The 56,680-nt window shown below is 67.4% G+C and carries 52 protein-coding genes (1 of these 52 cut by a window edge); 26 read left to right on the forward strand and 26 right to left on the reverse strand.

Annotation, left to right across the window (positions count from 1 at the left end; genetic code table 11):
- Window positions 1–162, reverse strand: a 162-nt coding sequence (locus GC150_15910) for a Flp family type IVb pilin (GenBank protein MBI1386393.1), incomplete at its 3' end; no start/stop codon positions are given.
- A gap of 143 nt (window positions 163–305) precedes the next feature.
- Here GC150_15910 and GC150_15915 point away from each other — a divergent pair.
- The 4 genes from GC150_15915 to GC150_15930 all read left to right on the forward strand — a co-directional run bounded on the left by GC150_15915 (window position 306) and on the right by GC150_15930 (window position 3,444).
- On the forward strand, window positions 306–977 hold the full coding sequence (locus GC150_15915) for a hypothetical protein (protein MBI1386394.1): 672 nt from the start codon (window positions 306–308) through the stop codon (window positions 975–977).
- 300 nt (window positions 978–1,277) lie between these two features.
- Window positions 1,278–1,844, forward strand: coding sequence for a pilus assembly protein (locus GC150_15920; protein ID MBI1386395.1), 567 nt, complete (start codon window positions 1,278–1,280; stop codon window positions 1,842–1,844).
- 48 nt (window positions 1,845–1,892) lie between these two features.
- Window positions 1,893–2,528 (forward strand): hypothetical protein, encoded by a 636-nt coding sequence (locus tag GC150_15925; GenBank protein MBI1386396.1) that lies wholly within the window; start codon window positions 1,893–1,895, stop codon window positions 2,526–2,528.
- A 307-nt stretch (window positions 2,529–2,835) separates the two neighbouring features.
- Window positions 2,836–3,444: a TetR family transcriptional regulator gene (locus GC150_15930; GenBank protein ID MBI1386397.1), complete on the forward strand. Its 609-nt coding sequence runs from the start codon at window positions 2,836–2,838 to the stop codon at window positions 3,442–3,444.
- 67 nt (window positions 3,445–3,511) lie between these two features.
- On the opposite strand, the gene GC150_15935 is transcribed toward GC150_15930, so the two are convergent.
- The 8 genes from GC150_15935 to GC150_15970 form a co-directional block, all read right to left on the reverse strand.
- Entirely contained in the window at window positions 3,512–4,354 is an 843-nt protein-coding gene (locus tag GC150_15935; GenBank protein ID MBI1386398.1) for a metal-dependent hydrolase, read from the reverse strand.
- Window positions 4,355–4,515: 161 nt separating this feature from the next.
- Window positions 4,516–6,330 carry a hypothetical protein gene (locus GC150_15940; protein ID MBI1386399.1) on the reverse strand — a complete coding sequence of 605 codons (1,815 nt, stop codon included), beginning with the start codon at window positions 6,328–6,330 and terminating at the stop codon, window positions 4,516–4,518.
- A 126-nt stretch (window positions 6,331–6,456) separates the two neighbouring features.
- Window positions 6,457–7,353, reverse strand: coding sequence for a histone deacetylase (locus tag GC150_15945; protein MBI1386400.1), 897 nt, complete (start codon window positions 7,351–7,353; stop codon window positions 6,457–6,459).
- A 105-nt stretch (window positions 7,354–7,458) separates the two neighbouring features.
- The gene (locus GC150_15950) at window positions 7,459–9,894 is read right to left on the reverse strand and encodes an FAD-dependent oxidoreductase (protein ID MBI1386401.1); all 2,436 of its coding nucleotides are present in this window, start codon (window positions 9,892–9,894) and stop codon (window positions 7,459–7,461) included.
- A 53-nt stretch (window positions 9,895–9,947) separates the two neighbouring features.
- Window positions 9,948–10,658 (reverse strand): hypothetical protein, encoded by a 711-nt coding sequence (locus GC150_15955; GenBank protein ID MBI1386402.1) that lies wholly within the window; start codon window positions 10,656–10,658, stop codon window positions 9,948–9,950.
- Window positions 10,582–12,180 carry a methyltransferase gene (locus GC150_15960; GenBank protein MBI1386403.1) on the reverse strand — a complete coding sequence of 533 codons (1,599 nt, stop codon included), beginning with the start codon at window positions 12,178–12,180 and terminating at the stop codon, window positions 10,582–10,584. Before GC150_15960 ends, GC150_15955 begins: the two co-directional genes overlap by 77 nt.
- Before the next feature lie 73 nt (window positions 12,181–12,253).
- Window positions 12,254–13,285: an L-threonine 3-dehydrogenase gene (locus GC150_15965; protein ID MBI1386404.1), complete on the reverse strand. Its 1,032-nt coding sequence runs from the start codon at window positions 13,283–13,285 to the stop codon at window positions 12,254–12,256.
- A 48-nt stretch (window positions 13,286–13,333) separates the two neighbouring features.
- Window positions 13,334–14,530 carry a glycine C-acetyltransferase gene (locus GC150_15970; protein MBI1386405.1) on the reverse strand — a complete coding sequence of 399 codons (1,197 nt, stop codon included), beginning with the start codon at window positions 14,528–14,530 and terminating at the stop codon, window positions 13,334–13,336.
- Between the two features lie 143 nt (window positions 14,531–14,673).
- On the opposite strand from GC150_15970, the gene bmt reads away from it, so the two are divergent.
- The gene (gene bmt, locus GC150_15975) at window positions 14,674–15,678 is read left to right on the forward strand and encodes a betaine--homocysteine S-methyltransferase (protein ID MBI1386406.1); all 1,005 of its coding nucleotides are present in this window, start codon (window positions 14,674–14,676) and stop codon (window positions 15,676–15,678) included.
- Window positions 15,629–16,660, forward strand: a complete 1,032-nt coding sequence (locus GC150_15980) for an arginase (protein ID MBI1386407.1) — start codon at window positions 15,629–15,631, stop codon at window positions 16,658–16,660. Before bmt ends, GC150_15980 begins: the two co-directional genes overlap by 50 nt.
- A 21-nt stretch (window positions 16,661–16,681) precedes the next feature.
- Here GC150_15980 and GC150_15985 read toward each other — a convergent pair whose 3' ends face one another.
- A complete protein-coding gene (locus tag GC150_15985; protein MBI1386408.1) occupies window positions 16,682–18,067 on the reverse strand; it encodes a S8 family serine peptidase in 1,386 nt (461 codons plus the stop codon).
- 224 nt (window positions 18,068–18,291) lie between these two features.
- Between GC150_15985 and GC150_15990 the strand changes: the two genes are divergently transcribed.
- The gene (locus GC150_15990) at window positions 18,292–18,819 is read left to right on the forward strand and encodes a sigma-70 family RNA polymerase sigma factor (GenBank protein MBI1386409.1); all 528 of its coding nucleotides are present in this window, start codon (window positions 18,292–18,294) and stop codon (window positions 18,817–18,819) included.
- Window positions 18,820–18,892: 73 nt separating this feature from the next.
- Window positions 18,893–19,687, forward strand: coding sequence for a hypothetical protein (locus GC150_15995; protein ID MBI1386410.1), 795 nt, complete (start codon window positions 18,893–18,895; stop codon window positions 19,685–19,687).
- A gap of 28 nt (window positions 19,688–19,715) precedes the next feature.
- On the opposite strand, the gene pip is transcribed toward GC150_15995, so the two are convergent.
- Genes pip through GC150_16010 form a run of 3 tightly spaced genes read right to left on the reverse strand, consistent with a single transcriptional unit; the run spans window position 19,716 to window position 22,826 of the window.
- Entirely contained in the window at window positions 19,716–20,669 is a 954-nt protein-coding gene (gene pip, locus GC150_16000) for a prolyl aminopeptidase (protein MBI1386411.1), read from the reverse strand.
- Between the two features lie 18 nt (window positions 20,670–20,687).
- Complete coding sequence (locus GC150_16005; protein MBI1386412.1) at window positions 20,688–22,553, reverse strand: hypothetical protein; 1,866 nt, start codon at window positions 22,551–22,553, stop codon at window positions 20,688–20,690.
- A gap of 15 nt (window positions 22,554–22,568) precedes the next feature.
- Complete coding sequence (locus GC150_16010) at window positions 22,569–22,826, reverse strand: DUF4212 domain-containing protein (protein MBI1386413.1); 258 nt, start codon at window positions 22,824–22,826, stop codon at window positions 22,569–22,571.
- A gap of 326 nt (window positions 22,827–23,152) precedes the next feature.
- Between GC150_16010 and GC150_16015 the strand changes: the two genes are divergently transcribed.
- Complete coding sequence (locus GC150_16015; GenBank protein MBI1386414.1) at window positions 23,153–23,827, forward strand: response regulator; 675 nt, start codon at window positions 23,153–23,155, stop codon at window positions 23,825–23,827.
- A 60-nt stretch (window positions 23,828–23,887) separates the two neighbouring features.
- Here GC150_16015 and GC150_16020 read toward each other — a convergent pair whose 3' ends face one another.
- Window positions 23,888–27,424: a response regulator gene (locus GC150_16020; GenBank protein MBI1386415.1), complete on the reverse strand. Its 3,537-nt coding sequence runs from the start codon at window positions 27,422–27,424 to the stop codon at window positions 23,888–23,890.
- 196 nt (window positions 27,425–27,620) lie between these two features.
- On the opposite strand from GC150_16020, the gene mscL reads away from it, so the two are divergent.
- The gene (gene mscL, locus GC150_16025; GenBank protein MBI1386416.1) at window positions 27,621–28,025 is read left to right on the forward strand and encodes a large-conductance mechanosensitive channel protein MscL; all 405 of its coding nucleotides are present in this window, start codon (window positions 27,621–27,623) and stop codon (window positions 28,023–28,025) included.
- A 98-nt stretch (window positions 28,026–28,123) separates the two neighbouring features.
- Here the strand turns inward: mscL and GC150_16030 are convergent, their stop codons facing one another.
- The 6 genes from GC150_16030 to GC150_16055 all read right to left on the reverse strand — a co-directional run bounded on the left by GC150_16030 (window position 28,124) and on the right by GC150_16055 (window position 34,813).
- Window positions 28,124–28,738, reverse strand: a complete 615-nt coding sequence (locus GC150_16030; protein ID MBI1386417.1) for a response regulator — start codon at window positions 28,736–28,738, stop codon at window positions 28,124–28,126.
- A 145-nt stretch (window positions 28,739–28,883) separates the two neighbouring features.
- Window positions 28,884–30,137 (reverse strand): hypothetical protein, encoded by a 1,254-nt coding sequence (locus GC150_16035; GenBank protein MBI1386418.1) that lies wholly within the window; start codon window positions 30,135–30,137, stop codon window positions 28,884–28,886.
- 8 nt (window positions 30,138–30,145) lie between these two features.
- A complete protein-coding gene (locus tag GC150_16040; GenBank protein ID MBI1386419.1) occupies window positions 30,146–30,748 on the reverse strand; it encodes a hypothetical protein in 603 nt (200 codons plus the stop codon).
- The gene (locus tag GC150_16045; GenBank protein MBI1386420.1) at window positions 30,687–32,969 is read right to left on the reverse strand and encodes an OmpA family protein; all 2,283 of its coding nucleotides are present in this window, start codon (window positions 32,967–32,969) and stop codon (window positions 30,687–30,689) included. Before GC150_16045 ends, GC150_16040 begins: the two co-directional genes overlap by 62 nt.
- Entirely contained in the window at window positions 32,966–33,310 is a 345-nt protein-coding gene (locus GC150_16050; GenBank protein ID MBI1386421.1) for a hypothetical protein, read from the reverse strand. The genes GC150_16045 and GC150_16050 overlap by 4 nt, the downstream gene beginning before the upstream one ends.
- Before the next feature lie 276 nt (window positions 33,311–33,586).
- Window positions 33,587–34,813 carry a M24 family metallopeptidase gene (locus tag GC150_16055; protein MBI1386422.1) on the reverse strand — a complete coding sequence of 409 codons (1,227 nt, stop codon included), beginning with the start codon at window positions 34,811–34,813 and terminating at the stop codon, window positions 33,587–33,589.
- A 147-nt stretch (window positions 34,814–34,960) separates the two neighbouring features.
- Between GC150_16055 and GC150_16060 the strand changes: the two genes are divergently transcribed.
- The 11 genes from GC150_16060 (at window position 34,961) to GC150_16110 (ending at window position 45,206) form a co-directional block, all read left to right on the forward strand.
- On the forward strand, window positions 34,961–35,848 hold the full coding sequence (locus GC150_16060; GenBank protein ID MBI1386423.1) for a helix-turn-helix domain-containing protein: 888 nt from the start codon (window positions 34,961–34,963) through the stop codon (window positions 35,846–35,848).
- 136 nt (window positions 35,849–35,984) lie between these two features.
- A complete protein-coding gene (locus GC150_16065) occupies window positions 35,985–37,157 on the forward strand; it encodes a YbfB/YjiJ family MFS transporter (GenBank protein ID MBI1386424.1) in 1,173 nt (390 codons plus the stop codon).
- 80 nt (window positions 37,158–37,237) lie between these two features.
- Entirely contained in the window at window positions 37,238–38,380 is a 1,143-nt protein-coding gene (locus GC150_16070) for an acyl-CoA dehydrogenase (GenBank protein MBI1386425.1), read from the forward strand.
- A gap of 49 nt (window positions 38,381–38,429) precedes the next feature.
- Window positions 38,430–39,512: an enoyl-CoA hydratase/isomerase family protein gene (locus GC150_16075; protein MBI1386426.1), complete on the forward strand. Its 1,083-nt coding sequence runs from the start codon at window positions 38,430–38,432 to the stop codon at window positions 39,510–39,512.
- Between the two features lie 47 nt (window positions 39,513–39,559).
- A complete protein-coding gene (mmsB, locus tag GC150_16080; GenBank protein MBI1386427.1) occupies window positions 39,560–40,456 on the forward strand; it encodes a 3-hydroxyisobutyrate dehydrogenase in 897 nt (298 codons plus the stop codon).
- A 45-nt stretch (window positions 40,457–40,501) separates the two neighbouring features.
- On the forward strand, window positions 40,502–41,170 hold the full coding sequence (locus tag GC150_16085) for a haloacid dehalogenase type II (GenBank protein ID MBI1386428.1): 669 nt from the start codon (window positions 40,502–40,504) through the stop codon (window positions 41,168–41,170).
- Window positions 41,171–41,203: 33 nt separating this feature from the next.
- The gene (locus GC150_16090) at window positions 41,204–42,238 is read left to right on the forward strand and encodes a histone deacetylase family protein (protein MBI1386429.1); all 1,035 of its coding nucleotides are present in this window, start codon (window positions 41,204–41,206) and stop codon (window positions 42,236–42,238) included.
- Entirely contained in the window at window positions 42,235–42,756 is a 522-nt protein-coding gene (locus tag GC150_16095; GenBank protein ID MBI1386430.1) for a GNAT family N-acetyltransferase, read from the forward strand. Before GC150_16090 ends, GC150_16095 begins: the two co-directional genes overlap by 4 nt.
- An 89-nt stretch (window positions 42,757–42,845) precedes the next feature.
- On the forward strand, window positions 42,846–43,847 hold the full coding sequence (locus GC150_16100; GenBank protein MBI1386431.1) for an XdhC family protein: 1,002 nt from the start codon (window positions 42,846–42,848) through the stop codon (window positions 43,845–43,847).
- Window positions 43,829–44,491: an NTP transferase domain-containing protein gene (locus GC150_16105; GenBank protein MBI1386432.1), complete on the forward strand. Its 663-nt coding sequence runs from the start codon at window positions 43,829–43,831 to the stop codon at window positions 44,489–44,491. The genes GC150_16100 and GC150_16105 overlap by 19 nt, the downstream gene beginning before the upstream one ends.
- A 157-nt stretch (window positions 44,492–44,648) precedes the next feature.
- Window positions 44,649–45,206, forward strand: a complete 558-nt coding sequence (locus GC150_16110; protein MBI1386433.1) for a carbon monoxide dehydrogenase — start codon at window positions 44,649–44,651, stop codon at window positions 45,204–45,206.
- Here the strand turns inward: GC150_16110 and GC150_16115 are convergent.
- Both GC150_16115 and GC150_16120 read right to left on the reverse strand, forming a co-directional pair.
- The gene (locus GC150_16115; GenBank protein ID MBI1386434.1) at window positions 45,188–46,438 is read right to left on the reverse strand and encodes a VWA domain-containing protein; all 1,251 of its coding nucleotides are present in this window, start codon (window positions 46,436–46,438) and stop codon (window positions 45,188–45,190) included. The genes GC150_16110 and GC150_16115 overlap by 19 nt on opposite strands.
- 14 nt (window positions 46,439–46,452) lie before the next feature.
- The gene (locus GC150_16120) at window positions 46,453–47,412 is read right to left on the reverse strand and encodes an AAA domain-containing protein (GenBank protein MBI1386435.1); all 960 of its coding nucleotides are present in this window, start codon (window positions 47,410–47,412) and stop codon (window positions 46,453–46,455) included.
- Window positions 47,413–47,588: 176 nt separating this feature from the next.
- On the opposite strand from GC150_16120, the gene GC150_16125 reads away from it, so the two are divergent.
- Complete coding sequence (locus GC150_16125) at window positions 47,589–48,461, forward strand: DUF1194 domain-containing protein (GenBank protein ID MBI1386436.1); 873 nt, start codon at window positions 47,589–47,591, stop codon at window positions 48,459–48,461.
- Between the two features lie 51 nt (window positions 48,462–48,512).
- Here GC150_16125 and GC150_16130 read toward each other — a convergent pair whose 3' ends face one another.
- On the reverse strand, window positions 48,513–49,475 hold the full coding sequence (locus GC150_16130; protein MBI1386437.1) for an alpha/beta fold hydrolase: 963 nt from the start codon (window positions 49,473–49,475) through the stop codon (window positions 48,513–48,515).
- Window positions 49,476–49,568: 93 nt separating this feature from the next.
- A complete protein-coding gene (locus GC150_16135) occupies window positions 49,569–50,600 on the reverse strand; it encodes a histone deacetylase family protein (protein ID MBI1386438.1) in 1,032 nt (343 codons plus the stop codon).
- A 141-nt stretch (window positions 50,601–50,741) separates the two neighbouring features.
- Between GC150_16135 and galE the strand changes: the two genes are divergently transcribed.
- The 4 genes from galE (at window position 50,742) to GC150_16155 (ending at window position 55,732) form a co-directional block, all read left to right on the forward strand.
- Window positions 50,742–51,812 (forward strand): UDP-glucose 4-epimerase GalE, encoded by a 1,071-nt coding sequence (gene galE, locus GC150_16140; GenBank protein ID MBI1386439.1) that lies wholly within the window; start codon window positions 50,742–50,744, stop codon window positions 51,810–51,812.
- A 197-nt stretch (window positions 51,813–52,009) separates the two neighbouring features.
- Window positions 52,010–52,498, forward strand: coding sequence for a 2Fe-2S iron-sulfur cluster binding domain-containing protein (locus tag GC150_16145; GenBank protein ID MBI1386440.1), 489 nt, complete (start codon window positions 52,010–52,012; stop codon window positions 52,496–52,498).
- A 31-nt stretch (window positions 52,499–52,529) separates the two neighbouring features.
- Window positions 52,530–54,914: a molybdopterin-dependent oxidoreductase gene (locus GC150_16150; GenBank protein MBI1386441.1), complete on the forward strand. Its 2,385-nt coding sequence runs from the start codon at window positions 52,530–52,532 to the stop codon at window positions 54,912–54,914.
- 23 nt (window positions 54,915–54,937) lie between these two features.
- Window positions 54,938–55,732: a carbon monoxide dehydrogenase gene (locus GC150_16155; protein MBI1386442.1), complete on the forward strand. Its 795-nt coding sequence runs from the start codon at window positions 54,938–54,940 to the stop codon at window positions 55,730–55,732.
- 28 nt (window positions 55,733–55,760) lie between these two features.
- Here the strand turns inward: GC150_16155 and yacG are convergent, their stop codons facing one another.
- Entirely contained in the window at window positions 55,761–56,030 is a 270-nt protein-coding gene (gene yacG, locus GC150_16160) for a DNA gyrase inhibitor YacG (GenBank protein ID MBI1386443.1), read from the reverse strand.
- 30 nt (window positions 56,031–56,060) lie between these two features.
- Window positions 56,061–56,680: the 3' portion of a Maf-like protein gene (locus tag GC150_16165; protein MBI1386444.1), read on the reverse strand. Its footprint extends 130 nt past the window's final position; the window shows 620 of its 750 coding nt (coding positions 131–750); its start codon lies off the right edge, out of view; its stop codon occupies window positions 56,061–56,063.

Below are 56,680 nucleotides of genomic sequence, written 5' to 3' on the forward strand. Positions count from 1 at the left end.
CGTCAGGCCGTTCTTGACCGACGTGAAGGTGTTCTCGATCTCGGTGCCGACTTCGCCGACGATCGTGATGATCGCAACGCCGATGAGAGCGGCGATGAGGCCGTACTCGATGGCGGTCGCGCCGGACTGGTCCTTGCGGAAGCGTGCAAACAGAGCCTTCATGGGTATCTCCCGTACCTGGATACTACACTGCAGTGTCCGGGGCGCCCGACTGCGAATTGGATGCGTCACCGAACTGAGGGCGACCCTAGTCCTCCACCTCTAATGGAAGTTTAATTTGACAGCTGCACGACTCGGATTGGTAAATGAGTTCAATATGTTCGACCCACCCTGCCACGTCCGGCCCCACCCCATGCCCCCCCGCACGTGTCCTCGCCCTGCATCGAGACACTCGTTTGCAATTCATTCATCTATTTGCGCTCCAATGGCGCAAGCTCCACTCGCAACCCAAAGGCTCAGCCATGCTGTCGGCACGCGCAATTCGCTCCCATCTACTGTCGGCCTGCCTGGGCGCCACCGTCCTCGCCGCCGCCGCCACGTTCCATCCGGCATCCGCGATCGAGAACGTCGGCCTCTTCGACGACTTCCTGGTTCAATACGATCAGGTCGAGCTGATGCGCCTCGACGAGGACGTCGCCGATATCATCGTCGGCAATCCCTCCATCGCGGACGTCACCATTCAGAGCGGCCGTCTCCTCATCGTCACCGGAAAGACCTTCGGCGTCACCAACCTCATCGCGCTCAACAACGCCGGCCAGGTCATCATCAACCGTCGCCTCGTCGTGCGTGCCGACGACCAGAAGGTGGTCCACCTCAATCGTGGCGCCCTTCGCGAGACCTACAATTGCGCTCCCAAGTGCCAGTCGATCCTGACCGTGGGTGATGAACAGAGCTACTACTCGCGCATCGCAAAGGCGGCCGAGGACAAGTTCAAGGTGTCCGCGACGGTCGTCGAGGCCGGACAGGGCGGCGACTGATCGCCCAGCCGGACTGTTGATTTCCGCACCCGCCACGAGGGGGGCAGCCGGTTCGCCGCTGCCCCCTCTGGCTTTCATGGTCCTGCGATGACACCGCCTGGCATGCACCTGGCATGCGCTCCGCATGCCCTCCGGTTGCCCCCTGGCGAGCGCGAGAAAAAAAATGGTAAACTCCCCGATCACCGGAATTGACGCCAGTTTAACCATGGTGAATTTCGGTCAATCTTTTTACCGATCCTTAAGGTCGCTCGGTGTAGACGAATTGTCGTGGGAAACTGCAAGTAACGTGTGGGGCGTCCAATGTCTGGTAGTGTTTCGGCCGTCAAGGCCGTGCCTGGTCGCGGTCTTTTTGCAAGGCTGAGAGGGAATCGTGACGGCTTCACGGCCGTGGAGTTCGCGCTCGTCGCCGCTCCCTTCCTCGCCTTCGTCTTCGCGATCCTCGAGGTCGCCCTCGTCTACTTCGGTACCTTCACGCTCGAGAACGCCGTCGATCAGGCAGCACGCCAGATCCGCACCGGCCAGGCGTCCGCGGCCGGATGGAGCGCGGACGACTTCAAGAGCGAAATCTGCTCGAAGGTGGCGACCTTCTCGGACTGCAACGCGGGCCTCAAGGTCGACGTCCGCTCGTTCGGCAGCTTCTCGAGTATGACACCGCCGGATTCCTTCGACGGCAACGGCGACCTCGACGATACCAAGGTCGGCGGCTTCAGCATCGGCGGCGGCGGCGACGTCGTTCTGGTGACCGTCTACTATAAATGGTCCCTGATCGGCGACATTCCCGGCATCGGCCTGACCAACCAGAGCGACGGCACCCGCCTCATCGTCGCCATGGCCGCATTCCGCAATGAGCCCTTCGAAGGCAGCTAAGCAGACCATTGCCGGGGCTTCGGTCTCGCCACCGCACCCAGTCGGGGTATGCGTAGAATTCACCTGATCCGAGTATGTGGGGTAAGTAACGTGTCCGCTTCCAGTTTCCTTCGCCGGCGCCTCCTGGCTCCTGTGAACGACCTCGTTGAGAAATTCTCCGCCAGTGTGGCGGGTGTGGCAGCGCTCGAATTCGCTCTCGTCGCGCCGATCCTGCTGACGCTCTTCATCGGTTCGGTGGAGTTCAGTCAGGCTCTGACGCTCGACCGCCGCGTCACGACGGCGGCAAGCTCGATCGCCGACCTGGTCGCTCAGGCCGAGGTCATCACGGAGCCGGAGCTGGACGACATCATGGGGATCGCCGAGTCGCTTCTCGAGACGGCCTTGATCAGCCAATTCAACCCCGGCGACCTCTCGATCCAGGTTGTGAGTGTCCTCACCGACGCCAACAACAACGCCACGGTCGGCTGGAGCTACGACAAGGCGGGCGGCCAGCCCTACGCGGCCGGCTCCACCTACTCCGGCCTGCCGGCCGGCCTGCTCGAGCCCCTCTCGAGCGTGATCATCGCGACCGTCGCCTACGATTTCACGCCCGAGATCGGCCAGTACATCTCCGGTACCATCGAGCTCGAGGAGACTTTCTATCTCCGCCCGCGCCGCAGCCTGAGCGTGACCAAGACGGACTGATGGAGGGCAAGCGCCTGCCTTGTTCTTGGGCACCGGGGCCTCTCCGGCCCCGAACCGACACGACCCGAAGCTGCCGTCGAACTTGTCGCGCCACCCCTCAGGTGGAGACATGCTCCGACGGTAGCTTTTTTGTTGCATCGTTCGCGTCTAGCGCATAGTTGTGCAGATAAACTTGTCGTGATGCTTCGATTTCGACGAGTTGTGTTCACACTCTGCTTGTGCCAACCAAAGAGTTCTCTAGTGTCATGTAGGATTTTCTGTGAGTTATATTTGAGACGAAGTCAGATGCTCAAGAGAAGACTGTGAAATGACACGCAGGACTGAACACGTCACGGTAGACCTCGCAGAGAGGATTCGCAGAAGTGCTCGCGAGATCGCTTCCGAGAGCGGCATCGTTGGACTTTCCGCCCGAGAGATCGCGCGAAGGGTCGGCTACTCGGCTGGCACTCTATACAATGTCTTCCGCAATATTGATGAGATCATCCTGCACGTCGAGGCCGACATGTTGGCCGAGTTGCTCCAGGAGCTCGACATAGAGCGGGATTCACGGTCCGGAAGCCTCGATGTTCGTGGTTTCGTTGGCGTTTATTCGTCTTACGTCCGCCGCAACGAACTCGCCTGGAGTCTCTTCGTCGACCACGCCGTGCCCGCGGGCGAGCCGCTGCCGGAATGGTACAAGGCAGTTCTGCAGGATGTGCTCGAGCATCTGACGCAAGCGCTCGCGCGCGAGATCGACGTCGAACAGAAGAGCGTGAGGAATTCCGCGCTTCTACTTTGGACCGCGCTTCAAGGCATCAACTCTTCGAACGTCGCCGCCAAGTTCTCCTGCCTGAGGCAAGAGACGTTGGACGAGCAGACATCAGAACTCGTCGAGACCTTCGTTGTCGGTCTTCGCCAGCGTCGCGCCAAGTCCTGAGCCGCCCCTGGCCGACGCTGGACTGCGAGCCGCCGGGACGAACACTGCCCGGCATAACTCCCCGTCGTCAGCGCACGCGCGGCTCGGCAGCACCATCCGTTGGACCTTGCGCCACATGGCCTCCCGCCGCATGGCCCACCTGCGCCCCGTTCTGGACAGCAGCGTCACCCGAACCGAATCCCCCCGCGAGATCCCCGGCGAACCCGAACCAGGCCCCTTCTGGCAGCAGCCGCTCGCCGAGCAAGGCCCAAATCTGTGGGGAGGTAATGGCGCCGACGAAGCGCTCGCTCGGCGGCGAGAGATAAAAAAGGCCTGCCACCAGCACCGCCATCGCAAGCGATCCGAGCCGGTCCTCGCCATCGAACAGCTTGAGCGCCGAGCCGAACGAACGCTTAACACGCGAGTCGTCGAAATCGACGCTGTAGATTTCGTCGAGCAGCAGATGCGTCAGGTACCCCGCCATCACGAACGCACCGGCCAGCCAGCCGAGCGCCGGATCGGAGCCGAACACCTTCACCTGAACGAATACGGCGATCAGGGAGAAGAAGAGCCCGGCCAGAACCGAATGGAAGATACCCCTGTGGCGGGTGAAGTTGTGGAAGATGCTGTGCAGACCGAACCTGACGAAGGCGAAGGCACCGATCCAGATGATCCACATCTCTGCGATCGAATACTGCCACGACAACTTGAACAGCAGAGTGAAAGCAACGAACAGCGCGATCCCAGTAAAGAGCGCCTGGGACGCGCGCGAATTCTTGAGATCGACGTCGGGCAGCACGGAGCCGAGTGCCCCCGCAAAGGCGAGTGTCACGAGTTCGGCGGGCGGCACGACGTTGGCTGCCATGGTGAGTGTCGCGAGCATGCCGCTCCCAACGATACCCACGATCGCATGCGTTCGGAAGTTCGCCATGCCGAAGTCTCCCCTGGAGCGAGCGAGGTCCGTCGACCCGCTTGACCGGGAAGGAAGATCAGATTCGGTGGCTGCTCCGCCAGCCGACACGGACCGAGCCTGTGGACGACCGGCGCGCCACCGTTCGCAGCCCGCCCCGGCCCCGACCTCGCGTCGAAGGCTCAGCCAGGCCGCCCACTGTCGACCACCTTCAGTATGGCGCGAACGAATTCGGCATTGGTGGCGCGCAGCGGCATGTCCTCGCCCTTGGTGGCTTCGAGCACACCGAGCACCGCTTCGTTGGCCGCGGCCAACAGCCGCGAGGCGCTGGCGTCGTCGATGAGTTGCTGCGACAGCCGCGTCAGATAACGTTGCAGTCCGGGCCCCGGCTTTGCCTCGAGACGGTGCCAGCCCGGTTCGGGTTCGGCGAGGCGTCGCACGGCAAGGGCCAGATGGAAGCGCGCCGGGTGCCGCCAACTCGGTCGGTTGAGGCTCACCCACTGCCGCGTCCGCCAGGCTATCAGTGCGACGATCTTGTAGAGTTCCGGATCGTGCGAGGGATTGAACACCTTGCTAGGCACCATCTGCAGCATTTGTCGCCACTTGCTGCCCTGTGCCAAGTCCGGCCTCTCGCAGAACACGGAGACGAAGCCCGCGATGAGTTCGCGAAGGTCCACCACGCGGTTTCGATCCCCGACTCTGAGAGCGAAGTGCTCGCCGGTTCGGCGCTCGAAGCGTACATGCGCCGGGTGTCCCTCGGGAAGGCTCGCATCGATGTGCAATTGGATGCGCCTGACGTAAGGCGTCCGGCTCAACAGCTGGATCGGTTCGACGCGATTCTGACTGTTGTTGGCCACGACGACATCGTGGATGACATCGGGCTCTCGGGTTTCGATGAGCTTGATGGTGACCGTCACCTCGGGTCGAAGGCTCTCCCGGTTTTCAAAGAGGGCGAAGATGGTCTGGCAGCCGTTGGGCACCTGGCAATCCGTCAGCCACACCGTGCCGTCCGCCTCCACCTCGATCTCGCGGGCGATGATGGTGACACCATTGTTCATCGCGATGAAACGGGCGGCGTTCGGTCCGCGCAGCGTTTCGTCCACGGCCGGACGCACATCGGCGGACTTGCCGCGAAGGACGTGCCGCACGTTCTCCTCGAACAGCCCTTCGTCGAGCTCGTCGTCGGTCGTCACGCAAGCCACCAGCTCGCTCGCTCGTGCGTATCCGATCCAGCACCGGCCCTTCCCGGCCGGATCGAGCACCGCACCCCGCACCGCAACGAGGCCATCGAGCTGCAGCCGCTTGCGGTTCGAATGGCGCTCGGCCTGCACCATGGCGACCAGATCGGTGCCATCCACGATCTCGTAGTTCACCTGCGCGAAGCGCCCGAGGTTCTGGATGTCCCGCCGCCGCAACTCCAGCGTCGCGAGATGATCCCGTTTGAGTCCCGCCGCCTGCTCCGGCCAGACGAGATAGAGCGAAAGCACCGGAGCGCTTCCGGGCGCGCGCGCCTGCATGAATTCCATGACCCGCTCGACGAGCAACCGCCAGCCGACGATCTCGACGCTCTCCTCGAGCCCCGCACCCGAGGAGAAAAAACTACTGACGCCGGTGCAGAATTCACCGATCTTGGCCTGCGACAGGTATTCGCGAAGCGTCGCCTGGATGAATATGAACTCGACGTTCAACTCCTGCGAGTCGTCGTTGCCCTCGATGACCGCGAGGTCCTCCTGATCGAGGATGATTTCGCCGTTGACGATGATCGCGATCGCATCGATCCGACTGTCGCGGCGACCGCCGGTCACGATCGACAGGATATCGTCGGAGGAAAGCCCGAAGTGTCGCTTCTGGTTCAGAACATGGTGGGCGGCGAATGCTTCGAACGCTGCGGGGCTGACATCCGGCCCCTCCTGCCGCGTGCCCGCATCAGGTCTGACCTCGTCCAGCCGAACCGCGTCGGCATAGGCGGCGATGGCAAGTCGCAACGCCAGATCCATGATTGAAATCCCTTTGCCACGGGTACGCCGAACGTCGTCGATTCACATCAGGAATCGGCCGGCTACGAGGCCGTCACCGATCGATGACAGAAAATGTCATGTTCGCCCGGTGTGGCCGGTCGTTGTTCACCCGAGCATCAGACGCGCCAAGCGGAATGTCTGAGCATTGGCCACCACAGTCGGTTCGATCGGATCGCAATACCCACCGCCGATCGCGATACTCAATGCTACCCCTGTCGACCGCGCTCTGCCAACCACCATCTCATCGCGCCGGCAAAGACCCTCGTGGGTCACCGAAAGACGGCCCAACCGGTCCTCGGCGAGCGCATCGACGCCGGCCTGATAGAGGATGATGTCCGGCCGGAATCCCACAACCGCATCGAGTGCGTCGCCACACGCGGCGAGATAGGCACGATCCTCGGCCCCGTCCTCGAGGCCGATATCGAGGTCGCCAGGCACCTTGCGGAACGGGAAATTCCGCTCGCCATGCACGCTCGCAACGAACACGCGCGGATCGCCACCGAGAATGGCGCTGTTCCCGTCCCCCTGATGCACGTCGAGGTCGAGTATCGCCACCCGCTGCACGCGTCCCTCGCCCAGCAGCACGCGAGCGGCCACCGCCTGATCGTTGAAAACGCAATAGCCCGAGCCGAAATCGGCGTGCGCGTGGTGCGTGCCGCCGGCGAGCTGGCCCGAGCAACCCGTCCCGAGCGCCTCCCTTGCGGCGGCGAGCGTGCCCCCGACGCTCGTCCTCGCCCGCTCGACGAGGGCACTCGACCAGCTGAACCCGATCCGCCGGAGGGCTCTGGCATCGAGCGTGCCGGAAAGAACCGCTTCGACGTAGTCGGTCGTGTGCGCGGCGCAAAGCTCAGCTGTCGTTGCCAGCGGCGATCGCAAGAGCATCCCTTCATCGAGAATGCCCTCCGATAGGAGGCGCTGGCGCAGCCGTGCGTACTTCCCGTGCGGAAAGCGCCGGTCGCCGCCGAATGCCTGATCGAAGCGATCGGACCAGTAGACCCGCATGCCGCCCCTCCTGCCCGCAACCGTCGGGCCGGGTCCGGCCCGATAGACGCACCGACGCCCGCAGCAAGCACCTCGGGTTGCGCGCCGGACCGCCTGCGTTTCCCGTCAGGAACGCATGCGCGCGCCCGTCGGATCGAACAGCGGCTCGGGGCAGACCGTCGCCTTGCGCCGGTCACCGAGGATTTCGATCTCGAACGCCCCTTGGCCGAGGTCGCCCGCCAGCCCGGCCGGCACGTAACCTTGCGCGAGCGAGGCGCCGACCCGGTGCCCGTAGCCACCCGAGGTCACCCAGCCGACCACCTTGCCGTCGTGCCAGACCGCTTCGTCGCCGATGACGTCGGCGTCGTCGGCATCGACGCGCCAGGAGAGCCGCATCAGGCTCGGCCCGACCTCCTTTTCCTTTTGCGCCGCCGCCCGCCCGACGAAGTCGTTCTTGCGAAGGTCGATGAAGCGGTCCATGGCCGCCTCGAACGGTCCGTAGATGGGTCTGAGTTCGCGGAACCAGGTCGGGAAGTTCTTCTCGAGCCGCATCGAAAGCAGCGCCCGCATCCCGAAATTGCCGAGGCCGAGATCGGCGCCCGCCGCCATCAGACGGTCGTAGAGCCGGCGCTCGTAGGCCGGCTCCACCCAGATTTCATAGCCGAGGTCGCCCGTATAGCTGATCCGGCCCGTCAACGTCGGAACACCGGCCACGTCCATGCGCCTGAAGCTCATGAACGGGAATGCCGCATTCGAGACGTCTTGGTGCGTCACCCGCGCCAGAAGCTCGCGCGATCGCGGTCCGGCGATCGAAAGGCCGACGAGGCCCTGGCCGAGGCAGTCGACCGTCACGCTCCCGTCGCCCGGCAGGTGCCGTTCGAACCAGCGCATGTGGTGGATTTGCGCCGCCGTCGAGCCGAACATGCGGAACTCCCCCTCGCCGAGCTTGGCGATCGTGAAATCACCGATCAGCTTGCCCTGGTGATTGAGCATCGGCGTCAGTACGAGCTTGCCCGTCTTCGGCATGCGGTTGGTCATGAGGTGCGAGAGCCAGGCCTCCGCCCCCCGGCCCGTGATGCGGTACTTGGCGAAGTTCGCGATCTCGGTGATGCCCACCGCATCGCGCACCAGCTCGCACTCGGCTTTGACGTGCTGGAAATCGTTGGACCGTCGGAACGAGACGATATCGACCGGCTCGACGCCCTTGGGCGCGAACCAGAGCGGCGTCTCGAGCGCCCAGCTGTCGCCCATGACGGCACCCTGCGCAACGAAGCGGTCGTAAAGCGGCGTCGTGTGCGTCGGACGGGCTGCCGGCAACTCCTCGTTCGGGAACCGGATGCGGAAGCGCCGCGAATAATTTTCTTTCACCTTCTCGTTGGTGTAGCCGAGCGTCGCCCAGTCGCCATAGCGCGCGACGTCCATGCCCCAGACATCGAACCCCGGATCATCGTTGACCATCCAATTCGAGAGCGCGAGGCCCACCCCGCCGCCCTGGCTGAAGCCCGCCATGACCCCGCACGCGACCCAATAATTGCGCAGCCCCCGCACCGGTCCGACGAGGGGATTTCCGTCCGGCGCGAACGTGAACGGCCCATTGACCGCCTTCTTGATGCCCGCCTTCTCGAAAGCGGGAAAATGCTTGAACCCGACCTCGAGGGAGGGCGCGATGCGCTCGAAATCGTCCGGCAGCAACTCGTGGCCGAAATCCCACGGCGTCGTCACCGGCGACCACGGCTTGCAGGCCTTCTCGTAGGTCCCCATCAGCATGCCCTGCCGCTCCTGGCGGACATAGATCTCCCCTTCGAAGTCGATCGCCCCTATGATCTCCTTGCCGGTCGACTTGTTGATCGACGCGACCTCCGGCATGTCCTCGGTGAGGAGGTAGGTGTGCTCCATGGCCAGCACCGGCAATTCGAGGCCGACCATCCGCCCGACCTCGCGCGCCCAGAGACCGGCGGCATTGACGACGTGCTCGGCATGCACAGTGCCCTGCTCGGTGACGACATCCCAGGTGCCGTCCTCGCGCTGCACGAGCTCCGTGACGCGATTGCGCAGCACGATTTCCGCTCCCCCGATGCGCGCTGCCTTGGCATAGGCATGCGTCGTGCCGGAGGGATCAAGATGGCCCTCGATCGGATCCCAGAGCGCGCCGATGAAATGCCGCTCGTCGATGAGGGGCATCATCTCCTTGGCCTCCTTCGGCGATATGATCGCCAGATCCATGCCGAGGTAGCGCCCGCGCGAAACGGTGTTGGCGAGCCACTCCATCCGCTCCTTGGTGCCGGCGAGCTGGATGCCGCCGGTCAAGTGCAGGCTGCACGACTGGCCTGAGATCTTCTCGAGTTCGTCGTAGAGAGAGACGGTGTAGGCCTGCAGCTTGGCGACGTTCGGATCGCCATTGAGCGTGTGGAAGCCGCCCGCGGCGTGCCAGCTCGAACCGGACGTCAGCTCCGAGCGCTCGATCAGCATGACGTCTTTCCACCCCGCCTTCGTCAGATGGTAGAGCACCGAGCATCCGACGACGCCGCCGCCGATCACGACGGCCTGGACATGGTTCTTCATTGTTCTCCTCCCTGAATTCCGGACGTCCTGCGTCGTGCCGCCCGAGGCATGGCTCAGCCGCCGTATCGATAGGTGTCGTAGTCGATGTTGCCGCCCCAGACCCACGCCGCGATCATTCCCCTGGCCGTCGTCCGTGTCGCGTGCGGCTCGTAGCTCGCATGATGCATGCGCGCGCCCGGCCCCCGCTTCAGGTAGGGCCGATCTGCCTGCTGCCAATCCGCCTCGCCGGCGATCTGCACGAAGAGCTCTTCGGCGGCGTGCGTGCGCACGCTGTAATCCACGCCTGGCACCATGGCGAAGAGGCCGACGCGACAGCGCGGTTCCTTTATCATCCCGTCCGGCCCGACGATCTCGACCGTCTGCATCCGTGCAGCGACCGCGGCATCGATGCGGCCGTCCTCATAGCCCGAATAGTGCCAATCGAGGTCCGCAAGGAGCGGCGCGATGAGGCCGGCCACCCGGTGGCCACCAGGCGCGGCCGCGATCGCGGCAACTTGGGCCGAGGTTGCGAGCCCCCGCGGGGCCGGTGCCACCGGGCCGGCGGCATGCTCGCGCAGCACCATGGCCGCCAGACTCGCGATATCCTCTCCGCCCTCCTCGAAGAGTTCGGCGAGCCCCGTCATCATCGCCTCGAAACCCTGCATTATTGCCTCCCTGGTCCGGTCCACCACTCGACCGGGCTCGCAATCAGAAGTCGGTCGGTGCGCCACCCTCGGCCTTGCGCCGGGCGACGAACGCCTCCAGCTCCTCGCGAATGCCGGCATCCATGGCAGGTGCTTCGAACTCCGAAAGGATTTGCTTCCACATCCTGTTGGCGCGCCTCGGTGCATCGAGCGCGCCCGCCAGCTCCCAGGCTTCGTAGTTCCGCCAGTCGGACACGAACGGCTGGTAGAAGGCGGTCTGATAACGGCTCTGGGTGTGCTCGGCGCCGAAGAAGTGGCCGTGCGGGCCCACGGTGCGGATCGCCTCGACGGCGAGGTCGTCCTCGGTCACCGGCACCGGCTCCATGTACTTGATCATCTGGTTCAGCGTCTCGCAGTCGAGCACGAATTTCTCGTAGCTCGCGCAGAGCCCGCCCTCCAGCCACCCGGCGGCGTGATAGACCATGTTGACCCCGGCCGAAACGCAAGCCCAGAGGGAAAAGGCGCTTTCCCAGGCCGCCTGCGCGTCCGGCGCGTTCGCGGCGCAGGCGTTCGAGGCCCGGCACGGCAGTTTGTAGAAGCGCGCCATCTGCCCGGACATCTGTGTTGCGCGCATGTACTCCGGCGTGCCGAACGCCGGTGCCCCGGACTTCATGTCGACGTTCGAGGTGAAGGTGCCGTAGACCACCGGCGCGCCAGGCCTGATCCATTCGAGGAGTGCGATGGCCGCGAGCGCCTCGGCGGTCTGCTGAACGACCGCCCCCGCGAGCGTCACCGGTGCCATCGCCCCCGCGAGCGTGAACGGCGTCACCACCACAGGCTGACCACGCTTGGCGAGCCGCATCGCCCCGTCGAGCATCGGAAAGTCGTGCTTCAGCGGTGACGAGGAGTTTATATTCGTGTACATTCGCGGGCTGGCGTCGAACTCCTCGTGGCTGAGCCCGCTCGCGATGCGCACCATCTCCATGGCATCTTCGATGCGCTCCTTGCCGAGCGAATAGGCGTGGCAGACCTTGTCGGTCAACGTCAGCTTGTCGAACAGGCAGTCGAGATGCCGCACGGAGGCATGGATATCGACCGGCTCGACCGGATAGCCTCCCGCCATGTGGATGCAGTTGAAGTGCTGCGTCAGTTTGATGAGGTCCTGATAGGATGAACGGTCGCCGACCCGCCGCCCGCGGTCGAGATCGGAGCAGTTCGGGGGACTGGAAACATTGATGAACACCATGCTGCGCCCACCGATGTGCAGGCGCTTCGCCGGATTGCGCGGCGTGATGTGGAAATCGCTCGGCGCGCGAGCCAGCATTTCCATGACGAAATCGCGCCCCATGCGCACCGTCGCCGTCTCCTCGTCGACGCTGCAGCCGGCCGCCTTGAGATGGGCCCGCGCCTCGGGATGGAGGAAATCGATGCCGATCTCCTCGAGCACGCGCATGGCACCGTCGTGCACCTTCGCAACGCCCTCCGCGCTCAATGGCTCGGTCGGCGCGTCGGAATTCTCCGGAATCACCCAGTCCAGCTGATGCAGCAGGCCGCCACGGTCGCTGCGGTCCGGCGAACTCGGGCGCCGTCCCCGTCGCCGCGCGCCCCGGCCCGCGCCGGCCGCCTCGTCGGCTGGGTTCTCGATTTCGTCGCTGCCGCCCATCGGTCGCTCCTTCGTCCTGCGCCTCGCCGACGGCTGGCGGTTCACCGCCGCGCGGCCTCGGTTTTCGTTCCGTTCAGATATCGTCCATGTCGAGCACGACTTTCGCCGCCTCGCCGGCCTTGATGGTGGAAAACGCCGTCTCGTATTCGGCGAACGCGAAGCGGTGCGTGATGACCGGCGTCACGTCGAGTCCGCTCTCCAGCATGGCCAGCATCTTGTACCAGGTCTCGAACATCTCCCGACCGTAGATTCCCTTGATAGTGAGGCCGTGGAAGATGACGGCGTTCCAGTCGATCGCGAAAGGTTCGGAGGGGATGCCGAGCAGCGCGATTTTCCCACCATGGTTCATCGCCGCGATCATGTCGCGCACCGCCGCGGGTGCTCCGGCCATCTCGAGGCCGACGTCGAATCCCTCCGTCATGCCGAGTTCGCCCATGACGTCGGCGAGTTTCTCGACCGTCGGATCGACCGCACGCGTGACGCCGAAGTCGGCCGCCGCCGCCCGCCGCTTCGGATTGGGATCGGTGATGACGACATGGCGCGCCCCGACGTGCCGCGCGATCGCCGCCGCCATGAGCCCGATCGGCCCCGCTCCGGTGATGAGCACGTCCTCGCCGACGAGATCGAACGAGAGTGCGGTGTGCACGGCGTTGCCGAGCGGATCGAGGATCGCGCCGACCTCGTCACTCACCGCGTCCGGCAGTCGGTAGACGTTGTGCTCGGGAATGGCGATGAGTTCGGTGAAGGCACCCGGCCGGTTGACGCCGACGCCCTTGGTGTTGCGGCAGAGATGCTCGCGGCCGGCCCGGCAGTTGCGGCAGCGCCGGCAGACGAGATGGCCTTCGCCCGCGACCCGGTCGCCGACCTTCACGCCTTCGACATCGGCCCCGACCGCCTCGACCACGCCCATGTACTCGTGTCCGACCACCAACGGCACGGGCACGGTCGCGGCCGCCCAGGCATCCCAGTTGTAGATGTGCATGTCGGTGCCGCAGATCGCCGCGCGCTTGACGCGGATGAGCACGTCGTCGGGGCCCGCGACGGGTTCCGGCACGTCCTCCACCCAGAGCCCGGGTTCACCGCGCGCCTTGACCAGTGCCCGCATGTCGTCCTCTCGAATTGTCTCGACCGGTTCGCCCCCGGAACGCGCCGCCTAAGCCGGCCCGATCTCCTGGCGTGCCGCCACGAATGCAGCAATAGCCGTGTCCAGGTCCTCGCGAGTGTGCGCCGCCGACATCTGGGTGCGGATTCGCGCCTTGCCGCGCGGCACCACCGGGAAGGAGAATGCCGTCACGTAAACCCCGCGCCGCAGCATCGCCTCGGCGAGCGCGACGGCCGACCGCGCCTCTCCGACCATCACCGGAACGATCGGGTGACCCGCTCCCGCAAGTTCGAAGCCGGCCGCCGCCATGCCGGCTCGGAAGTGCTGCGCATTCCCGGCGAGCCGCTCCCGCAGCGCACCCGATTCCGCGAGCAGATCCAGCGCTTCGAGCGTTGCCGCCACGATCATCGGGGCGAGCGAGTTGGAAAAGAGGTAGGGACGCGCGCGCTGGCGCAAGAGCTCGACGATCGGCCCCGGTCCGGCGATGTAGCCGCCGGACGCCCCGCCGAGCGCCTTTCCGAACGTGCCTGAAAGGAGTTGGACGCGCCCTTCGACGCCCATCGCCTCGGGCGTGCCTGCCCCGCGCGCGCCGACGAACCCGACAGCGTGCGAATCGTCCACCATGACCATTGCATCGTGGCGTTCGGCGAGATCGCAGATCGCCGGCAGGTCGGCGATGATGCCGTCCATGGAAAAAACGCCATCGGTCACGATCAGACGGTGCCGCGCATCCCGCGCCTCGATGAGCCTCGCTTCGAGTTCACCCATGTCGTTGTTGGCATAACGCAGCCGTCGCGCCTTCGAGAGCCTGACCCCGTCGATGATCGAGGCATGATTGAGCGCATCCGAGATGATCGCGTCCTCCTCCCCGAGCAGCGCTTCGAAGATGCCCGCATTGGCATCGAAGCAGGACGAAAAGAGGATCGCATCCTCGGTCCCGAGGAAGCCGGCGATGCGGCACTCCAGCTCGCGGTGCAGGTCCTGCGTACCGCAGATGAAGCGCACCGACGCCATCCCGAATCCGCGCTCATCCAGCGCCCGCTTGGCCGCCGCGATCAGCCTCGGGTGGTCAGCGAGCCCGAGATAGTTGTTCGCGCAGAGGTTGAGCAGCGGCCGCACGCCGTCGGTGGTTGCCACCTCGACGTGTGCCGACTGCGGCGTGACGATGACCCGCTCGACCTTCCTCAGCCCCTCGCGTTCGATGGTCTCGAGCGCCTCGCGGGCACTTGCGATGAGGGAACCGGACATCTCCACCTCCTGGTTGCCACCAGCCGACGGGCACCCTCGCAATGGGGTCCGCCGGGAATACAGCAGTCTAGACCAACTGCGGGGCTAGGAGTGAGCCGTTCGTGACCCTATTGTGTGCACTGCACCAACCCGAGGAGGACGCCATGACATCGCTCGCCGAACTTCTCGAAACGAAGCCCATCCTGCTGGCGGACGGCGCCACCGGAACGAACCTTTTCCAGATGGGTCTCGAGGCAGGCGACCCGCCGGAGGAATGGAACATCACCCATCCCGAGCGCATCGAAGCCCTCCACCAGAGCTTCGTCGATGCCGGTGCCGACATCATCCTGACCAACACGTTCGGCGGCAATGCCCGGCGCCTCAAGCTGCACAAGCTGGACGGACGTGTCCGTGAAATCAACGCAGCCGCCGCCCGCATCGCCCGCAAGGTCGCCGACGCGGCCGGACGGCCCGTGGTCGTCGCCGGTTCGGTCGGCCCGACCGGCGATCTCTTTTCCCCACTCGGCGAGTTGACGCACGAAGTAGCCGTCGCCGTGTTCCGTGAACAAATGGAAGGCCTTGCCGAAGGCGGCGCCGACGTCATGTGGATCGAGACCATGTCCGCCGCCGAGGAGATGAACGCAGCCTGCGAGGCGGCCCGCTCGCTCGGCCTGCCCCATACGGTCACCGCCAGCTTCGATACGGCCGGCCGCACCATGATGGGCCTCGAGCCCGGCACCCTCGGCGGCGCCTTGCCGAGCGGCGAGGATGCCCCACTCGCGATCGGCGCCAACTGCGGCGTCGGCGCCTCCGATCTCCTGGTCTCGATCCTCGCCATGACCGAGGCCGACCCGGACCGCATTGTCATCGCCAAGGCCAACTGCGGCGTGCCGCAGGTCAAAGGCGGCGAGGTCGTCTACACCGGCACACCGGAGCTGATGGCACGGTTCGCGCACCTTGCGGCGGATGCCGGTGCCCGAATCGTCGGCGGCTGCTGCGGCACGACGGCCGGCCACCTCGCCGGCATGCGCAAGGCCCTCGACGAGCACACCCCTGGCCCGCGCCCCGACCGCGCCGCGATCGAGGCGGCGACGGGTCCGCTCGTCGCCCCACCGGCCGATGCCGCGCAAGGCAGCGACCGCAGGCGCGGCAGGCGCGGCCGCGGCTGAACCGCCCGAAAACGCACGCAATGGCAGGGTTGGGCTCGCAATGACGGATATCGCCAGCATCTTCGGCACCAGCAAGGGCGCCACCTTCCTCGAGCTTGCCGCCGGCGACCTCTCGGCGCCGGGCGGCGCCATCGCCCTCCTCGGCGTGCCGCACGCAACGCCCTACGGCGCGACTGGCGACTACGCGGCGACCGCGCCAGCGGCGATGCGCAAGGCCATTGCCCGCTATGGCGCGGCGCGCCACCACCAGGACTTCGATTTCGGTGGCCCTTTGCTCGGCTCGCCCGAGGTCGATACCCGCGACTATGGTGATCTCGCCACGGACCCGGCCAGGCCCGAGACCAACCGGTCGACGATCCGCTCGGCCGTCGCCGCCCTTCGCGCGGCCGGCGCCGTGCCCGTCATCCTCGGCGGCGACGATTCCGTGCCGATCCCGGTGCTCGAGGCCTACGCGGCCGAGGGTCCGATCGCGATCCTGCAGATCGATGCCCACATCGACTGGCGCGACGACGTCGGCGGCGAACGGCTCGGCCTCTCCAGCAATATGCGCCGGGCGAGCGAGATGGCCCATGTCGCGGCCATCACCCAGATCGGCGCCCGGGCCATCGGCAGTGCCCGCCCGTCCGATGCCGCCGACGCCCGCAATTGGGGCGTCCGGTTCGTCACCGCTCCCGAGATCCACCGCCACGGCCTCGAGCGAGCCATCGAGGCGATCCCGACCGGCCGGCCACTCTTCATCAATCTCGATGTCGACGCCCTCGACCCGAGTGTCATGCCGGCCGTCATCGGACCCGCGCCCGGCGGTCTGTCGTTCGCGGACGTTGCCCGATTGATCGAGGAGGCGGCCGCGCGCTGCCCGATCGTCGGATTTGCCGCGGTCGAACTCTTTCCGGCACGTGATGCGAATGGGCTGGCTGCGTTCACCGCCGCCCGCCTCGTCTGCCACGCGCTGGCCCGCATCGCCCGCCAGACAGGTGCCTGATCGGGCGCCCCGCCCCCGACTTCAGCAACCGCCGAGCGCGGTATACTGGACGACCCCCCAGCCGAAGATCGGGTCGCGGCCCTTGGGTCCGAGGTCGCGGGCACCGGCCGCGAGCCGTTCCGTCAATGCCGCCACGTCGCCGTCGCCACGCGCACCGACGGCATAGGCGGCCGCCACGAACGGGGCAGCGAACGAACTGCCCTCGACCTTTTGCAAACTGCCGCCGTCGCCGGCGACTGTTAGCCCAACCCCGGGTGCGGCAAAGGCGACGTGCGCGCCGCGTGCCGAACGCCGGGACGAGCGCAAGCGCTCGTCGATCGCGGTGACGGCTATGACGCCGGGATAGCGCGCTGGAAAGCCGCTCGCGCGCCCAGGCTCGCCGGCCGCCGCGACGATGACCTGCCCCGCCGCGACGGCGCGGCCGATCTCGCGCTCCAAGAGCGCATTGTCGGGACCTGCCAGGCTCATGTTCACGACCTTGATCCCGCGTTCGCCGAGCAGCCGCAACGCCGCCACGAGATCGAACGTGTCGGCCTCGTCGCCCGCCGAACCGGCGTGAAAAGCATTGACGGCAATGAGCCGCGCCGTCTCGACCACGCCGGCCACTTTGCCCTTGGGATTGCCGACCAGCAGGCTGGCGACGCCCGTTCCGTGGTTCGTGCCTGCCGCCTCGCGATCGGCGCGCGCCGTCGAGAGTTGCTCGATCCGGGCCCCCTCGAGAACCGGGTGGCCGAGCTCGATGGGCGTATCGATCATCCCGATGTCGAGACCCGTCGCGCAGCGCGACAGAGAGGCCGTCCAGGCCGTCACCTCGAACGAGGCGCACTGCACGCCGCAGAACTCGCCGGATGTGCGGAACCGCGCACGTGGCCGCCTATAGAGATCGTTCGGCGCGATCACGGCATCGCCCGCTGCCTCCTTGGCCAGGCGCAGTGCCCGCGACAACGAGCGCCCTTGCGGAATGGCGAGCCGCGTCACCCTGAGGCCGAGGGCCGATTGCGCCTGATCACCGGTGACCGAGAAGCCCTGCCGGACCAGCTCGGCAATAGCCGCATCCGTCAGCCCGGCTGCGACGATCTCACGCGGTGAGGGCGCGCGTACCACCGCGGGGCGCGCCGCGGTTCGCCGCGCGCGCCTCGATTTGGTCCGCCGCTCGGCCCGGTAGCGCTGACGCGCCGCACGCCTCGCCCGGTAACGCTTGCGACCGTAGTAGGAACGACCGCGCCGCCATGAGTTGTCGTAACCGCCGCCACTGCCCGCCGACCCACCACCGCCACTTCCGCCGCCCGAGCCGCCGCCGCCATCGCCATCGCCGTCACCGTCGTCCGCCATCGCTGGCGTCGTCGCCAGCCAAGTGGCAATTGGCAGCGTCAGCCAGAGCGTTCCGGCGATCGCGAGGATTTGCATGGTGCGTCGCCATACCGTGTCTTGCGCCGGGCATTTGGATTGCATCATGACGGCCAGCCCTCTCGACGTTCTCCAACAGCCTTATAACGCACGGGCGACTGATCTATTCCCGTGGCACATCACGAATGCTTGTCGCGGTGGCCGATGGCGGAAATCGCAGGACCGAGGGGAATAGGTGCGCCCGCCGGTCGTTCTCCAGGCAAGTTCGATATCGGAACCCCAGTATGGCAGACGATCTCCGTCACGAGCTGGTCGCGCTTCTACCGCGCCTGCGGCGCTTCGCCTACGGGCTGTGTGGCACGATGGACGAGGCCGACGACCTGGTTCAGGCGGCCTGCGAACGCGCGCTGCTGCGCTCGGACCAGTTCATGCCAGGTACGCGGCTCGACAGCTGGATGTTCCGTATCGTTCAGACGATTTGGCTCGACCGACTGCGCAGCGCCAAGCGGCGCAAGATGGTCGACGATCCGGAGATTTTGGACAACGTGGCCGACGACGACCGCATTCATGAACGCACCGAGGCACGCAGTGATCTCGCGGTGATCCGCGAAGAGGTTGCCCGCCTGCCAACCGAGCAGCGCCTCGTCCTCAGCCTCGTTGTGGTGGACGGCATGTCCTACAAGGAGGCCGCCAGCACGCTGGAAATCCCGATCGGCACGGTGATGAGCCGACTCGCGAGGGCACGGCGACGCCTCGCCGAAATCTTGGAGGCCGCGCCGAGGGCGCCGGCCGCCAGCGGGAAATCGGCATGAATGCAACGCTATGCCACGCCACGCCCAACAGAAACGGTCGACCGACATGACAAGGCCCACCGACGAGCAATTGATGTCCTACGCTGACGGGCTGCTGTCACCCGAGGAGGCGCGCGCGCTCGAACACGCGATCGCAGGAGATGCCGAGGCACTCCGGCTCGTCGAGCAATTCCGCCGGACCCGCGACCTCGTCAGCGAGGCCTACGCGGAACCGTTCAACGAGGTCCCGCCGAGCCGGCTCGTCGAAGCCATCATGAAGGCGCCGTCCGGCAATGCCAGCGGCACGGACGCCGCATCCCTGGGGCACGCCGATGGGGCCGCCGCAGGCGCGCGGATACTGACCTTCCCGGACCTCCGCCGGGCGCGTCCGGCTCACCTCGCGCTCGCTGCCTCCATGATCTTCGCCCTCGGCTTCGGGCTTGCCAACCTCCTTGCGTTGCCGGACCACGGCGGCCGTGGCGCCGGGGCGACCGCCCTCGCCGTCGGCCCGGTGCCCGCCGCGTCGCCCCTGGGCGACCTCTTGGAACACCGTGCTGGCGGGGAACTCTCCGGCTCCGGCGAGGCCGCGCCGCAATTCATGGTCGTTGCTTCGTTCAAGGACGGCGCCGGTCGCTTCTGCCGCGAGCTGGAGCTGGTCGCCGACAGCCAAAGCATGGCGCCCCTTTCGGCCGCCATCGCCTGCCGCGAACCGGACGGTTGGGTCGTCGAAGGCGCGGCCCGGATCGCAACGCTCGATGACACCGGCGGCTACCGACCGGCGAGCGCCGGCACCAAGGACGCCATCATCGGCATGGAGCGGTTGCTCGGCCTCGGCGAACCGCTCACGGCCGAAGAGGAGGCCGCCGCCCTGGCCAAGCGCTGGCGCTGACGAGCCCCCGCGGCCGGCGCCCGAGCGATCAGGCGCCCGCCGCGAACCGCTCCGCCGCCAGGATGATCTCGTGCATGTTGCCGGGTTCGGACATCGCGTGCCCCGCGTCCGGCACGATGCGCAGCTCGGCCGACGGCCACACTTTGGCGAGATCGAAGGCCGAACGCAGCGGCGTGACGACGTCGAACCGACCATGGACGATGACCGCCGGTATGCCCTCGAGCTTCGATGCATTGTGCAGGAGCTGATCGTCCCGCTCGAAGAAACCACGGTTCTGGAAATAGTGGCATTCGATACGCGCGAACGCGAGGGCGTAGTGGTCCTGCCCGAAGGCCGCGACCCGTCCGGCGTCCTGGGTCATGGCGAGCGTCGTGCCTTCCCAGACGCTCCAGGCCCTCGCCGCGCGCAGTTTTTCGACGTCGTCCTCGCCGGTCAGCCGCCGATGGAAGGCCGCGACCAGGTCACCACGTTCGGCCTCGGGGATCACGCTCGAGTAGGCCTCGAAGGCATCCGGGAACAGCCAGCTGCAGCCTTCCTGGTAGAACCACTCGATCTCCGCGCGTCGCAGGAGGAAAATTCCCCTGAGGATCATCTCGGTGACGCGCGCGGGATGCCTCTGGGCATAGGCGAGCGCGAGCGTCGAGCCCCACGACCCCCCGCAGAGCTGCCAGCGTTCGATGCCGAGTTCGACGCGAATCCGCTCCATGTCGGCGACCAGATGCCAGGTGGTGTTCGCCTCGAGACTGGCATAGGGCCGCGAGCGCCCGCACCCTCGCTGGTCGAAACAGATGATGCGATAGCGCTGCGGATCGTGGAACCGGCGCATCGACGGATTGGAGCCGCCGCCCGGCCCGCCGTGCACCATGACGACCGGCTTGCCGTGCGGATTTCCGCTCTCCTCGAAGTAGATCTCGTGACCGTCTCCCACGGCCAGTTGCCCGGATCGGTAGGGCTCGATCGGCGCAAAGAGTGTTCGTCGCATGCTGGTCTCGATCCTCGCTCAGGTGCTGGCGCCGACATTCGCCGTTGCCCGCCGGCGCCGGCTCGCCGCCGCGAGCCGCCGTTCCCGGTCGAACACCGTCTCGCCGCCGGGCATGCGGATGTCACGCACGAATTCACGCGTCTCTTGCGACGTCTTGGGCCCCATGAGACTGGCGAGCACGCCCCCGAGCCCTCCTGCAACCGCCCCGACGAGGCCGGCCGCCACCGGATCGAGCATCAGGATGCGCGGCAGGCCGACGATGTCCGAGAGAATGGCATAGCCGGCTGTCAGTCCGAAACCGAGGACGAGGGCGAGGGTCGCACCGTCGGTCGAAAAGCGCTTCCACCAGATGGCCATCACGACGACGGGAAAGACGCTGCCGGCGATCATGGACAGCGCCAGCAGCATCAGTCGGAACGGGTCCGTTCCGCTGCGCGCGGCAACCATCGCGCCGACCGCGATGGCGCCGGCCGCCACGAGGCGGGGCAGCACCGAGCGCGCGAGTTCACTTTCTTCTTCTGGCGCGTAGGCCAGCACGAGATCGTCGGCGAGACTGGTGCCGATCGCCAGGGCATGCGCGCTCGCGGCCGCGAATGCCGTCACCACCAGACCTGCGCCGACGGCGAACACCAGCACCTCCGGCAGTCGCGCAACGGCCGGTAGCAGCATGAGCGCGCCATCCCGCGCCACCGGCCAGCCGCCATAGCCTTCCGCTGGTGGTGCCGCGACCGGCGCCGCAATGGCGAGCCGGGCAAGTCCGGTGAACCAGGAGTTGTCGACACCCTGCCCGATATCGAGCAGGTAATGCCGCGCAAATACGGCCCCTGCCGGCAGGAACAGCACGATGACAGCCGCCACCACCACGGCCCATCCCATCGCCTTGCGGGTTTGCAGCACCGTAGGGGTCGTCGCCGCGCGGGCCACCACCGAAGGCATCGCCGCGACCCCGGCCATGATCGTGAAGGCCAGCAACAGGAAGCCGCCGACCCCCAAACTCGAAAAACGTTCGAGGAACGGTTGCGTGATCACCAACGGCGTCACCCCGGGCAGACCGACGTCGAGCGTCATCGGTGCCGACCGCACGAGGCCGAGCGCCGCCTCCCTGCTCGCCAGTCCGGATAGATCGTTACCGTAGACCAGTGGCGCCAGCGGCAGGTTGGTACGCATCACCGCGACGATCGCGATCGGCACCACGACGGCGAGGAGCAGCGTCAAACCGCCCGCCGCCCCCGTCGCGCTCGCGCCCCGCATGCCGCCGAGACCGACGGCGAGCGCTACGGCGAACGCCATGAGCGGCAACACGCTGGCGGTCTCGCGGCCGGTGTGACGCGCCACGAGGTCACTCAGGATTTTCAACTCGCCGGCCACCAGCAGCGTCAGCGGTACCGCCGTGACGAGCGCGACCAGCACCCGGACGCGACGGCTCTGGAAGCGCCTGCCGAGGAACCCGGCGAGCGTGTGCCCCCCATACTTGCGAAAATAGGGCGCGATGAGCACGGCCAGTACGAGCACCCCGAGGAGCAGCCCGACGGCGATCGCGAAGGCATCGAAGCCGACGATCAGCAGGGCCCCGGCAAAGCCCGAGACACCCGCCGCCCCGAGCGTGATCGACGCCGTCGCCAGCCCGCTGAAGAAGGCCGGCACGCGCCGCGCGGCGCTGTAGTAGCGCTCGACGTCACCGCAGTAGGAGAGTGCCCCCACCATGACCATGGCGACGACCGGCAGGATCACGACGATGGCGCCCAGGTCGGATTGCCCGTCCTCCATCTGCGAGAGGATGAGCGCGACGACGATGAGAGCGACGAACGCGCTCGCAAAGATCGCGAGATAATAGGCGAGACGCGGATTCGTGTGCCGGGTTCGCATTTGCGGGATCGTCGCCATGACCACTGCCGCTCCTCAGAACTCGTCGTTGGCGCCGTGCCAGCGATCGACGTTCTCCTGACGCGTGACGTAGCGCAGCACGGCCGCCACCGCGATGAGCGCGGTGCCATGCGCCACGGCGAAATAGCTGGCCGGAAAGCCGAGCACGTTGAAGCCGTCGAGCAGGCCGAGCAACGCCGGCATGCTGAAGATCACCAACAGCGGCAGGATGAGCGTCATGATGAGCAGCAGCTTCGTGCGCCGCCAATAGGGCTTCCTGATCTTCTTCTTCATCGGCTCACATGCTCGACAGCCGCCATTGGCGGTTCGTTACCGGCGCGGCGAGCCTAGCATGCCATCAAGTCCGGGCCGATTTCGCCCATGCCTTGCCCGCGATGCGGATTAATGCACGGGAAAGCGCGCAATTGTGGCCATTGCCAGGATTTCACCGGCATTCGCGCACGCCACGGGCGTCCCTCGGGGTGGCGCCGGGGCGACGAACCGACGCAACACCCCATGGCGAGACATGTTGCAGGCATCCGGTGACTTCTTGCATACTGCCGGGTGGGGCGAGCGCCGGTGCATCCGGTCGGCGCCCCACTTGAAAGCGAGGTGGCAAAATGGCGCGACAGCAGATCATCATCGCCGACGACCATCCGCTGTTCCGTGACGCACTGCGCCAGGCCCTTTCGACCTCGCTGGAGGATGCGCTGATCCTCGAGGCGAGCGGACTCGAAGACTTGACCACGATGCTCTCCAGCAGGCCGGACATCGATCTCGTCCTACTGGATCTCTCGATGCCCGGCGTGCGCGGTTATTCGGGCCTCATGTACCTGCGGGCCCAGCATCCCGAAATCCCGGTCGTCGTGGTCTCGGCCAACGAGGATTTCCAGACGATCCGCACGTGCCTCGGCTTCGGCGCTTCCGGCTACGTTCCCAAATCGAATTCCGTCGACGTCATTCGCGAAGCGATCGGACGGGTTCTGGCCGGACAGGTCTGGTGGCCACCGGACTTCGACCCCGATGCCAAACCCGCCGACGACACCACTTCCCTCATCACCCGGCTCGCCACGCTGACGCCACAGCAGGTCCGCGTTCTGATGATGTTGGGCGAAGGCCTCCTCAACAAGCAGATCGCCTACGAACTCGGCGTCTCCGAGGCGACGGTGAAGGCGCATGTCTCGGCGATCCTCCAGAAGCTCGGCGTCGACAGCCGCACCCAGGCAGTGATCGCCGTCAACAAGATCGAGGCCGGCGACTGGCAGCGCCTCGGCGAGGCTGGCTCGCCATCTTGATCGGAGCGCCCTGCCGGGCGCCAGGGCCAGGGGCATCCGCCAGGCGGCAGTGCGCGCGCCTTACTCCGCGGCCGAGCGCAGGGCCTGGCGCACCTGACCGAGTACGGCCCTGAGAGCCGCCGGCTTCAGAGGCTTGCGCAACAGCGGAATTTCCCGCTCGCGCAGCTCACGCTGCAATTCCGGCGACTGGTCCGCTGTGATGATGGTCGCGGGAATACTGGCCCCGGCCTTCGCCCGGATCGCCTCGATCGCTTCGAGCCCCGTCCCCTGATCGAGATGGTAGTCGGCGAGAATTGCATCGGGCCAGCGCCCGGCCCGCGTGATCACCTCGAGACACTCCGCCTGCGAGTGCGCCGTCGACACGGTACAGCCCCAGCCCTCGAGCAGCATGCGCATGCTCTCGACGATACGCGGTTCGTTGTCGACACAAAGCACCGACAGACCGCCGAGACTTCCGACCGCCCGAGCAACCTCTCCCTCGACCCCCTTGCGCACCACCGGCCCCGCGACCGGAACGGTGATCGCGAACATGGAGCCCTTGCCGACGGTCGAAACCACGGAGACCGGTTGCTTCAGGACACGCCCGATCCGCTGCACGATGGAAAGCCCGAGCCCGAGGCCCCGCACGTTGCGCGACGAGCTTTCGAGGCGGTGGAATTCCTTGAAGATGAGCGGCTGCATGGCGCGCGGGATGCCGGGGCCGGTGTCCCACACCTCGATCCGCACGTGACCCGCCTGCCGCCTGCAGCCGATCAGGACGCGGCCGCGCTCGGTGTACTTGATGGCGTTGGAGAGGAAATTCTGTAGCACCCGTCGTAGCAATCGCCGGTCCGAGCGCAACCAGAGTGTGGTCGGCACCGTCTTCAATGTAAGACCGGCATCCTCGGCAACGGGCGTGAACTCCACCACCAGCCGGTCGATCAGCTCGTTCAATGGAAAGACCGAATATTCCGGTTCGAGCTTTCCGGTATCGAGCCGCGAGATATCGAGCAGTGCCCCGAGAATATCCTCCACCGCTTCGAGCGAGGCATCGATGTTGTGCACGAGGCGCCCATGCTCGCCCTCTCCCGCGCGGTCGACGAGGCTCGAGGTGTAGAGCCGCGCGGCGTTGAGGGGCTGGAGGATGTCGTGACTGGCCGCGGCGAGGAACCGTGTCTTGTCGAGGTTGGCCTCGTCCGCCTTGGCCTTGGCTTCGGTCAGCGCGTGATTGACCTTGGTGAGTTCGGCGGTCCGGTCCCGCACCCGCCGTTCGAGCGTCTCATTGGCCCGTGTCAGCGCATCGGCCGCCTCCACACGCTCCGTGATGTCGGTGAAGGTCGTCACGATGCCCCCCTGCGGCATCGGATTGGTCGCGATTTCCAACACCCGCCGGCCATGCTCCAAGCGCTCGTGGAATGTCTCCTTCGTGCGCACCAGCCGCCGCATCCGATCCGCCACGATCGTCTCGATCGGCCCGGCTCCGAAGTTGCCCTGCTCGGCCACGGTCCTGAGCAACTGCTCGAGCGGAATTCCGATCCGCCCGGCCTCCTCCGGCAACCGCAGCAGGTTACGGAACTGCCGGTTCCAGCAGATGAGGCGCAGGTCCTTGTCGAACACGGCGATGCCCTGCGCCACCTGATCGAGCGCCGACTGCAGGAGATCGCGATTGTATTGCAGCGCCTCGGAGGCATCGTCGAGGAGACGAATTGCCGAGCGGTCGCCGAGATTGTGGCGCTTGAGGAGCAACGAGAGGACCAGTCTCGAGGAGGCCGCGCCGATCGCGCTCGCCAGCAGGTGTTCGGTGAAGCGCAGTGTGTGCAGATCGGCTTCCGCGTTCGCGTTGAGCACCATGTCGCGACCGCGCGCATGCTCGTTGAAGGCCCGCTCTGCCCGCTCCGTCCCGAGATATCGTCCCGTCGCCAGCATGAGGTCGCCGACCGTGATCGTCGAGCGCCAGAGCCGCACCGCCGAACCGGCGGGCATCGGCGGCATGTCGCGGCCGACGAAGATACTCGCCTGCATGCGTTCGACCGGATCCGAGCGCGACAGCAGGGAGACGATCACGAGCCCGCCGACGTTGGCGAGCATCGAGAACAGAACGCCATGTGCGATCGGCGACATCTCGAGGCCGAACAGCGCCTGCGGGCGCAGCGCCGCGATACCGAAAGGTCCATGGGCGAGCAGCCCCTCGATATTCCACCCCGCTGCCGAGAACCACGGCAGCAGCAGCGTGTAGACCCAGATCGCAAAGCCGAGCGAGATCCCCGTGAGCGCGCCGCGCGCGTTCGCCCGCGACCAGAACAGCCCCCCGAAGAACGCCGGCGCGAGCTGGGCGATCGCCGCGAAGGAGAGCAATCCGATCGAGCCGAGCGCCTGCCCCGAGGCGAGCGTGCGATGGAAGCCGTAGGCGAGCACCAGCACGACGATGATGGAGATCCGGCGGATGTTGAGCAGCAGTGGCCCGATCTCCTCGAGCGTATCGGGATCCGCCCGCCCGATCGCCTGACGGCGCAGCATGAGCGGCACGACGACGTCGTTGCAGATCATGATCGCGAGCGCCACGCTCGCCACGATGACCATCGCCGTCGCCGCCGACAGCCCGCCGATGAAGGCGATCATGGTGACGAACCCGGCCCCGGCCGCCTTCGGCAGCGCCAGCACGAAGGTGTCGCCATCCACGCTTCCGTCCGTGAACGTGACGAGGCCGGCGAGCGCGATTGGCACGACGAAGGCGTTGATCAGCAGTAGGTAGAGCGGGAACAGCCACTTCGCCCGCTGCACCTCCTTCGCGCCCCGGTTCTCGACCACCGCCACATGGAATTGGCGGGGCAGCAGCACGATGCACACGAGACTGAGGAACGTGATGGTGATCCAGGTCTCCGGGCTGAACCCGCTGGTGAAAATCCGCTCGACCGCGGGCGAGGCCATGGCGCGCGACCAGAGATCGCCGAAACCATCGAACATCCAGAACGTGACGAAGCAGCCGACGGCGAGGAACGCGACGAGCTTGATCACCGATTCGAGCGCGATCGCGAGGACCAGGCCGTCCTGATGCTCGGTGGCATCGATGTGCCGTGTGCCGAAAAGGACGGCGAAGAGGGCGAGCGACATCGCCACCGCGAAGGCCACGTCCCCGGCCGGCGAGTTCGCCGCCGCCAAGGCGCCGATCTCGTCGCCGAGGATCGTCGTGACCGAGCCCGAGACGGCCTTGAGCTGGAGCGCGATGTAGGGGATCGTTCCGGCGACCGCGATCAGTGCGGCGAGCGAGGCGAGGGTCTGGTTCTTGCCGTAGCGCGCGGCGATGAAGTCGGCGACCGAGGTGATGTTCTGGGTCTTGGCGAGATGGATGATGCGCAAGAGCAGCGGCCATCCGAAGATCATCATCAGAACCGGTCCGATGTAGACCGGCAGGAAGTCCCCACCCGATCGCGACGCGATGCCGACACTGCCGAAGAACGTCCAGGACGTGCAGTAGACCGCGAGTGACAGCGCATAGATCATCGGCCGTGCGCTCGGGCCGGTCTTGGCTTTCGCGGCCCGCCAGTCGCCGTAGTAAGCGACCGCGAACAGGATACCGAGATAGCTGAGCGATGTCAGAAGGATGACCCACCCGTCCATCGCCCTGCCTCCCTCACCCGTGGGTCCGGCCGCCACCCAACCGATGCAACCTTATCAGCGGAAATGTCGTTCCTATTCGAGCCATTGTGGATAGTCGGCGCTAAGACTAACGTCGCAATGCTCGGCACGGTCCTACGGCCGTGAACCCATTTGTTTGCCCGCAGCCCACCAGCCGCGATCAATGAGGAACCAACCCATGGGCCTTCTCCAGGAATTCCGCGATTTTGCCTTGAAGAGCAATTTCATCGACATGGCCACCGGCATCGTGATCGGCGGCGCGGTCGGCACGGTCGTGAAGTCGCTCGTCGAGGATATCATCATGCCGCCGATCGGCATGATGCTCAATGGCGTCGACTTCTCCGAGCTGAAGCTGACACTCAAGAGCGCCACGGCCGACGCCCCGGCCGTCGCCATCAACTACGGCTCGTTCATCAACTCGCTGATCAGCTTCGCGATCATCGCCTTTGCGATCTTCATGATCATCAAGGCCTACAACACCGCCAAGACGCGCTTCGAGAAGGAGCAGGCCGCCGCGCCGGCCGTGCCGCCACGTTCCGAGGTGCTGCTGCAGGAAATCCGCGACGCGCTCGTCAAGCGCTGACCTGCCGCCGCCGCACCGGCCGGGCGCCCGCCCGCCGCCTCGTGCCGCGAATTGACCGCACGCCCCACCCGCCTCGGGCTTCGAGGCGGGTGCGTTTTTCAGTCCCTTTCCGAGCCCTCGCTCGCATCCGTCCCACTGTCCTCGGCGGCTGTCGCCTCGTCGAAAGCGGGCTCGCCGCCTGCATCGAAGGCACCGTCCTCGACCTCCGACGGCTCTTCGACGGGTGGCCTGAGATCACGGATGAACTCGTCGGCTGCGCTGCCGAGCGTGAGCCGTGCGAACACCTCGCCGATGCCGACCGCCGAAAGGTCGTCCTTGTGGATGACGTCGGCTGCCCCGGCCTCCATCACCTGGAGCTTGCGCTTGCGGTTGAGGTGGCTCGAGATGATGATGATCGGCCCCTTGTATCCCCAGCGCCGCAGGTACGGCATGTTCTCGACGGCGGTGTCGCTCGGCGGCAGGTAGTCGTCGAGGAAGACCACGTCGGGGATCCGCTCCTGCAGGCAGTCGAGGCCGAGGCCGATCGAACGCGCCGAGCGCACGTCGATGTCGTAGCCGAACCAGACGTGCAGCACGGCCCGCAGCACCTCCCCGTCGAACTCGTTGTCGTCGATGACGAGGAAATCCTTGTAGGGCGGCAATTGCGACTTGAGCCGCTGCAGATCGGCACGATGCGCGAGCACATTGCGCCCGGAATTGGAGTTGCGGCTCATCTGTGTGGGTGTCCTGCTTGACTGGTTCCAAGGTCGCCCGGGAGGCGACCGAAATTACCGAAAGCTGCAATTCCCCCCACGGAACCGCTTCGAATGAAATGGCCGAACACGGACCCGGCCAGACGGACTGGGACGAGCGCAGCCATCATTGATCTTTCCTTTCGACCCGATGCGGCCAATCGACATGAAAGGCCGTACCGCGTCCCGCATGGAGTGGCGACTCGATATCGACTTTCGCGTTGAAGCGGTCACAGAGTTTCTTGACCATCGATAGGCCCAGACCCGATCCGTCCGGCGACACACCTTTCGCCGATCGGAATGGCTTGAAAACCATCGACTGCGCCGCGCGGGGAATCCCGGGACCATCGTCGGCGACGGAAAAGCGCGTTTCGTCGCCGACGCGCTGCGCCGAGATGCGCACGAGCCCCGTTGCCCGGTCGTGGTGCTTGACGGCGTTGGAAACGAGGTTCCGCAAGACGACATCGAGCGCATCCGGTACGGTCTCGATCATGGGCCAATCGCCGGCGATGCGAAACGTGATGCCCGCATCGCCATCCTGGCCGATCGCCACCTCGAGACCGTCGACGATGCGCGAAATGAGGCGATGCGTATCGACCTCCTCCACGAGTTCGAGATCGCTGGTCCCGCGCGCATAGCTGAGCAGGCCCGTGATCATCTCGCTCATGAGTGCGACCTGCCGTTGCAGACGCCGATGGTCCTGGCGCAAGAGCGAGACGCGCGGCTCGGCGTCCCCGGCCCCCTCGCTCTCATCCTCCGGCAAAGCGGCCTCGAGGGTGACACGCATGGCCCTGAGCGGCGCCTTGAGATCGTGGGAGATTACGTGCGCGAAGGCATCGAGCTCTCGATTGACGCGCGATAGCTCGACGTTCGTGCGCTGCAGACGCTCCGCGGACGCCGCGAGCGCGCTTTCGGCCGCCCGCAATTCAGCCTCCGCCACGCGCCGGGCCCGCACCTGCCGGATCACCTCGTGCTCGAGTTGGGTCAGCGCCGCAACCCTCTGGAGCAGAACGAGATAGCCATCCGGCACGCGAAACACCTGGGCCGTCACCTTGACGGGATCGGAGGCCAGGGGATCGAGACCGATGTTGTGCAGCGTCAGATGGCGGCCGCCGATTTCGAGCCCGTGCAGCAGCCCCTCCATGCGGGCGAGGAACGGCAGCGCACGGCTCGCCTCGATCCCGGGCTCAACCGCGATCCAGCCCGCATTGAACGCCGACCGCACCGTTAGGTTCTCGTCGAGCGAAAAGACCGCCATGAGGTCGTGACTGGCGAGGTGGGCCACCGCGCTGAGCGCGAGCGGATCGCCGGCTACTCCCGATGACGCGGTCCCGATCACTTTCCGATCGTCAATTGCGGCCTTTTCGGCATCGATCGTCATCTTGTCCGTCACCCGCCTCGGGAGCGTCGCTCCAGCACCGTCGCGACGGCGCCGAACGCTTCGCCGACCATCTCGCCCGTGAGCGCGCTCGTCAGCATGACGCGCTCGGCATGCCGGCCGAGCGTCTCGTAGGTGCCGGACCTCGCTTCGGGCACCAGATCGATTTTGTTCACCGCCTGGATGAATGGTCGACCCGGAAAGCATTCCACGAACTCGCTGCCCAAAACCTCGGCCGTCGCCTCGGTCTCCGGTCGTGTCGCATCCGAGACGATCAACGCGGCATCGGCTCCGAAGCTGTAGTAGTGTTGAAGAACGCTCTCGGCCATGTCGCCTTCGATATCCCAGATCATGAGGGACACCGGGTCGGCCTTCTCGCCGCCGTTGGAGCCGTCCGGATCACCGCCCGGCTCGATCTCGAACTGGTAGATGTCGACACCCACCGTCGCCCGGTAATCCGCCTCGAAGCGCCCGAGCTTGAGGCGCCTGACGAGCGATGTCTTGCCGACCGCGATCTCGCCCAGCACGATGACCTTGTAGGCTGCCATCTCCTCAACGTTCTCCAGCGAATCCGCGCTCGAATTCGACGCGCCTGTTGGGGCTTCCCGGACCATTGAAATTGGAAAGCACCAGCCGCTCGGCCCGCCCGACGGTGATGACTTGCTCGTCCTTGACCCCGAACTCGAGGAGGATGGCCTTGACGGCCTCGGCGCGATTGACCGCGAGCAGTTCATTGGCCGCCGCCGATCCCGCATCGTCCGTGTAGCCGACCACGCGGATGCTGAAATCACCGTCGACGAGGATCTGTGCGAGCCGCCGAAGCGCCGCCCGGGCTCGTGCGTCGTTGCGAACATTCGTTCCCGTGTCGAAGAACACGGCATTTTGCGAAATGAAATCGTCGAGCCGCTGACTGGGCGACGATAGCGTGCGCTCCAACTCGCCGAGGCGACTGCCGAGCGTTTCGAGGCTCGCCGAGACCGGTCCGAGATCGACCTGACGCTCGATCTGCGCCAACCGCCGCGACAGTGTCTCGATGACGCCGACGAGCCGAGCCACGTCCGCGCCCGCCGCCGCCGCGCCGACCTCGTTGCGCGTGTGTGCCAGATCCTGGGAAAGCACGCCGATGGCCGAATGCAGCTCGGCCAGCCGCGAGCGGGAAGCCGCCCCCGCGAGGGCCATCTCGACGTCACCGAACCGACCGACGAGTTGCGCGAGACGTTCGTCCAGCGCCTCGAGCGCGGCCTTGCTGGCCCCCTGCGTCAAATCGCGCTGGAGAACCGCGAGGGCCGCCGCGAGCGAGCCGACGCTCTGCTCGAGCGCCGCCCGATCCCGGCCACGCGCCTCGCGCTCGCCTTCGATGTCGCTGCGGCTGGCAGCCGTGCTCACCACCCTCGCGAACTCCGCCTGTTGCTCGGCGATCGCCGCGGTGCGCTGTTCGATTTCCGCGAGGCCTCGCCGCAGCGCCTCGAGTTCGCCCGTCACCGCCTGCAACTGCCGTGGATCGATCGCCTCGACGAGCCGCGCGACACCTGAAAGACGCTCGTTGAGTGCATCCGTCCTGCCGGCCAGTTCGCGCGCCGTGGCCAAGTCCGGAACGATGGTGATATCGTTGCGGAGCTGGCGCGGGCTCAGTTCCGCATCTATGCGCGACAGCAATGCGTCACGATCCGCCAGCGACTGCGCCAGCCCCTCGAGCGTGATCCGACGACCGAGATCGTCCACCCGGACAGTGACGGGATAGCCCTGGAAGGACGGCAGTTCCTGCTTCATGGCGAGCACCTGCTCGCGTACCGTGTTCTCGCGCCAGTCCACGAACGTGGTCCAGCCGAGCCAGGCCACCAGCGCCGCCGCGACGAGACCGAGCATCCCGGTCGCGAGGCCGTTGCCGCCGCTGCGCTTTTCCGAAATCTCCGTCAATTCGCTTTCGAGCCGGGAGGCAAAGTCCGGCAACACGGCGAGCAGGTCCGCCCGCGGCGTGGCATTCGCGCCCGCGAGCGCGTCGGCGTGCTTGGAAAGCACCTCGAGAAAGATGCCATCCAGCGCCCGCTCGATGTTGTGCGGCACGGCGGACGAGCACTTGGCGGCGATGAGGTGGGCGGGCGATGCCCTGAGATAGATGCGGTGGGACTGGAGGTCGAGCGTCTGCAGCGCGCCCTCCTCGGCGCGGAAGGCCTCGCGCGCGAATTCGGTGAGCGCGGTCAGGAAGCTGCCGAGCAAGCGCTCGCGATCGCCGCCCCTTGCTACCTCGGCCGCCCTGCCGGCCATCGCGCCGCCCTGCCGGCCATCGCCCATGTTCGCCGGTGCCGACCAGCTGTCGATCAACTCGCCCGAGCCGCGCCTGACGAGATAGAGTGCCTCGACCCGTGGCGCGTTGAGTTCGGCCAGCACGAGTTCGCTGTAGGGTCGCCCGGTCGCGAAGCTCTTCATGCGCAGGTAGTAGCGCCGCGCCGAGAGCCCGCTCTCGAGCCGCCGGTTGATCTCCTCCATGAGGTCGCGCATCGCGCTCGCGACATAGGCCGACACCAACTGACCGGTGATCGGATAGAGCGCCTCGACCATCTGGTCGCGCGAGTTCACGATCTCATAGCGGATGGTCGAGACCACCATCGGCGCGATCGAGCGCGCCAGTTCGTCGTGGCGCTCGACCTCGGCGTCGCGCAGGGCCCCGGCGATGATCCGCGTCACGCTCGCTTGCAGCGCTTCGTCGTCTCCAGCCTGTTGCTCGAGCCGCGCCACCCGCTCGCGCACGCCATCGAGCCGCGATCGCTCCTCTCCAACGAGCAACGCCTTGAGGGTCTCGAGCGCCCGTTCTTCGTTGTTGCCGGCCGCGCTCATGGCTCGCTCCGGCCATTTGCGGGGCTACTTGCATGCCCGGTTGCCCGCTCCAGGTCGTCGGCGAGTTCGCGCAGACGCGCCGCCAGCACCGCGCGCGTTTCCGCTTGGCTCTGTGCCAGCTTGGACTCGAGTTCGGCGATCTGCTGTTCGAAGCGCTGGCGATCCGCGCGCCCCGCGCTCTCCAGGGCCGCCACCCTGCTGGTCAGCTCCTGGAGGCCGCTTTCGTGGCGCCGCGCCGCCTCGCCGAAAAGGAGTTCACGCACTTGGCGAAGCGCATCGACGCCGTTCGCGGGCGCCACCCCTATGGCGAGCGGCTTGATCTCGTCCCCAGGACCGGACATGACATCGACCCTCCACGCAACCCGACGAGGCCCGTCACTGGCTGGCCTCGCGCGACAACACACTCTCGCATCCGTGCCGGCGCCACTGAACAGGCGAACCAAACGCGTCCATTAGCCACCGTCCTGTCGCGGAGGCAAGCGCCAGGATCCACACGAGCACCAAATTGGTTGCGATCAGCAGCACTTGCGAGCGAGTGAGTGAGTGAGTAAGTGAGTGAGTGAGCGAGCGACCCACCGACCGGTCGCCAAGGTCGGGACGGGTCACCCACGGTCGGCCTACCAGTTTCGCAAGCGCGCCGATGTGATGCGTTCCGAACCATCTTCGGTCACGACGACCGTCTCCTCGAAGTCCCCGAGGTAGCCGTCCTTGCGGATCGTGCGCTCGAGGCACAGCACCATGCCGGGCACGAGCACCGTCTTGTCTCCAGGCGCCAGCCAGGGCGCGTCCCAGCCCAATCCGACGCCATGCCCGAGGCCGGAAAAGACGCCATCGTTCGGATAGCCGAGCGCTTCCTGCTTGGAGAGGCCGGCATGCGCAACCTCCTCGGCTGTCGCACCCGGTCGAACCGCCGCGATCCCCGCCTCGATGATTGCAATGGCGTCCTCGAAAAGTTCGATCTCCCGGTTGGTCTGCGCCCCGATCGCCTTGGATCGCGAGAGGTCGAAATAGTACCCCCCGACGACACCTGAGATGCCGAGCCGAATCCATTGGCCGTCCGCCAGCCGCTCGCGGGAGCCCCAGGTCGGGAACGTCGTTCGCACGTAGAGCGGGTCCTCGCCGCCCCGCCCCGAGGTCATGAAGGAGTTGTAGAACACACCGCCCGCCGGCAGCAGGACCTTGCACCCTGCCGCCACCACATCACCGTGACAGGCGCCCGGGACCGCCGCCGCCATCATCGCCTCGATGGTCACCGACCCGACCGCGCTCGCGTGCTTGAGCAGGGCGATCTCGGCCGGGCTCTTGACCGCCCGCAGCTGTTTGAGGATCGCCTGTCCCTCGCCCCAGGTGACGCCCGGCAGGCTGCCCGCGAGTTGCTCGTAGGTCGACAGCGGCAGCGTGTCTCGTCCGACGATGCCGATCCGCCCGGCCTCGAGCCCGAGTTCGCGCACTGCCGCAACCACACCATCGGCGACGAAATCCGTCGTCCTGATGGCATCGGCCTCGAGCCGGATGCGCCCGTCGTCGGGACAGTCGTTGATCAGCAGCGCCCGGCCATCTCCAGCGAGCACGACGAAGGCATGGGCCCGAGCGCTCCATCCAGCGGAAAGGTCGGGAATGTAGGGAAAGGAGGTGTAGAAATTGGTCAGGTAGACGACGTCGCCATACCGATCGAGGGTGCCGCCCCCGCGCGCGCAGACGAGGAGCCCGTCGAACCCGGCCTTCCCAGCCAGTTCCGCCGCCCTGGCCCGCCGCTCGGCGAATTCCGCTGCTGGAATCTCCGCAGGCGCCACCGGGATCTGCCTTTCCATGAACTCGTGCCTCCATTGCCCGCGCCGCGCCATCTGGCGAGCGCCATTGTGGGCGGATCGCGCCCCGCCGAAGCGTGCACCACCATGTGCCCGGCGTGCAACTGCTCCGAACCTGCGCCGCTTGCCGGGCGCGCCGTTTCCTGCATGATCGCGCGCCGGGCACCGGTGCCAGGAGGGTGCATGCCGCAATACCTGACCACACGTGAACTGGCCGAATTGCTCCGTATCAAGGAGCGCAAGGTCTATGAGCTTGCCGCCTCGGGCGCGATTCCCTGCTCCAAGGCGATGGGCAAGCTCCTCTTTCCGCGCGCCGCCGTCGAAAACTGGCTGGCCGGCGGCAGCGCGGGTGGCGTGGGTTTGGCCGGCGACACCTCGCGCGAGCCGCTCCCCGGCGTCATTCTCGGCAGCCACGATCCGCTCCTGGAATGGGCGCTGCGCCAGTCCCGCTCTGGCCTTGCGACCTACCTCGATGGCAGCAGCGACGGACTGGCCCGCTTCGCAGCGAGGGAGGGCGTTGCGGCCGGCCTCCATCTGCGCGATGCCGCGAGCGGTGCGTGGAACGTGCCGGCCGTGCGCGCCGCTTGCCCCGAGGCCCCGGCCGTGCTGGTCGCCTTCGCCCGGCGTCGCCGCGGGCTCGTCGTCGCCGAGACCTCCCGCGGAAGGATCGCCTCGCTCGCCGACCTGGAGAGCGCCCGCGTTTGCCCGCGCCAGCCCGAGTCGGGCGCCCAGCAGTTGCTCCGTGATCTGCTCGCGGCCGATGGGCTGGCGCTCGAGTCGCTCGAACTGACGCCGCCCGCCCGCTCCGAGAGCGATGCCGCCCTCGCGGTCCTCGAAGGCCAGGCCGACGTCGCCTTCGGTCTCGAGGCCATCGCACACCAGTACCGCCTCGCCTTCGTTCCGCTGATCGAGGAGGAATTCGATCTCCTCGTCGACCGCCGTTCGTGGTTCGAAGCCCCGTTCCAGTCGTTCCTCGCGTTCTGCTCGGGCAGCGCCTTTGCCGCGCGGGCGCGCGATCTCGCGGGCTACGACACAGCCGCCCTCGGCCGTGTGCGCTACAACGGACCGTGAGGGCGATTCCGTCCGCCGACCGCCACAGCCCACTGGTCGAGCGGTCGTCGACACCACTTGCCCCGAACCGCCTCCGAGCGCCAATGTGCCGACCGCCGGAGGGGCCCCTCGGACCGTCACGATTTCGGATTTCACCATGCAGCACACCGTTGCCACCGAATACCGGCGTCCCCTCGCGCTCGCCTTCGGCGGCTTCATCGCACTCATCGCCAGCATGGGCATCGGGCGCTTCATCTACACGCCCATCCTGCCGCTTATGGTCGGCGACCTCGGCCTCTCGCAAGGTCAGGCCGGCCTCATCGCCTCGGCCAACTTCCTCGGCTACCTGCTCGGCGCCATCATGACCTCGGCGCCGCGTCTGCCGGGCAGCCCGCGCGCCTGGCTCCTTGGATCGCTCGCCGTCAGCGGTGCGACGACCTTCGCCATGGGGCTCGGCTCCACCATGCCGGCCTTCTTCGCCTTCCGCTTCCTCGGCGGCATGGCGAGTGCCTTCGTACTCGTCTTCGCTTCCACCCTGATCCTCGAGCGACTGGCCGCCATGGGCCGCAGCTCGCTCGCCGGCGTCTATTTCGCTGGTGTCAGCGCCGGCATCATGCTGACCGCCCTCATCGCGGCCTTCCTGGCCGGCGACGACGGCGCCTGGCGCAAGCTGTGGTGGTCCGGCGGGATCCTCTCGCTCGCCATCGTGCTCGGTGTCATGGCACTCGTGCCGGGCGACGCCGCACCGCGTCGCGACCAGGAAGCAACGACGCTCCCGACCGGCAAGGTCGCCCGGCGCCTCTGGCTCCTCGCGCTGGCCTATGGCCTCTTCGGCTTCGGCTATGTCATCACCGCCACCTTCATCGTCGCCATGGTGCGCACGTCCCCCGGAGTGACGCTCTGGGAGCCCGGCGTCTGGCTGGTGGTCGGCGCGACTGGCATTCCCTCGGTCACGCTCTGGTCCATGCTGGCACGCCGCATCGGCGCCATTCGCACCTTCGCCGTCGCCAACTTGGTCGAGGCGGTCGGCGTCCTCGCCAGTGTCGTCTGGCCGACGAACGGCGGCATCATGCTTGCCGCAGCCGTGCTCGGGGCGACTTTCATGGCCATCGCCTCGCTCGGACTGATGGCGGGGCGCGAATTGGCCGGCCGGCGCGCGCGCCAGGTCCTCGGCCTTCTGACCGTCGCCTTCAGTATTGGCCAGATGGTCGGCCCGACGGCCGCCGGCTACGCCTACGACTGGTCGGGCAGCTTCACCTTACCGACGTTGGTCGCCGCGAGCGCGCTCACGATCGCCTGCGCCCTCACCATCCGCTTGACCGATCGTTGATGGGCCGCGCGCTTGCGCCTCGCCGCCCATTCGCGATAGCTGGATGGGCGGGATCAGCGAACCGCCGGAGGGGGCCACCCATGGATTTCCAGCTTTCCGACGATCAGCGCCAGATGCAGGAGATGGCCCTCGAGTTCGCTCGCGAGCGTCTTGCCCCGAACGCCGCGGATTGGGACGAGCGGGCGCACTTTCCGGTCGATGTGCTGCGTGAGGCGGCCGGTCTCGGCATGGGCGCGATGCTGGTCTCGGAGGCGCACGGCGGCTCGGGCCTCTCGCGTCTCGATGCAGCGCTTCTCTATGAAGCCCTTTCGACCGGCTGCCCGACAATCGCGGCTTATCTTTCGATCCACAACATGGTCGCGGTGCTCCTCGAGCGCTACGGCAGCGACGACCAGCGCGCCCGCTATCTGTCGCGTCTCGTTTCCATGGATTGGCTGTCGAGCTATTGCCTGACCGAGCCCGGCTCCGGGTCCGACGCCGCCGCCCTCAAGACGCGTGCCGTGCGCGACGGCGACCACTACGTCCTCGACGGCGCCAAGCAGTTCATCTCCGGCGCCGGCACCTCCGATCTCTATCTCGTGATGGTGCGCACGGGAGGCGACGGAGCGAAAGGCATTTCCGCCATCCTCGTCGAGGGCGCGACGCCGGGCGTCTCGTTCGGCGGTCTCGAGCGCAAGATGGGCTGGAACGCCCAGCCGACCCGCACCGTCACCTTCGACGGCGCCCGTGTGCCCGTCGCCAACCGCCTCGGCGAGGAGGGCGAGGGCTTCCGCTTCGCCATGATCGGCCTCGACGGCGGGCGCGTGAACATCGCCGCCTGCTCGCTCGGCGCAGCCACCGCGGCCATGGAAGCGGCCCGCACCTACATGGGCGAGCGCCGGGCCTTCGGCGCCGAGATCTCGAGCTTTCAGGCCCTCCAGTTCAAGCTCGCCGACATGGCGACCGAACTCGATGCCGCCCGTCTCATGGTCTACCGCGCCGCCGCCTCCCTCGATCGCGGCGATCCCGATGCCACTAAGCACTGCGCCATGGCCAAGCGCTTCGCGACCGACGTCGGTTTTTCCGCCGCCAACGAGGCCCTGCAGATTCACGGCGGCTATGGCTATCTCAAGGACTACGGCCTCGAAAAGATCGTGCGCGACCTGCGCGTCCACCAGATCCTCGAGGGCACCAACGAGATCATGCGCGTCATCATCGCGCGCAAACTGCTGGCGGCGAACTGATGGCCTGGCCCGCCAGAATGCGGCCGCGACGATCGCTGGAGCGCGAGCAATGACGGCCGAATTGATCGTGCGCACCGCCGGGCCTGCCGGCCGCCTGACGCTGAACCGCCCCGAGGCCCTCAACGCCGTCACCATGCCCATGGTCCGCGCCATGCGGGCCGCCCTCGACGCCTGGCGCAACGACGAGCGCATCGCCCATGTCGTCCTCGACGCCGCGCCCGGCAAGGCCTTTGCCGCCGGCGGCGACCTCAAATCCCTCTACGACAGCCGCCCCGGCGGGCCGGCCGAGGATGCCGCCTTCCACCGCACCTTCTGGCGTGAGGAATACGAACTGATCTCGGCCATCCATTCCTATCCGAAACCATTCATCTCCCTCATCGACGGCATCGTCATGGGCGGCGGTGTCGGCGTCGCGGTGCACGGCAGCCATGCCGTGGTCACCGAGCGCGCCGTCGTCGCCATGCCCGAGTGCGGCATCGGCCTCATCCCCGATGTCGGCGGCACCTATCTCCTCTCGCGACCGACCCTTGTCGGCGAGGCGAGCGAGGCCCGCCGCCGCGCCATTGGCCTCTTTCTCGGCCTCACCGGCCAGCGCATGTCCGCCGCCAGCGCGATCGCGGAAGGCTTCGCCACCCACCATGTCGCGAGCGAGCGCCTGTCCGGCCTCCTCGCCGCCCTCGAAGCGCCCGGCACGACGGCCGGGCAAGCGCTTGCCGATTTTTCATCTCAACCCGCCGGCCCGCCGCACGCCGGCCTGCCGCTGGAGCGGATCGCCGATGCCTTCAGCCTCCCCGATGTGCCAACCATCATCGCGCATCTGGAGCGGGCCGGCGACGCTTGGTCGCGCACGACGCTCGCAACCCTCGCCGAAAAATCCCCCCTTTCGCTCGTCGTCGCGCACCGCGCCTTTGCCGAAGGGTCGCTCCACCGGCACCTCGACCGCAACCTCGAAATGGAATACCGCCTCGTCAGCCGCTGCTACGAGGTGGGAGATTTCCTCGAAGGTATCCGCGCCCAGGTGATCGACAAGGACCGACGGCCCCGCTGGCTGCACCGCTCGCCGGCGGACATTCCGGATGACCTCGTGGATTTCATGTTCTCGAGCCTCGACACGGACGATTTGATGCTCTGAGGCCCGCGCGCCGCCGCTCGGCCGGCTACGACAGGAGGAAACAAACGATGGCGACCGTCGGATTCATCGGGCTAGGCAACATGGGGTTGCCGATGGCGGGCAACCTCGTGAAGGCCGGCCATCGCGTCCAGGGCTGCGATATCGTCGCGGCCAACGTCGAAAGGGCGGTTGCCCGCGGCGTCACCTCCGTCGCAGGCCCCCGCGAGGCCGCCACCGGAGCGGAAATCGTCGTCACCATGCTGCCATCGGGTCGCGAGACGCTCGCCGTCTACCGCGACAGCGGCCTCCTTGCAGCCGCCGCCCCCGGCACGGTTCTGGTCGACTGCTCGACGATCGACGTATCCTCCGCCCGGGCGGCCCACGAACTCGCTGCCGGAGCCGGTCTCCTCTCCCTCGACAGCCCCGTGTCCGGCGGTGTCGCCGGCGCCGAGGCCGCGACCCTCACCCTCATGGCGGGCGGCTCGAAGGCCGCATTCGCAAAGGCGCTACCCTTCCTGGAGAAAGTAGGAAAGAAAGTCGTGCACTGCGGCGACGCCGGCGCCGGTCAGGCCGCCAAAATCTGCAACAATATGATCCTCGGCATCTCCATGATCGCCGTCTCGGAGGCTTTCGTGCTCGCCGAAAAGCTCGGCCTCTCGCACCAGGCCCTGTTCGACGTCGCATCGACCTCGTCCGGCCAGTGCTGGTCGCTGACGACCTATTGCCCGGTGCCGGGCATGGTGCCGACAAGCCCCGCCAATCGGGATTATCAGCCCGGCTTTGCGGCCGCCCTGATGCTGAAGGACCTGAAGCTCGCTCAGGAGGCCGCGACCGCCACCGGTGCCGCCACCGACCTCGGCGCGCACGCGACGGACCTTTATGCCGCCTTCGCCGAGGCCGGCCACGCGGGCAAGGATTTTTCCGGCATCGTCGAATGGGTCCGCACGCGCGGCAAGTCCATCTGATGAAACGGGAGTCGGATGCCTCGGGAGGTCAGGAGGAGAAGTGAAATGACGGGCCGCCCCGCAGTCTACGTCTTCGATGCCTACGGCACGCTTTTCGATGCTCACTCCGCCGTTGCCCGACACCGCGACGCCATTGGCCCTGCCGCCGAGCGCCTTTCCGCCCTCTGGCGCGAGCGTCAGCTCCAGTACACCTGGGTGCGCAGCATGGCCCATCGCATGAAGCCGTTCCACGAGGTGACGGCTGATGCCCTCGACTTCGCGATCGCGAGCATCGGCGGTCTCGCACCCGGCCTGCGCGAGGCGCTGCTGTCGGCCTACGACAGCCTCGATGCCTACCCCGAGGTGCCCCGCGTCCTCGCCGCCCTCAAGGCCGCCGGCTGCCGCCTCGCCATCCTTTCGAACGGCAGCCCGCGCATGCTCGAAGCCGCCATCGCCTCCTCGGGCCTCGGCGACGTCCTCGATGCGGCCATTTCCATCGATGCCGTCGGCATCTACAAACCCGACCCGCGCGTCTATGCGCTCGTCACCGCCGCCTTCGACTGCCCCGCGAACGCGGTTGCCTTCCAGTCGTCGAACCGATGGGATGTCGCCGGCGCCACCAACGTCGGCTTCCATACCACCTGGATCAACCGCTTCAACCAGCCGGACGAGTTGACGGACATGCCCCCCGCGCGCGTCACGGCGAACCTCGAGCCACTGCTCGCCGACATCTGACAGGGCTCCCAGAGCGATCCCGGAAGGAAGCGAATGCGAACGATATTCTCCGAAAAACAGCGGGCCCACGCACCGGCAAGCTATTCGGTCAACGGCACGCGCGTTCCGATCCCCGAGACGCCGGCCCGTCTTTCCGCGCTCCTGTCCGGCACCGGGCTCTCGCCCGCTGATGTCGAAGCGCCGGCGGGACCCGTCGAACGCGATCTGCTCCTTTCGGTCCACTCCGAGCGCTACCTCGATTTCCTCTCCACGGCCTGGGGCGGCTGGCAGCGCCTCGAGCCGCGTGCGCCGGAGATCGTGCCGAACCTCCATGCCATCGGCCGCGCGAGCCTGGTCGAGACGGGATATCCCGCCTCGCTCGTCGGGCGCTGCGGCTATCACATGGGCGACGGCTCCTGCCCGATCGTCGCGGGGACCCATGAGAGCGCGCTGGCGAGCGCCGCGACCGCCGCCCACGCCGCCCGTCTCGTTGCCGCCGGCGAGCGCCACGTCTATGCCCTCTGCCGCCCGCCCGGCCACCATGCCTCCGCCGACCTCGCCGCCGGGTTCTGCTATCTCAACAACACCGCGATCGCCGCCGAATTCCTCACCCGCGCCGGCAGGCGCACAGCCATTCTCGACATCGACGTGCACCACGGCAACGGCACCGAAGCGATCTTCTATGAGCGCGCCGACGTGTTGACCGTCTCGCTCCATGCCGACCCCTCGCGTTTCTATCCCTTCTTTTGGGGTTACGCCGAGGCGCGCGGGCGCGGCGCGGGCGAGGGCGCCAACCTCAACATTCCGCTCCCCCGTGGCACCGGCGATGCCGACTACCTCATCGCCCTGGAGGGGGCGCTCGCGCGTATCGCCGACCACCGACCCGACGTCCTCGTCCTTGCCGCCGGGCTCGACATCGCCGCCGACGACCCGCTCGCCGGCTTTGCCATCACTCGCCCCGGCATTGCCGCGATCGGACGCGCCATCGCCGGTCTCGGCCTGCCGATGGTCGTCGTCCAGGAGGGCGGCTATGCCATCGAGAGTCTCGGGGCGAGTCTGGCCGCGCTGCTCGAGGGGCTGACCGCGTGATTTCGCCCGGCGATCCCGTGATCCGCGCCGGTGAGCCGGCCGATTGCCCGCGCATCGCCGAGATGGTGGCGGGACTTGCAAGGAGCACTGGCGTTACGCCGCCCGCCGTCACGACCGCCGCCGATCTCCTGGCGTACGGCTTCGGTGCCCGTCCAGCGTTTTCCCTGGTGGTCGCAGAGCGGCCCGTCTCCGGGCCGAACGGTGCGGACACAGGCGGCGGCGGGCTCATCGGCTACTGCCTCTTCACCGCCGATTTCTCCACTTGGCGCGCCTGCCCCGGCATCTACGTCGTCGACCTCTTCATCGAAGAGGCGGCGCGCGGCGCGAGGCTCGGCGAACGCCTGCTGGCCGCCGCCCTCCAGGCCGGACGGACCTGGGGCGCCCGCTATGTGAAACTCGAGATCGACCTCGACAACGCCCGCGCCCGTGCGTTCTATGAGCGGCTCGGCTTTCACGAACTCGACCACGACCGCCTGATGGTGCTGGAAGCCAGCGGCGCCGACCGGCTTCTGGGCTGAACCGTCCCGAACGGTACCTTGTGTCGGACGCGGAAAGGGCCCATTTTCGAGGTGACCGACGCCGCTGGCTGACGGCCGCAAGGAGAACCATGTCCAGCCTCGCAATCGAGCTTCGCGCCCCGAGCGTGTTCGTCGAGAATGTCGTGCCACATCTGCTGGCTTGGCGACGGGCAGGCCATGCGACGGCGCTCGCAACGATCGTGGCGGCCGATGGTTCGGCCCCCCGGCCGGTCGGCAGTCAGATGGCGGTGCGCGACGATGGCACCTGGGTCGGCCAGCTGACGTCGGGCTGCGCCGAGGCCGCCATCGCCGCCGAGGCCGTCCAGATCATCCGCGACGGAACCGGCCGCACGGAACGCTATGGCCGTGGCTCGCGCTACATGGACGTGCGCCTGCCCTGTGGCTCCGGCATCGACGTCCATTTCGACCCGTCGATCGAAACCTCGACCCTCGAGGCGCTGGCGCGGGGCGAGACCGATCGCCGGGCCCTCACCCTCTCCTGGTCGCGCGAAGGCGCCCCGGACCACCGCGTCGAGGAGATGGCGCACCCGCCGGTGGACGCCCGCGCGATCATCACATCGGACGGCGAACGCTGGCGCCGCCACTATGTGCCGACGACTCGTGTCATGCTCTGTGGCCGTGGCCCGATCGTGAGCGCGACCGCCGGTTTCGCACGCCTGCTCGGCTGGCAGGTCGCGATCGCCACTCCCGAGTCCGAACTGATGGAGCGCGAAGCGCCCGGCTGCGTCTCGGCACGGCATCTCACCCGTCCCGAAGAATTCGATCCATCCCCGATCGACCGCTGGACGGCGAGCGTCATGCTCTTTCACGACCACGAATGGGAACCCCCGATCCTCGTGCGCATCCTCACGGCAGGCGGCTTCTATGTCGGCGCGCTCGGCAGCAATCGCACTCACGCGGCGCGCCTCGATGCCCTGCGCGAACTCGGTCTTTCGAAACAGCTGATCGATCAGGTTCGTGGCCCGGTCGGCCTCGACATCGGCGCGCGCAACCCCGTCGAGATCGCGTTGTCGATCACCGGCGAGATCCTCGCGGCACGCCGCGCCGGCTCATGGAATCCCAGCACCTGACCCCGTCATCCGGACTTGGCGCGGTCGTGCTCGCCGCCGGCCTCGCGCGGCGCATGGGCGGGCCGAACAAGCTGCTCGTGGAGGTCGCCGGACGTCCGCTCCTCGCCCACACCCTCTCGCGTCTCGCCGACACGGGCTTTTCAGGCGAGGCCGCCGCCCGTGTCGTCGTCGTCACCGGCCGGGACGCGGCCGCGGTCGCCGCCCTCGTTGCCCCCTTCGGCTTTCGCACCTGCCACAACCCGGCCTACGTCGATGGCATGGGCGGAACGATCGCCGCCGGTTTCGAGGCCCTCGACGAAGCTTGTGAGGCCGCCTTCCTCGTCCTCGGCGACATGGCGGCAACACGCCAAGCGACGTTCACAGCCCTTGCCGGCGCCTTCGCCGCGAGTCGCTCCGGAGCCATCGCCATCGTGGCGCCACGCGCCGACGGGCGCCTCGGCCATCCGGTGCTCTTTTCCCGCCGGACCTTTGCCGAACTCGCCGCCCTTTCCGGCGACCAAGGGGCTCGCGCCGTTCGCGACCGCGATCCCGCCCGGCTCCTGGTGATCGAGACCGACGATCCAGGCATCCATGCCGACGTCGATACCGCCGGCGATCTCGACCGGATGGCTCGTCTCATTGTCAGCCGCACCGAACGGCGATGACCGCGCCCACGCCCCGCGACCGCACTTTGCGAACGCCAATCGCATATTCGACACAAGGCTATGCACTGAACGACGCTTGGCGTGTTCCTGCCGCCATTTTTTGCGGCTATCGAAGCACTTGGATCAGCGCGGCGAAGGCGAGTGACAAGGCGAACCCATGCAGATTACCGGAGAAACCATTCTGCCGGCCGACCCGGCGACCGTCTGGCGTGCCCTCAACGACGCCGAGGTGCTGCGCCAGTGCATCCCCGGCTGCGAGAGCCTGGAGCAGACCGGCGAAAACGAGCTGAAGGCGACCGTGGCAACGCGCATCGGCCCGATGCAGACACGTTTTACGGGAACGGTGACGCTGAGCGATCTGAAGCCGCCGGTGAGCTACACCATTTCGGGATCCGGTTCCGGCGGCGTCGCCGGTAACGCCAAGGGGAGCGCCCACGTCGAACTCGCACCGGTGGCCGAAGGCACTCGGCTCACATGGTCGGCCGACGCACAGGTCTCCGGCAAGCTCGCCCAGCTCGGCTCGCGCCTCATCGACAGCGTCGCCAAATCGATGGCCAATCAGTTCTTCGGCAAGTTCTCGCAAGTCGTCGCCACTTCCGTCGGGGCCGAGCCGGCACCCGCCGCCGCACGCGCCCCTGGCGCCCTACCGACCTGGGCCTGGATCGCCATTGCCCTCGCGGGCGCGGCACTCGTCGCCTACGCCCTGGCCGGCTGATCCGCGCGTGGGCGGCCTGCGGCCCAACCCCGACCCGCGATCGCCCGCGCGAGACCCTCGAGGCTCTCGAGGTTGTGGCAGGGACGCATTTCGCTGACGTGAGGCGCGATCGCCCGCGCGCCCGCCGCAATCGGCTGATAGGCCGAATAGCGCAAGAGCGGATTGAGCCAGATCAGCCTGCGGCACGAGGCCCTGAGCCGCCGCATCGCCCGTTCCACCCCCTCGCCAGCATCGCGGTCGAGCCCGTCCGTGAAGAGGATGACGGTCGCCCGCCCGCCGAGCACACGCCGCGCCCAGAGCCGGTTGAACGCCTCGATGCTCTCGCCGATCCGCGTGCCGCCCGCGAAATCGTCGACCGCCGTCGAAACCCTCGCCATCGCCTGGTCGGGATCGCGCCCCTTCAGCAGGCGGGTCACATTGTGCAAACGGGTGCCGAAGAGGAAGCAATTGACGCGATCACGCGCGTTCGAGGCGGAATACAGGAAATGGAGAAATAATCGGGCATAGGCGTCCATCGAGCCCGAGATGTCGCAGAGCAGCACGACCGGCGGCACGCGCCAGGCGCGCGCCTTGCGCCGAAGCACGAGGTGATCCGACCCGCGCGCCCCGGCCTCCCTGCACATCCTCCGAAGGTCGATCGTCTCCCCGCGCGGCGCCGCGACCTGCCGGCGCGTCTTGAGGGGAGCAAAAATGAGGCTCATTGCCCGCAACGCCTCGCGCGCCCGGCGCTGTTCCTCGGCGCTCATCTGCTCGAAGTCCTTGGTGCGCGAAACCGCGCTCGCACTGTAGCCCTCCGAAATCTCGAACTCGGTGCCTTCCCCTTCCGCCCGGCGCGGCTCCGGCCCATGCGGCATCAGGCTGTCGCGCAACCTCCGGCTCATTTCCGCGCCCGGCGGCTCGCTGTCGCGCCGGAGACTTGGCAGCATCACCGAAAGCAGTTGGTCGAGGTAGCCCGGGTCCTTCCAGAAGAGATAGAATGCCTGGTCGAAAATGGCCCTGTCCTGGGGTCGCGAAACGAGTGCTGCCGAAAGCGCCGCCTTCAGAACCTGCGGCCGCTCGATCCCGACCGCCATCGCCGCCTCGCTCGCCAGGATCACGCGCTGTGGCCCGACGTCGAGCCCGGCCGCGCGCAACAGCCGCACGAACTGGACGATATTTTCCGCGATCCGCCCGCCTTTGATGCGGTGCGCGATAAGGTTCGGGGCGAGCACCACCGAGCCAGCCTCGGGCATACCGGTCTCCCCGCTCACGACGTCTCCTCGGCCGCTAAGCCCGCCTCACGGGTCCGCGATTTGACTTCCTCGAGCAACCGCGCCGCCTCGCTGCCCCTGATGCGCGCGATATCGTCCTGGTACTTCAATAGCGTGCCGATGGTGGAATCGATACGCTCGGGGTCGAGCGCGACGCAGTCGAGCGAGGTGAGCGCTTGCGCCCAGTTGATGCTTTCGGCGATCCCCGGTGTCTTGTAGAGGTCCATCGCCCTGAGGGCCTGCACGAACGCGACGAGCTGGCGGGTCAACTCGCCCGGCGCCTGCGGCACCTTAAGCTTGACGATCGCCAGTTCGCGCGCCGCGCTCGGGAACTCGACCCAGTGATAGAAGCAGCGCCGGCGCACGGCATCGTGCACCTCGCGCGTGCGGTTCGACGTCAGGATGGTGATCGGCGGCCGTTCGGCCTTTATCGTCCCGAGTTCCGGTATGGTCATCTGGTAGTCGGCGAGGAATTCGAGGAGGAAGGCCTCGAACGGCTCGTCCGCCCGGTCGAGTTCGTCGATCAGCAGCACCGGCGGCTTGCCCACTGCGGTCGGCTCGATGGACTTCAGCAGCGGCCTCTTGAGCAGGAAGTCGGCGCCATAAATCTCCCGCTCCATCCGCCCGGCCGCGCTTTCACCGTTCTGGGCGACGCCGAGGCCCGCCGCTTCCGCCGCGCGGATGTGCAGGAGCTGGCGCTGGTAGTTCCATTCGTAGGCGGCCTCCGCGAGCCCCAGTCCCTCGTAGCATTGCAGCCTGACGAGGTCGCGCCCGAGCACGGCCGCCAGTACCCGCGCGATCTCCGTCTTGCCGACCCCCGCCTCGCCCTCGAGCAGCAGCGGGCGTTCCAGCTTGAGCGCCAGGAATACCGCCGTCGCCAGCGCTTCGCCGGCAAGGTAGCCACCGCGCTCCAGCAGCGCCCGAGTGTCGGCAACGGTCTCGGGATTGTCGATCATGGCTCGGAAATCCGCTTGTTCGAGGCGCCGGCAGGATAGCGGGTGACCGGTCGCGCGCAAGCCGGTATGATCGGCCTCCGGGACGCCCCGACCGAAGCCACCGCACCCTGCGAGGATGCGACCACCGGCCCGCCCCGACGCATGCCACCGCCAGCTCCCGGCAAAGGGGCCCGCCCATGCGCGACCATCCGTTCCTTTCGTTGCTTCGGCCCGCGGTCGTGGTCCTGGCACTACTGACCGCCCACCGGATCGCAACCGCAACGCCCGCATTCGCCGAGGTTCCGGTCGACCTCGAACTCGTCCTCGCCGTCGACGTCTCGCTTTCGATGGACTTCGAGGAGCAGCGTCTCCAGCGCGAAGGCTACGTCGCGGCCCTTGCCCACCCGAGTGTCGTCGAGGCGATCCGTTCGGGCCTGCACGGGCGCATCGCCGTCACGTACGTCGAATGGGCCGGCCAGAGCCTGCAATCGGTGGTCGTGCCTTGGCGCGCCATCGGCTCCAGCGAGGAGGCCGAGGCCGTCGCTGGCGAACTCGCCGCCCTGCCGATCTCACGCGCCCGCCGCACCTCGATCTCCGGGGCCATCCGCCATGCCGCCTCGCTCTTCGACGGCAACGGCTTTGCCGGCCTGCGGCGCGTCATCGACGTCTCGGGCGACGGACCGAACAATTCGGGCGTCCCGGTCACCGAGGCGCGCGACGAGGTGGCGGCCCGTGGCATCACGATCAATGGCCTCGCGCTGCGGCTGGCGAACCGGCGCAACACACACGCCTTCTTCGACATCGCCGACCTGCACCGCTACTACATCGACTGCGTCATCGGCGGCACCGGCGCCTTCGCCCTCGAAGTGACGGAACGCGAGAACTTCGCGGCCGCCATTCGCCGCAAGATGCTGCTCGAGATCGCGGGCCACGGCCCGACCCCGACGCCGTCCCTGCGCGCCTTCGGGCCTGCCGTCGCGGATTATACCCCGGCATCGGCCGAGGTCACCGATTGCCTCATCGGGGAGAAGCGCTGGCGCCAGTACATCGACAACTTTTCGAACGAGTGAGCCGCCCCGAGGGCATCCTCGACCACGTTCCACACGGCGCCGCCGCGCACCTCAGCGCGCGATCTCCGCGATCACCTCGGCGATCCGATCGGCATGGATGTAGTGGCCGGCATGGTTGCAGCGCCCGAGGATCACGAGCTTGGAACCGCGGATCCGAGCATTCAACTCCTCCGCGTGGGAGATCGGCACCACGTCGTCATCCTCGCAGGTCAGGATCGCCACCTCGCGCCGCATCCGCGAAACCGCTCGCCTGAGGCCCGCGCTCTCGGTCACGGCCAGTGCACGCAGGGTCGCCACGCTGGCCTCGCGCGCCCCCGGTTGATCGAGGACGTGCGCCTGCGCTTCGATGCTCTCGAGGCGCGGGATATAACCGAACGGATAGATCGAGCGCGCCGAGACCGCCGCCGTGAGCCTTGCCGGCGCGCCCTCGATCGCCGCTTCCGTGATTTCGGGAATGCGCGCATAGAGCCGCACGAGGTCCAGTTCCTCGACCGCCAATGGCGCCGCGATGAGAACCAGAGGCCCGATGTCGTCCGGCGCCAGCCGCGCGACGTGCAATGCGATGGTCCCGCCGGTGGAATCGCCGACCAGCACGGGCCGTTCGAGCCCGAGGGAACGGATCAGTCGCACGACCCGGCGGGCCTGCGCCTCGAGACTGTAGTCGGCCCCGAGCGGCTTGTCGGAACGACCGAAACCGAGCTGCTCGGGAATGTAGACGCGGTGCCGGGATGCCAACAGCGGCGCCACGGCCGACCAGCTGGTGGCATTGCCGCCGAGCCCGTGCAACAGCACCACCGGCCGGCCGCGACCTGTCACGTCGACATGCAGCCGCTCGCCACCGGACTGTCCCGAAACCTTGACCAGCCGTTCGTGGTGTCCCGGGATCGAGGGAAAACCGGTCGCGCAGCCCGCCAGGAGAGCGGCGAGCGCGAGCATCGCCACCCCCGCAAGGGCGGGCGGCAACAGCCCCCGGGCGACATCGCCAGTTTCTTTCCATCGCGCAGCCATCCGCATCGCGTACCGGCGGCCTTGATTCGCCGCAACGCAGGATCGCTGCTCGGTGAGCGGGCGCCGCCGGCCCGTGCCCGCAAAGGCACGCTCATCCCTCTACCCCTCCTCGAAGCCCGTCAGGACGTTGACGGCGTTGATGCCGAGCTGGTCGACGGCATAGCCGCCCTCGAGGACGAAGAGCGTCGGCAGGCCGAGCCGCGCGATCCGCCGACCGATGGCGAGGAAATCGTCGCTCTCGAGCTTGAAGGTCGAAATCGGATCGTCCTTGTAGGTATCGAGCCCGAGCGAGACGACGAGAAAGTCGGGCGAATAGGCGGCGATGCGCTTGCAGGCATCGCCATGCGCCTCGTCCCAAACGGAGAACGGCGTGCCGGCCGCCATCGGATAGTTGACGTTGAAGCCCTCGCCGCGCCCGGCCCCCCTCTCGTCCGCATAGCCGAGGAAATAGGGAAACGACGTCTCCGGTTCGCCGTGGAGGGAAAGGAACAGCACGTCGTCGCGATCATAGAAGATCGCCTCGGTGCCGTTGCCGTGGTGGAAATCGACGTCGAGGATGGCAACGCGCGCCGCCCCCGCCGCCCGCATCGCCTCGGCCGCGATGGCCGCGTTGTTGAGGAAGCAATAGCCGCCGAACATGTCCTGCGCCGCATGATGGCCTGGCGGCCGGCAGAGTGCGAAGGCTGCCCGCGCCCCCTCTCGGACCGCCTCGGCGGCCGTCAGCGTGACGTCGGCGGCGAGCCGCGCGGCTTGGTAGGTCGTCGCCGTGATGCTGGTCTCCCAGGCGAGGCAATAATAGCCGATCAGCCCGTCGATGTGCTTTGGCGGCCGGTCGCGCCACATCCGCCGCGAAGGCGCCGTCGTCGAGATCGCCTCGCCCTTCATGCCGGCCGCCACCCATTGCTCCCAGCAACTCTCGAGGAAGGCGAGATAGGCGGCATCGTGCACCCGCTCGATCGGCGCCCGACCATGCTCGACAGGCGGGCGGATGTCGGCGAGCCCGACCGCCCGGAGCCGCTCGAGGATGATCTCGGCCCGTCGCGGACACTCGAAGGGCGCGACCAACTCGCCCCCGAACAGCTCGGTCTTGGCATCGCGCAGCGTATGGCGCGGCGAATAGATGGTCAGCATCACTCCCTCCCCGATGAACTGGCATCACCATTGCAGACGACCACGGGCAGGAGCGCAACCGTTCCGTTGCGGCAACCGGCCACCGCCGGCGCCCCGACGGCTCGGGATGTGCTCCACCAATTCGTCCTGCGAGGCCGTCAGATGCCCGTACTCGTCACCGGCGGCGCCGGCTACATCGCCAGCCACATGACACTCGCCCTCCTCGACGCCGGCGAGGAGGTCGTCGTCCTCGACGACCTCTCGACCGGGGTGCGCGCCAACGTGCCCGAGGATCGGGTCCGCCTCGTCGTCGGCGATGTCGGCGACGAGCCGCTCGTGAGCCATATCGTCAAGGAACACGCGATCGACGCCGTGCTCCATTTCGCCGGCTCGGTCGTGGTTCCGGATTCGCTGCGCGACCCGCTCGGCTATTATCGCAACAACACCTGCAACACCCGCTCGCTCGCCGCCGCCGCGATCGCCGCCGGCGTGCGCCACATGGTGTTTTCCTCGACCGCCGCCGTCTACGGCCTGCCGACCGCTCCGGGTCCGGTGAACGAAAGCACGCCGGCCGCCCCGATCTCTCCCTACGGCACATCCAAGCTGATGAGCGAGATGATGCTGCGCGACGCCGCCAGCGCGCATGATTTCTCGTTCATCGCCCTGCGCTACTTCAACGTCGCGGGCGCCGATCCGCTGGGGCGCACCGGCCAGTCGACGCCGAACGCCACGCATCTGCTCAAGGTGGCCTGTGAAGCAGCGCTCGGCCGGCGCCCGGGGCTCCAGGTTTTCGGCACCGACTACCCGACCCGCGATGGCACCGGCGTGCGCGACTACATTCACGTGACGGACCTCGTTTCGGCGCACCTCGCGGCCCTCGACCACCTGCGCGCGGGCGGCGCCAGCGACATCATGAACTGCGGCTACGGTCGCGGCTTCAGCGTGCTCGAAGTGCTCGATGCGGTCCGGCGCGTCGCCGGCCGGGACCTTACGGTGGAATACGGCCCGCGCCGCGCGGGCGATCCGGTCGAACTCGTCGCCGACGCCAGCCGCATCCGCGACCGGCTCGCCTGGCGCTCGCGCCTCGATGACCTCGATACGATCGTCGCCCACGCCCTGGCCTGGGAACAGCGCATCGCCACTGGCACGCGTTCACGCACCCGCCGCCGCGCACCCGCCCGCGCCGAAGCAGCGGCCGCCGTCCCCAGCCTTGCCGCCATCCCCAACGGCTGACCGGCGCCGAAGCGCCCGCACCTCCCGAGCATCGACAACCGCGCCGCCGCACGCAGGTCGGCCATGCCGCTTTCGTTCGTTCGACCGGCTTGCTGAAGACGTCGTCTCTGCCCTAGGGTCTCACCCGGAACGACGGCCGGCCGAGGATGCCGGCCGCACGGAGCGCGGGCCGAGTGCCGACGGAGGAGGAGTGACGCATGCCCCAGATCTCGATGACCGTGAACGGCAAGAAGGTTTCGGGCGAAGCGGGCCCCTCCACGCTGCTGGTCGACTTCCTGCGCGGTGACCTCGGTCTGACCGGCACGCACGTCGGCTGTGACACCTCCCAGTGCGGCGCCTGCGTGGTTCACATGAACGGCGACAGCGTCAAGGCCTGCACCGTCCTCGCCCACCAGGCCGAGGGTGCCGACGTCGTCACCATCGAGGGCCTCGCCCCCGGTGCCGAGTTGCACCCGCTCCAGGCCGCCTTCAACGAGGCGCATGGCCTCCAGTGCGGCTTCTGCACCCCCGGCATGGTGATGTCCGCGGCCGACCTCATCGCCAAGAACCCCAGCCCGACGGAGGCCGAGATCCGCTCCTGGCTGAAGGGCAACATGTGCCGCTGCACCGGCTATCACAACATCGTCAAGGCGGTTCAGATCGCCGCGGCCAACATGGCCGCCGGCGCCAAGACCGCGGCAGAGTGACGGCGACCGAGAGAACGAAGGGAGAGAGACGATGGCATCGAATGGCATCGGCAGCGCCGTCAAGCGCCGCGAGGACTTCCGGTTCCTGAAGGGCATCGGCCGCTACACCGACGACATCAACCTGCCCCGGCAGACCTACCTCCACATCATGCGCTCACCGGTCGCACACGCCACGATCGACTCGATCGACGTATCGGCGGCCCGTGGCGCACCGGGCGTGGTTGCCATCTTCACGCAGGCCGACATCGATGCTTCGGGGCCCGTCGGCGGCATCCCGTGCGGTTGGCTCGTCACCGGCAAGGACGGCAAGCCGATGGTCGAGCCCAAGCACCCGATGCTGGCTTCCGGCAAGGTGCGCCACGTCGGCGACCCGATCGTCGTGATCATCGCCGAGAGCCTCGCCGCCGCCAAGGACGCGGCCGAACTGGTCGAAGTCGCGCTGACCGAACTACCGGCCGTGGTCGACATGCGCACCGCCGCCGCCGGTCCCGGCCGGGTCCACGACGAGGCGCCCGACAACCTCTGCTTCGACTGGGAGCTGGGAGACAAGGCGGCCGTCGAGGCCGCGATCGCGGACGCCGCGCACGTCACCACGCTCGATCTGGTCAACCAGCGCCTCGTTGCCAACGCCATCGAGCCGCGCGCCGCCATCGGCCACTACGACATGGCGAGCGGCGAGTACACGCTCTACACGACCAGCCAGAACCCACACGTCATTCGCCTGTTGATGGGCGCCTTCGTGCTCGGCATCCCGGAGCACAAGCTGCGTGTGGTCGCCCCCGATGTCGGTGGTGGCTTCGGCTCCAAGATCTACCACTACGCCGAGGAAGCGCTCGTCACTTGGGCCTCCAAGCAGATCGGCCGGCCCATCAAGTGGGTCGCCGAGCGTTCCGAGAGCTTCGTTTCGGACGCCCAGGGCCGTGACCACGTGACCCGCGTCCAGCTCGCCCTCGACGCGAACGGCAGGTTCCTGGCTCTGAAGGCCGACACGCTCGCCAACATGGGCGCCTATCTCTCGACCTTCGCACCCTGCATCCCGACCTGGCTGCACGGCACGCTGCTCGCCGGCCAGTATACGACGCCCGCCGTCTACACCAATGTGAAGGCGATCTTCACCAACACCGTGCCGGTCGATGCCTATCGCGGCGCCGGCCGTCCGGAGGCGACGTATCTCATCGAGCGCGTCATCAACAAAGCCGCCCAGGAGATGGGCATCGACCAGGCCGAACTGCGCCGGCGCAATTTCATCCAGCCGAACCAGTTCCCCTACCAGACGCCCGTCGCCCTCGTTTACGACACCGGAAATTACGACGCGAGCCTCGAGCAGGCACTCGCGCTCGCCGACTATGGCGGCTTCGAAGGGCGCCGCGCCGCGGCCCGGGGTCGCGGAAAACTGCGCGGCATCGGTCTCTGCAGCTACATCGAGGCCTGCGGCATCGCGCCGTCGAGCCTCGTTGGCGCCCTCGGCGCCCGCGCCGGCCTCTATGAAGCCGCGACCGTGCGCGTCAACCCGACCGGCAGCGTCGCCGTCATGACCGGCTCGCACAGCCACGGCCAGGGCCACGAGACGACCTTCGCCCAGGTCGTCGCCGACCGCCTCGGGATCGACCTCGCGCAGGTCGACATCGTCCATGGCGACACCGGGAAAATCCCCTTCGGCATGGGCACCTACGGCTCGCGCTCACTCGCCGTCGGCGGCACCGCCATCGTCAACGCAGTCGACAAGATCATCCTCAAGGGCAAGCGCATCGCCGCCCACCTCCTCGAGGCCGACGTCGGCGACATCGTCTTCGAGAACGGCAACTATCAGGTCGCCGGCACCGACCGTAAGAAGAGCTTCGGCGAGGTCGCGCTCGTCGCCTACGTGCCGCACAAGTACCCGATCGAGGAGATCGAACCGGGCCTCGAGGAGACCGCGTTCTACGATCCCAAGAACTTCACGTTCCCAGCCGGCACCTACGTCTGCGAGGTCGAGATCGACCCCAAGACGGGCTTCACCGAGATCGTGCAATTCGTCGCCGCCGACGATTTCGGCAACATCGTCAACCCGATGATCGTCGAGGGCCAGGTTCACGGCGGCCTCGTGCAGGGCATCGGCCAGGCGCTGCTCGAGCACTGCGTCTACGACGAGGCGGGCCAGCTCAAATCCGGCTCCTACATGGACTACTGCATGCCGCGCGCCGACGACGTGCCGTCGTTCAAGGTCGCGACCACCTCGACGCCGTGCACGCACAATCCGCTCGGCGTCAAAGGGTGCGGCGAAGCTGGTGCCATCGGCTCGCCGCCCGCCGTCATCAACGCCATCGTCGATGCGCTGAAGGAGTATGGTGTCGACCACATCGACATGCCCGCGACGCCAGAGAAGGTGTGGCGGGCAATCCAGAATGGCGCGCCTGCGCGCCGGGCCGCCGAGTAGGCGAGCGAGAGAGGGAGCCTCACATGTATTCCTTCAATTACGTCCGCCCCGCCTCGGTCGCTGAGGCCGTCGCCGCGCTCGCCGATCCGGACGCCCGTCCGATCGCCGGCGGCCACACATTGATCCCGACCCTCAAGATGCGTCTCGCCCGGCCCTCGACGCTGGTCGACATCTCGCGCATCCCCGAGCTCAAGGGCATCCACCGCGACGGTGGCGCGATCGGCATCGGCGCGGCGACGACCCACGCCGAGATCGCCCGCCATCCGGAGTTGCGCGCCAAGCTACCGGCGCTCGCGCGTCTCGCCGAAGGCATCGGCGATGCCCAGGTGCGCCACCGCGGCACCATCGGCGGCTCGCTCGCCAACAACGACCCGGCCGCCGATTACCCGGCCGCCATGCTGGCGATCGGCGCCACCATCGTCACGAACCGGCGCAACATCCCGGCCGACCAGTACTTCACCGGACTCTTTTCGACCGCTCTCGAGCAGGGCGAGATGATCACCGGCATCGGCTTCCAGATCCCCGACCGCTCCGGCTACGCCAAGTTCGAGCAACGCGCCTCGCGCTACGCCCTGACGGGGGTCTTCGTTGCCAAGTCGTCCGGCGGTGTGCGCGTTGCGGTGACCGGGGCTGGCGAGAACGGCGTCTTCAGGTCACCGGAACTCGAAGCCGCGCTCGCCGCGAGCTTCACTCCCGCGGCCGCCGCCGGCGTCGCCCTCTCTGCGAACGGCCTCATGAGCGACATGCACGGATCGGCCGACTACCGCGCCGCGCTGATCGTCGCGATGGCCGAACAGGCGGTCGCGAGCGCCAGCTGAGTTTGGTGACGGAGCGGCCGGCGGCGCGTCAGTCGTCGGCCCGGTCCGTCGGGCGCACACCGATCGCTGGAAATGACGCGCCATCGCCGGAGGCATCGTCCTGCGGCAAACTGAGGCCGTCCTCGTCCGCATCCGCCCCAGGCTCGACCGGGATCGCATAGACCCCGGTCAACCAGCGGCCGAGATCGACATCGGCGCAACGCTTCGAGCAGAATGGGCGGAACGCCTGGGTACCCGGCTTCTGGCAGATCGGGCAGCGACCAACACCTGGCCTACGGTCGTTCTCGCCGCCATTCATGGCAGGCGTCCCTGCGACCGCCGCGACCGCTCAGCCAAGATCGCGCTCGCCATGCTTCAACCAATTGAAATAAACGGGGAAACCCTCGCCGACCAGCATGCTGACGATATCCGTGACCGGCAGGCCGACGACATTCGTATAGGAGCCGACGAGCTTTTCCACGAACGCCCCGGCAATGCCCTGGATGGCATAGCCGCCAGCCTTGTCCCGCCACTCCCGCGAAGCGATGTAGCTGTCGATCTCCTGCGGCGTCAGGCGCTTGAAACGCACCCGCGTCTCCACGATCCGCGAGCGCACCTTGTCGTCGGGCGTGATCAGATGGACGGCGGTGTAAACCCGATGCGAGCGGCCCGAAAGGAGCTGGAGTGCGGCAACCGCCTGTTCGACGAACTGCGGCTTCTGGAGCACCCGCCGTCCCACCGCCACCACCGTGTCGGCGGCGAGGACGAAGGCATCGGCCAGTTCCTTGTCGTCCTGGATCTGATCGCGCGCGACCTCGGCCTTGGCAGCCGCCAACCGCTTGACGAGGGAGCGCGGCGCCTCGCCCTTGCGGGCGGACTCGTCGATCGAGGCCGGCCTCAGGGCATCGGGTGCGATCCCGACCTGCGCCAGGAGTTGCATACGCCTCGGAGAAGCGCTGGCGAGCACGA

The sequence above is a fragment of the Hyphomicrobiales bacterium genome (assembly GCA_016125495.1).
Lineage (GTDB): Bacteria > Pseudomonadota > Alphaproteobacteria > Rhizobiales > RI-29 > RI-29.

Excerpts from the sequence above, each read along its gene's own strand:
- GC150_15915 (MBI1386394.1), top strand. The coding sequence starts at position 306 with ATGAGTTCAATATGTTCGACCCACCCTGCCACGTCCGGCCCCACCCCA.
- GC150_15920 (MBI1386395.1), top strand. The coding sequence starts at position 1,278 with ATGTCTGGTAGTGTTTCGGCCGTCAAGGCCGTGCCTGGTCGCGGTCTT.
- GC150_15925 (MBI1386396.1), top strand. The coding sequence starts at position 1,893 with ATGCGTAGAATTCACCTGATCCGAGTATGTGGGGTAAGTAACGTGTCC.
- GC150_15930 (MBI1386397.1), top strand. The coding sequence starts at position 2,836 with ATGACACGCAGGACTGAACACGTCACGGTAGACCTCGCAGAGAGGATT.
- GC150_15935 (MBI1386398.1), bottom strand. The coding sequence starts at position 4,354 with ATGGCGAACTTCCGAACGCATGCGATCGTGGGTATCGTTGGGAGCGGC.
- GC150_15940 (MBI1386399.1), bottom strand. The coding sequence starts at position 6,330 with ATGGATCTGGCGTTGCGACTTGCCATCGCCGCCTATGCCGACGCGGTT.
- GC150_15945 (MBI1386400.1), bottom strand. The coding sequence starts at position 7,353 with ATGCGGGTCTACTGGTCCGATCGCTTCGATCAGGCATTCGGCGGCGAC.
- GC150_15950 (MBI1386401.1), bottom strand. The coding sequence starts at position 9,894 with ATGAAGAACCATGTCCAGGCCGTCGTGATCGGCGGCGGCGTCGTCGGA.
- GC150_15955 (MBI1386402.1), bottom strand. The coding sequence starts at position 10,658 with ATGCCGGCATTCGCGAGGAGCTGGAGGCGTTCGTCGCCCGGCGCAAGG.
- GC150_15960 (MBI1386403.1), bottom strand. The coding sequence starts at position 12,180 with ATGGGCGGCAGCGACGAAATCGAGAACCCAGCCGACGAGGCGGCCGGC.
- GC150_15965 (MBI1386404.1), bottom strand. The coding sequence starts at position 13,285 with ATGCGGGCACTGGTCAAGGCGCGCGGTGAACCCGGGCTCTGGGTGGAG.
- GC150_15970 (MBI1386405.1), bottom strand. The coding sequence starts at position 14,530 with ATGTCCGGTTCCCTCATCGCAAGTGCCCGCGAGGCGCTCGAGACCATC.
- bmt (MBI1386406.1), top strand. The coding sequence starts at position 14,674 with ATGACATCGCTCGCCGAACTTCTCGAAACGAAGCCCATCCTGCTGGCG.
- GC150_15980 (MBI1386407.1), top strand. The coding sequence starts at position 15,629 with ATGCCGCGCAAGGCAGCGACCGCAGGCGCGGCAGGCGCGGCCGCGGCT.
- GC150_15985 (MBI1386408.1), bottom strand. The coding sequence starts at position 18,067 with ATGCAAATCCTCGCGATCGCCGGAACGCTCTGGCTGACGCTGCCAATT.
- GC150_15990 (MBI1386409.1), top strand. The coding sequence starts at position 18,292 with ATGGCAGACGATCTCCGTCACGAGCTGGTCGCGCTTCTACCGCGCCTG.
- GC150_15995 (MBI1386410.1), top strand. The coding sequence starts at position 18,893 with ATGTCCTACGCTGACGGGCTGCTGTCACCCGAGGAGGCGCGCGCGCTC.
- pip (MBI1386411.1), bottom strand. The coding sequence starts at position 20,669 with ATGCGACGAACACTCTTTGCGCCGATCGAGCCCTACCGATCCGGGCAA.
- GC150_16005 (MBI1386412.1), bottom strand. The coding sequence starts at position 22,553 with ATGGCGACGATCCCGCAAATGCGAACCCGGCACACGAATCCGCGTCTC.
- GC150_16010 (MBI1386413.1), bottom strand. The coding sequence starts at position 22,826 with ATGAAGAAGAAGATCAGGAAGCCCTATTGGCGGCGCACGAAGCTGCTG.
- GC150_16015 (MBI1386414.1), top strand. The coding sequence starts at position 23,153 with ATGGCGCGACAGCAGATCATCATCGCCGACGACCATCCGCTGTTCCGT.
- GC150_16020 (MBI1386415.1), bottom strand. The coding sequence starts at position 27,424 with ATGGACGGGTGGGTCATCCTTCTGACATCGCTCAGCTATCTCGGTATC.
- mscL (MBI1386416.1), top strand. The coding sequence starts at position 27,621 with ATGGGCCTTCTCCAGGAATTCCGCGATTTTGCCTTGAAGAGCAATTTC.
- GC150_16030 (MBI1386417.1), bottom strand. The coding sequence starts at position 28,738 with ATGAGCCGCAACTCCAATTCCGGGCGCAATGTGCTCGCGCATCGTGCC.
- GC150_16035 (MBI1386418.1), bottom strand. The coding sequence starts at position 30,137 with ATGACGATCGATGCCGAAAAGGCCGCAATTGACGATCGGAAAGTGATC.
- GC150_16040 (MBI1386419.1), bottom strand. The coding sequence starts at position 30,748 with ATGGTCCGGGAAGCCCCAACAGGCGCGTCGAATTCGAGCGCGGATTCG.
- GC150_16045 (MBI1386420.1), bottom strand. The coding sequence starts at position 32,969 with ATGAGCGCGGCCGGCAACAACGAAGAACGGGCGCTCGAGACCCTCAAG.
- GC150_16050 (MBI1386421.1), bottom strand. The coding sequence starts at position 33,310 with ATGTCCGGTCCTGGGGACGAGATCAAGCCGCTCGCCATAGGGGTGGCG.
- GC150_16055 (MBI1386422.1), bottom strand. The coding sequence starts at position 34,813 with ATGGCGCGGCGCGGGCAATGGAGGCACGAGTTCATGGAAAGGCAGATC.
- GC150_16060 (MBI1386423.1), top strand. The coding sequence starts at position 34,961 with ATGCCGCAATACCTGACCACACGTGAACTGGCCGAATTGCTCCGTATC.
- GC150_16065 (MBI1386424.1), top strand. The coding sequence starts at position 35,985 with ATGCAGCACACCGTTGCCACCGAATACCGGCGTCCCCTCGCGCTCGCC.
- GC150_16070 (MBI1386425.1), top strand. The coding sequence starts at position 37,238 with ATGGATTTCCAGCTTTCCGACGATCAGCGCCAGATGCAGGAGATGGCC.
- GC150_16075 (MBI1386426.1), top strand. The coding sequence starts at position 38,430 with ATGACGGCCGAATTGATCGTGCGCACCGCCGGGCCTGCCGGCCGCCTG.
- mmsB (MBI1386427.1), top strand. The coding sequence starts at position 39,560 with ATGGCGACCGTCGGATTCATCGGGCTAGGCAACATGGGGTTGCCGATG.
- GC150_16085 (MBI1386428.1), top strand. The coding sequence starts at position 40,502 with ATGACGGGCCGCCCCGCAGTCTACGTCTTCGATGCCTACGGCACGCTT.
- GC150_16090 (MBI1386429.1), top strand. The coding sequence starts at position 41,204 with ATGCGAACGATATTCTCCGAAAAACAGCGGGCCCACGCACCGGCAAGC.
- GC150_16100 (MBI1386431.1), top strand. The coding sequence starts at position 42,846 with ATGTCCAGCCTCGCAATCGAGCTTCGCGCCCCGAGCGTGTTCGTCGAG.
- GC150_16105 (MBI1386432.1), top strand. The coding sequence starts at position 43,829 with ATGGAATCCCAGCACCTGACCCCGTCATCCGGACTTGGCGCGGTCGTG.
- GC150_16110 (MBI1386433.1), top strand. The coding sequence starts at position 44,649 with ATGCAGATTACCGGAGAAACCATTCTGCCGGCCGACCCGGCGACCGTC.
- GC150_16115 (MBI1386434.1), bottom strand. The coding sequence starts at position 46,438 with ATGCCCGAGGCTGGCTCGGTGGTGCTCGCCCCGAACCTTATCGCGCAC.
- GC150_16120 (MBI1386435.1), bottom strand. The coding sequence starts at position 47,412 with ATGATCGACAATCCCGAGACCGTTGCCGACACTCGGGCGCTGCTGGAG.
- GC150_16125 (MBI1386436.1), top strand. The coding sequence starts at position 47,589 with ATGCGCGACCATCCGTTCCTTTCGTTGCTTCGGCCCGCGGTCGTGGTC.
- GC150_16130 (MBI1386437.1), bottom strand. The coding sequence starts at position 49,475 with ATGCGGATGGCTGCGCGATGGAAAGAAACTGGCGATGTCGCCCGGGGG.
- GC150_16135 (MBI1386438.1), bottom strand. The coding sequence starts at position 50,600 with ATGCTGACCATCTATTCGCCGCGCCATACGCTGCGCGATGCCAAGACC.
- galE (MBI1386439.1), top strand. The coding sequence starts at position 50,742 with ATGCCCGTACTCGTCACCGGCGGCGCCGGCTACATCGCCAGCCACATG.
- GC150_16145 (MBI1386440.1), top strand. The coding sequence starts at position 52,010 with ATGCCCCAGATCTCGATGACCGTGAACGGCAAGAAGGTTTCGGGCGAA.
- GC150_16150 (MBI1386441.1), top strand. The coding sequence starts at position 52,530 with ATGGCATCGAATGGCATCGGCAGCGCCGTCAAGCGCCGCGAGGACTTC.
- GC150_16155 (MBI1386442.1), top strand. The coding sequence starts at position 54,938 with ATGTATTCCTTCAATTACGTCCGCCCCGCCTCGGTCGCTGAGGCCGTC.
- yacG (MBI1386443.1), bottom strand. The coding sequence starts at position 56,030 with ATGAATGGCGGCGAGAACGACCGTAGGCCAGGTGTTGGTCGCTGCCCG.